Origin of the sequence: Achromobacter sp. (assembly GCF_032113835.1) — a bacterium.
Lineage (GTDB): Bacteria > Pseudomonadota > Gammaproteobacteria > Burkholderiales > Burkholderiaceae_B > Achromobacter.
This window is the reverse complement of record NZ_DAMCTG010000044.1, coordinates 3,683-44,414: the sequence shown is the minus strand read 5'-3', so window position 1 is coordinate 44,414 and position 40,732 is coordinate 3,683. Positions and strand designations below refer to the sequence as shown.

Below are 40,732 nucleotides of genomic sequence, written 5' to 3'. Positions count from 1 at the left end.
GACGCCCGGCGCGGCGTCGGCCTGGGGTGCGCGGGGCTACGATTGCGGTCCGGAGCCTTCGCTCCGGACTGCCCCTTCGTCATCTTCGTCCAGGCCTTCGGCCTTCCCTTCAGATTCCCTCGGGCGCATCTACACGCCCCGCGCACCCCAGGCCGACGCCACGCCGGGCTCCGGTGGCTTGAGCTTGCCGGGCGCTGGGGCGGGTGGAGTTCTTGAGGTTCTTGGCTGCGTTTTCTGGGTATGGAGCGTTTTGCGGGGCCCGCCCCACTACGGCCGCGCGGGCGGCCTGGTGGGCTTACGCGGTGTCTTGCGTCCGGCGATGACGCTTCGCGCTTGCGGGGCGGGTGTTCTGGCACCCGCCCAGATGCAGCTGCTCGCAGACGCCCTCAGGTGTCTGACACCCCTACGCACTGCCCGCAGAACTGCGGACCGTATCGCCGGGTGTCTGACACCGGCCACAAGAAAAACGCACGTCAACCGGCCGTGTCCGCCTTCAACCACGCCGAACACCCCGCCGGCGCCACCGACCCACTGACGTACATTGCGCCTGAGGCGAATAAACGCATTTTCTCTGCCGTCGGGATCGCGGTCATCACCCATACGGATCCCTGCAAATTTGACCACACGACCCGCGCATCAGTATCGGCCAACGCGTTAAACATCGCCCCCGGCGAGGCGCCGGGCCGCAGCGCGATCACGGTAGTGTCGGCATCCGCACGCAAGGGAAAGAGATTCAACAGCCCACCGGCCAGCACAGCAGCAACCAGCAAACTGGCGAACGTCTTGCCCGCGCGGCCATTGGGCGGCGGTCGGCGATGGTTGCGCGTGCGCCAACCGTACAGGAGAGGCAGCACGCCAAATACGACAAACCAGGCCAAATCCCACGCCAGCGGATTTTCCGCGTCCATCTTGATGCGATGGATGCCGGTGATCCAGTGCGAGAGCAGCGAGTCGATGATGTGCCAGACGCCGAAGCCGATCCAGAAGTGGCCCCATCGCGGACGCAGCGCGGGGCCTGTCGTGGCGGCGGAGCGGGCGCGGTACAACTCGATGAGGCCGGCGGCCGCGACGACATACATGATCGCGTGAAAGACGCCGTCGGCGGCGACCTGGGCGCTCAGGCTGCCGAGGGGGCCGACCTGTACGTTGGAAAGCAGGTGATGCCATTGCAGTATCTGGTGCAGCAGGATGCCGTCGAAGAAGCCGCCCATGGCGAAGCCCAGCAGGAAGCTGGCGCGGCGCAGGCGGTGGGGAACAGTCGGATCATCGGAGGGGCGGACGAGTTTCATTGGGGCTCCTGGAATAAGTCGCTTCGCAAGCATCGTGCCGAACCTGCGCGAACATTTCCAATGAATCATTCCGCGCGGCATGGCAGTTGCTGCGCCATGCCTGATCGCGTGTTGCGGTCACGCCAAGGAGATTCTGATGAAAGCACTTTGCTGGCACGGCAAACACGACATCCGCTACGACACGGTGCCCGATCCGGTCATCGAGCATCCGCGCGACGCGATCATCAAGGTGAGCGCCTGCGCGATATGCGGGTCCGACTTGCATCTGTTCGATGGGTTCATGCCGGGCATGAAGTCCGGCGATGTCATGGGTCATGAATTCATGGGCGAAGTCGTGGAAGTCGGCGCGCAGGCGCAGAACCTGAAGATCGGCGACCGCGTGGTGATCCCGTTCACCATCACCTGCGGTGAGTGCGACCAGTGCAAACGCGGCAACTTCTCGGTCTGCGAACGCACCAACCGCAACGCGGCGCAGGCGGCCAAGATGTTCGGCCACACGACGGCCGGGCTGTTCGGCTACACCCATCTGACGGGCGGCTATGCCGGCGGCCAGGCGGAATACGTGCGTGTGCCGTTTGCCGATTCGACGCACGTGCAGGTGCCTGATGAACTGTCGGATGAACAGGTGCTGTTTCTGGGCGACATCCTGCCCACGGGGTGGCAGGCGTCCAAGCAGTGCGACATCGAATCGACCGATACGGTCGCGGTGTGGGGCGGCGGTCCCGTCGGCCAGATGGCGATCAAGAGCGCGATCCTGCTGGGTGCGCGCCAGGTGATCTGCATCGAATCCGTGCCGGAACGCCTGCAGATGGCGCGCGATGGCGGGGCGGTCACGATCAATTTTCAGGACGAGGATGTCGTGGAGCGGCTGAAGGAGCTGACCAACGGCAAGGGGCCGGAAAAATGCATCGACGCGGTCGGCATGGAGTCGCATGCCAGCAGCTCGATGGAGCATCTGTACGACCGCGTGAAGCAGGCCGTGGGCGCCGAGACCGACCGGCCGCACGTGCTGCGCGAAATGATGTACGTGTGCCGGCCTGCCGGGATCCTGTCGGTGCCGGGTGTGTATGGCGGGATGATCGACAAGATTCCGTTTGGCGCATCCATGAACAAGGGGCTGACGTGGCGCATGGGCCAGACCCACGTGCGGCGCTGGACGGACGAATTGCTGGACCTTATCGTGCAGGGCAGGATCGATCCGTCTTTCGTCATCACGCATCGCGCGAAGCTGGAGGCCGGGCCCGATTTGTACAAGACGTTCCGGGACAAGGAGGACCGCTGCATCAAGGTCGTGCTGACGCCCTGATGTATTGACGGCATGATCCATTGAAGCCCCGAGGTCGGATGTCCTGCATCCGGCCTCGGGCTTTTTACGATTCCGGCTGCACTGTGCCGCACAAGGCGTCCAGTTCCCGCGTGACTTCGTGCCAGGACCAGCGGATGAGATCCACAGCCACGCGCTCGCGCGCCGTGAAGCCGCCGCCACTCGCGGCTTCCTCCACCGCGGCATCCAGTTTGGCAAATGGCTCACCGGTGCTGCACATGGGCGCTTCGGCGGCCTTGTCGCGAATGACCCGTGCAAGCCCTTCGATCTGCTGCCGGGCCGCCTGTGCGACGTCGTGCAGCGCGGGGCCCAGACGGCGGCAGACGTTGTCGGTCAGCTCCATGTTGCCGACGCGTTCCATCAGCGGCACCGTCAGCCACAATTCCTCGATCCGTTCCTGCAGCCGATGGGCCTGCGTGTCCGCGCCCAGGATACGAATGGGCACCGATCGCGACTGGGTTGCCATGTCGCGGGCGCGCCAGTGGGTGCGTTCCAGCGCGGGCTTGTCACGCGGCCGCGGGCGGACACGCCCTTCGTTCACGGCGGTGGCCCACTCGACCAGCAGTTCGCCGTAGAGCTGCAGCGAGGCGGCAAGGTTGTAGCGCATGCTGTACCGGGCCGACAGCGGCAGGACCGCGAAGGCGGCCAGGGTTCCGGCAATGGACCCCACGACGATGGCGAGCGTCTTGTTCACCGCGCCGGCCACGATATCTGCATCCGGCGTAACGGTCAGGATGGTCGCCGTGACCAGGCTGTAGTTCAGCGTGGGCCAACGGATCGACAGGCAGGCGGCGGCCCCGACGCCGGCCACGATGCTACACGACGCCGGGATGTTGGCGGCGTGGGCCAGCGGCACGAGTGTGATGCCCAGCGCCACCCCGATCAGCGCGCCCAGGATGCGGGCAGCGGCCTCGCCGACGGTGCCCTCGACCGTGGCGCGCACCACGAATAGGGCAGAGAAGGCGCCCCACGCCACATCCGGCATCTGCCACCACGTCATCCAGCCGTAGGCGAGCAGCACCGCCGCGACGGTTTGCAGCGGCAGGCGAACGTTGTCCTCGGCGATGGCGGCCCGGCAGGCGGCGGCGCGTTTCGATAAATGGGAAAAGAGTGGGCTCATCGGCAACTGATTCATCTACATCATGGCGCGGGGGCGTCGGCATCGCCCGCGCACAGGGGAAAGTAAGGGCGCCAGATGGCAGCGACCGCACGCGGAATGCCGCGTGCGGTCGCTGAAGGCGCAAGGCAAAGCCGGGCCGCGCAGGCTCAGGAATCGGCCTTCTTGGGACGTCCGTACGGATCCTTGCCGGCCGGCGCTTGCGAGCCGCCGGCGGGATACCCCGAGTTGGAGTCCGGGTCCTGATTGGCTTCTCCCGTCGGCGGGCCATCCTCGGTCGGCTGGCCGGTGTAGCCAGTCTCGGCGCGATCGACGTGGGGGGAGGGCGGCGGATTGGGCGGGGGGGCGGGTTTGGAATCGGTCATGGGAAGACTCCTTTCTCAGGCCAGGTTGTGATACTTGCGCCCGATTTCCATCGTGGCGCGGTAAAAGCCTTCCTTGCTGCCGCAGTCATAGCGCACGCCGTCGTATTCGAAGCCGAAGACTTTGCGCGACTTAAGCAGGGCGGCAATGCCGTCGGTCAGCTGGATTTCGCCGCCCACGCCCGCCTGGGTGGCTTCCAGCAACGCGAAGATCTCAGGCTCGAGGATGTAGCGCCCCACCACCGCCAGATCCGTCGGCGCATCCTCGGGCTTGGGCTTTTCCACGATGCCGGTCAGGCTCAAGACGCCATGCGCCTTGCGGCTGCCGGACACGATGCCGTACTGATGCGTGTTGGCTTTCGGCACCTGCTGGATCGCGAGGACGCTACCCTCGAACTCCCGGGCCACCTTCATCATTTCGCCGATCACGGGGGCGTCCGCGTCTATCATGTCGTCCGCCAGCAGCACGGCAAACGGTTCATTGCCTACAATGTTCGCCGCGCAAAGCACCGCATGGCCGAGCCCCAGGGCGGCAGGCTGCCGGGTATACACGCATTTGACGCTGTCCGGGATGACGTTGCGGACGGTCTCCAGCAGGGCGTTCTTGTTTTTCGCCTCCAGGTCGTATTCCAGTTCGGGCACCCGGTCGAAATGATCTTCGATCGCCCGTTTGTTGCGGCCGGTGACGAAGATCAGTTCGGTGATGCCTGCCGCGACCGCTTCTTCAACGGCATACTGGATCAGCGGCCGGTCTACGATGGGCAGCATTTCCTTGGGCATGGCCTTGGTGGCGGGAAGAAAGCGGGTGCCCAAGCCCGCGACGGGAAATACAGCTTTACGGATCGGTTGCATGGCTAAGGCCCTCTATGCCCGGACGGCGCCTGGAATGGCCCGCCCACTGAAATGCGCTACAGCAAATTCCGTGCCCATTTGGCCATTGCTGTAACAGGATCTTGTGGACGGCACGGCGTTTGCTGAGGGCGATGAGCATGAATAAACACGCAGGTGGGGACATTGCATGACTTCTTTACCGGATTTTCCGTCCGAGGACCCGTATCGCCTCCTGGTAGGCGCAGTGCGGGATTACGCTATCTACCTCCTCGACGCCAACGGCCGCATAAGCAGCTGGAATCCGGGCGCGGAACGTTTCAAGGGCTATAGCGCGGAGGAGATCATCGGGCAGCATTTCTCCGTTTTTTACACACCCGAAGACCGAAATGCCGGCGTGCCGCGCCGGGCGCTGGAGACGGCGCGGCAAGAGGGGCGCTTCGAGGCCGAAGGCTGGCGCGTCCGCAAGGACGGCAGCACCTTCTGGTGCAGCGTGGTCATCGATCCTGTCCATGACGACCGGGGCGTGCTCGTCGGCTACGCCAAGATCACGCGCGACATCACCGAGCAGAAAGAGCGGCGCGAGCAGCTTCAGGAAGCCCGCGATTCCATGCACCACGCCCAGCGGATGGAGGCCATCGGCCGCCTGACCGGCGGCGTCGCGCACGATTTCAACAATTTCCTGACCGCAATCCGCTTTTCAGCGGAGTTCATCAAGCGCTATCCCGAGCTGCCCCCCTCGCTGATGCGCTATGTGGGCATCATCATCGACACCACCGAAAAGGCGGCCCAGCTGACGCGGCAGCTGCTTGCCTACGCCAAGCGGCAGCCGCTGCAGCCGCACGCGTTTGACGTGCGCGACAGCCTGGCGTCGATGCGCCAGCTCTTAGAGACTTCGGTCGGATCGCACGTGGCGATCAGCTACGAGTTCGGGCCGGGCGACTGCACGATCTTCGCGGATCCGGGGCAGCTGGAATCAGCGCTGCTCAATCTGGTCATCAATGCGCGCGACGCCATGCCGATGGGCGGTCAACTGAAGATATTGGCGCAGGTCGTGCCGGACGCGTCGGGACTGGAAGGCCACACCAAACTCAACGGCCCGCACGTGGCCCTGTCCGTGCAGGACTCCGGCGCCGGAATCGCGCCCGGCGTGCTGGCGCACGTGTTCGAGCCTTTTTTCACGACCAAGGGCCAGCACGAGAACTCGGGGCTGGGTCTGAGCCAGGTGCAGGGTTTCGTGCAGCAGTCCGGCGGCGACGTGACGGTGGATAGCACCGTTGGCAAGGGAACCACATTCACGCTCTATCTGCCGGCCGTGACGTCCCCCGGCGAGGCGGTCGATACGCCCGCCGCGGGCCTGATGGTCAACGCGCCGGTACGCCGAAAGGTGCTGCTGGTGGAAGACAACCGCATGGTGGGCGAGGTGGTGTCGGCGTGGCTGGCGGAACTGGGTCAGGACCTGACCTGGACGGTCGATGCCGAGAAAGCCCTGCACGAACTGGAACAGCGCAACGGCGGCTTCGACCTGGCGATCCTGGATCTGGTGCTGCCCGGCATGAACGGCATGGACCTCGCGCGCCGGATCCGCGAACGCTGGCCCGGCATCCGGATCGTGCTGGCCAGCGGCTATAGCGATGCGATGGCGGGGCCGCGGGCGTTGGGATTCCCGGTCATGCAGAAGCCGTATTCCGTCGACGCGCTGATGCAGGTGCTGACGGAGGATGCGCACACGATGCCTTGAGGGCGCGGTCTGGCGTCCCGTCGGGCCTGCGCTGTGCGGGGTTGGACGGCGGAACGCTCGCGGGTGGGAACACGGATTGCTGCATCTATGTGCCAACGCTGAGGATGGATTATGGAAGCAGGAACCACGGCCCCGCCGTTGCGGGAGACCATCGCCCGGGAACTGGGCGTCACGAGAAACTTTGACGCGGCAGCTGAGCTGGAAAAGCGGATCGCGTTCCTCGCCGACTACCTGACGCGGTCTGGCCGCGCCGGCTATGTCCTGGGAATCAGCGGCGGGGTGGATTCCACGGTGGCGGCGCGGATTGCGCAGCTTGCCGTCGAACGCCTGCGCGACCAGGGAAAACCGGCCACCTTCATCGCCGTGCGCCTGCCTTACGGCGAGCAGCGCGATGAGGAAGATGCGGCACACGCGCTGGATTTCATCGCGCCCGACCGCCGCATGCGGATCGACATCAAGCCGGCCGTGGACGCGCAGCGTGAGGCGCTGCGCGCCGCGGGCCTTGAGTACGCAGACGAGGCGGCCGAGGATTTCGGCGCGGGCAACATCAAGGCGCGGCAGCGCATGATTGCGCAGTACGCCATTGCCGGCGCGCTTGACTGCCTAGTGATCGGGACGGACCAGGCCGCCGAGGCATTGATGGGATTTTTCACCAAGCATGGTGACGGCGCGGCGGACGTGCTGCCCCTGCGCGGTCTGACCAAGCGCCGGGTGCGTGCATTGGGATCGCTGCTGGGCGCGCCGGACCGGCTGGTGCGCAAGGTGCCGACCGCCGATCTGGAGTCCCTGCGGCCGTTGCGCCCGGATGAGGACGCGTACGGGGTGACTTACATGCAGATCGATGGTTATCTTGAGCGCGAGGATGTTGCCGACGACGCGGTCGCGGTGATCGAGCGCCAGTACCTCGCCACGGCGCACAAGCGAATGCTGCCGCCAGGACCGATCGAATGATTCGAAGACGCTGCGCGACGCGGTGGAACATCCGTCGCTGAGACTGCTGTCGCGGCATTTGAAGCAAATCGGCGGCTGTATCATGGCGGATACCCCACGCACGCAACTACAGGCTAAAAATGTCCGATTCGCCGTCCGTTCCTAACAATAAGCCGGGAGTTGTCCGAAGCGACCTGAGCTTCCCCGTGGTCGGGCTGGGGGCTTCGGCTGGGGGGATCGACGCGCTCAAGACTTTCTTCTCGCACATGCCCGCCAAGCCGGGCATGGCTTTTGTCGTCGTGGTGCATCTGTCTCCCAACCACGAAAGCGTACTCGACAGGATTCTGCAGGCCTGCACGGGCATACCGGTCAAGCAGGTCACCAAGCCTGTGCCGATCCTGCGCGATCACGTCTACGTGATTCCCCCGGCGGCCTCGCTGTCGATGAACGATGGCTATCTGCGCGTCTCGGCGAGCGCAGGCCGGCCGGAAGGCCGCCATGTCGCCATCGACGAATTTTTTCGCACGCTGGCCGATGTGCATACGAACCGTGCAGTGGGCATCGTGCTGTCGGGAGGCGGATCCGACGGATCGGTGGGCCTTGCCCGCATCAAGGAGCAGGGCGGCGTGACGTTAGCGCAGTTGCCTGAGGAAGCGGAGCACGGAACCATGCCGCGCAATGCGATTTCCACCGGCATGGTGGACATCGTGCTGCCTGTATCCAGCATGCCGAAGCGTCTCAAGCAGATTGCGGAAACAATGGACAGCATCCACTTGCCGCCGCTGAGCGAGGCTGAGGCCTCCGGCGCCGCCGATGCCGAGCAGTCGACGCAGGAGTCGCAACAGGAACGCAACGCGCTGCGCGACATTCTTGCCCTTTTGCGCGCGCGCACGGCGCACGACTTCCGGCATTACAAGAAGGCGACTGTGCTGCGCCGAATCGAGCGCCGCATGCAGGTCACGGGGGTGTCGACCCTGTCCGAATACGGAAAGCTGCTTCAAGAACGTATCGACGAAACCCCCAAGCTGCTGTCCGACATGCTCATCGGCGTTACGCAGTTTTTCCGCGACAAGGAAGCGTTCGCCAATCTGGATGAATTCGTGTTGCCCAAGTTGTTCAAGTCGCTGGGCAATGCGCCGGACGTTGCATTGCGCGCGTGGGTCGCGGGGTGTTCCACGGGTGAGGAGGCCTATTCGCTGGCCATGCTGATGAGCGCGCAGACCGAAGCGTTGCCGCACCCGCCCAAGATCCAGCTGTTCGCCACCGATATCGACGAATCGGCGCTGACCGTGGGCCGGGCGGCGGCCTATCCGATGGCAATCAAGGGCGACGTGCCTGAAGCAATGCTGCAAAGCTGCTTCAGCCGGCTGGACAACGAATACCGCATCAAGAAGGACATCCGCGACCGGGTGCTGTTTGCCGTACACAATATCCTGCGCGATCCGCCCTTTTCGAAACTGGATCTGGTGAGTTGCCGCAACCTCTTGATCTACCTGGACCGCGACGTACAGCGCGACGTGTTGCGCATGTTCCACTTCGCGCTGAAGCCGGGCGGCTATCTTTTTCTCGGCAGTTCAGAATCGGCCGACGCGTGCCCGCAGCTCTTTCAGGTGGTGGACAAGCGTCACCGCATCTATGTGGCACGGGAAACGCCGGCGCAACTGAGCGGCATGCCCGAACTCACCGACGGAAGGATTAATCACGTTCGGCCGGTGCACGCGACGGCGGCGCCCGTTCGCCAGCCCAAAGTCTCTTATGCCGCCGTGCATCAACGTGCGCTCGAAATGTATGCGCCGCCTAGTGTCATCGTCGACGCCCATAGCGACATCGTGCATATTTCGGAGCGGGCAGGTCGCTTCCTGCGCCACCCGGGCGGCGAACCCTCGCGAAACCTGCCCTTGTCGGTGCATCCGGAATTGCGGACGGAATTGCGCACCGCGATGTTTCAGGCCGTGCATTCGCGCAAGAGTGTCGAGGCGCGGCGCGTGAGAATGACGTTCGGCGAGCGCCAGACCTACGTCAACATGGTGGTGCGGCCATTCCGGCATGAGGAGTCGGCCAGCGACTACCTGCTTGTGCTGTTCGAGGAAGTCGAGGACATCATGAGCGCCGAGAGCGCTGTTGGCCCGACGCCTGGTTCAGCAGTGGTATTGACGCAACTGGAAGCCGAACTCCAGCGTACCAGGGGCCAGTTGCAGGCGACCATCGAGCAGGCGGAAACCTCCACGGAAGAACTGAAGGCCTCCAATGAGGAACTTCAGGCTATCAACGAAGAGCTGCGCTCCACAACCGAAGAACTGGAAACCGGCAAGGAAGAGCTGCAGTCCGTCAACGAAGAGCTGATTACCGTCAACGCAGAGCTCAAGACCAAGGTCGACGAAACCGCCAAGATCAACGATGACCTGCAGAACCTGATTGCTTCCACCGACATTGCCACGGTGTTCGTTGACCGCATGATGCGCATCCAGTGGTTCACGCCTCGCGCCTCCGACATCTTCAATGTGATTCCGAGCGATGCCGGCCGTTCCGTGCTCGACATCACACATCGACTGGAGTATCCGGATCTGGCCAAGGACGCCGCCGGCGTGTTCGAGTCGCTGCGTCCGCAGGAGCGTGAGGTTCGCAGCACGACGGACCGTTGGTATCTGGCGCGGCTGCTGCCTTACCGCAGCGCCGAGCATCGCATCGAGGGCGCGGTCCTTACGTTCATCGACATCACGGACCGGCGCAAGGCGGAAGACCGCGTGCGCCTGGGCGAAGCCCACTTGAAGCTGATGACCGAGAGCGCACGCGACTTCGGCATCATGACGCTGGACAACGAAGGCACCATCACTAACTGGAATATCGGCGCCGAGTTGATGTTCGGCTACACCAGCGCCGAGGCGGAAGGCAAGTCCATTGCAATCATCTTCACCGACGAGGACATCGCCGCAGGCCGACCTGGGTATGAGTTGAATCGCGCTCGGAAGATCGGCTACGCCCCGGACGAGCGGTGGCACAAGCGTAAGGATGGCAGCCTGGTGTTCTGCACGGGCGGGGTGAACCGGATGGATGACCCGGTCTACCAAGGGTTCGCCAAGATCGTGCGCGACGTGACAGACCTGAAATTGCGCGACGCCGAGCAGGAGTCGCGCCTGGACCGCGCGCACGCGGATAACGTGCTGAAGGACGAGTTCTTCGCGGTCGTTTCGCACGAACTCAAGCACCCGCTCAACCTGATCCAGCTCAATTCCGAGCTTCTGGCCCGCACGCCCGCCGTGCGCAATTTTGGACCCGCGGCGCGCGCCACGGATCTGATCCAGCGCTCGGTCAAGGGCCAGGCCCGCATCATCGACGATCTGCTGGATCTGTCCCGCGTCCGCACGGGCAAGCTGGCGCTGAACAAGTCGATCATCGACGTCGTGGCCATCGCGAAGAACATCCTCGAGGTGCTGAAGCCCGTCGCGTCGTCCGCCGGGATCGATCTGCGCAGCGACTTCGACCCGGCGCGGGCGATCTACCTGGATGCGGATCCCGTGCGCATCGAACAGGTGATCTGGAACCTGCTGAACAACGGAATCAAGTTCACGCCCGAGGGCGGTTCCGTCGCGCTCAAGCTGGTCGTTGAGAACAACCGGTTGAAACTGGAAGTCGCGGACACGGGGCAAGGCATCGACCCGTTGTTCATCGGCCGGGTATTCGACATGTTCAGCCAAGGCGATGCGCGGCAAAAGACAGGTGTCAGCCCGGGGCTGGGCATCGGCCTGGCGGTCGTCAGCGAACTGGTGGGCGCGCATGGCGGCACCATCCAGGTCCATTCGGATGGTGTTGGGCTTGGCGCGCGCTTCACGGTGTGGCTGGACTTGGCAGGCAGCCTTGAAACGGATGCGGCGCCGCAAGCGAACGCCGACATGCCGCTGGAAGGGCTGAAAGTGCTATTGGTCGACGACTCCGAGGACGTCCTGCACATCATGCACGAGCTGCTGGACATGGAAGGGGCTAAGGTGACGGCCGCCTCCAACGGTCGGCAGGCCTTGGAGATTCTTGAGACCGCCCGCTTTGATCTGATGCTGTCGGACATCGGCATGCCCGAGATGGACGGTTATGCGCTGATGCGCGCCATTCGCCAGAAAGAAGGCGGCGGCGACCTGCCTTCCATCGCGCTGACCGGTTTTGGCGCCAAGGAAGACATGCGCGAGGCGGTCAGCGCGGGCTTTTCCGCTCACATTAGCAAGCCGGTGTCGCTGGACGACCTGCTTGAAGTGGTACGCAAGCTGCGGTTGCGCGGGTGATTCGCACGTTTCGGGAAGGGATCACCACTTTTGCGTGCCGGACCGTTCTCCGGCTCGCTTTTCTACGGCGGATTCCTTCTGTTCCTATTTGTTTAGTCTGGCAACAGGTTGCCGGCGGACGGCTGACCCCCGCCGCTTTTCTCCTATCGCAGTAGTCTGCGCAGCAGTTTCCAACGCTTCGCATTCGTCCCCGTAATCCCACAGTGCAAACGAGAAAAGCTTGCACTAAGCGCCACCTCTACTTAAGCTTTGTTTTCGCGCCGCGCTCAGCACTTACTGTGCCAGCGCCCGCCAGCGGATGTTCCGTCCGCCGCTCGACCACGCAGCACGTTTTCGGCCAGTCTTCCTCGTCAACGACATAAAGGATGCTTGTGCGAAAGTCGATGGTCTTGTTTGCCCTACATAGCGCCCGGCTGTCGCCGGGCCTGAGCTTGCCCTGCCAGAGTCGGGCAGGTTTCGCCCGAGTCGGATTTTTTCCGAACGGCGCCTTTCTCCGAGTTCAGCGCGATATCTCCAAGGCGCCTTGCCGCGCCGGCACTTCATAAGCTGCACGTCAGTCCGGCGCGCCCCAGCGCGCCCGCAAGGTATCCACCCATAAGCTGTCCCACGAATAAGCTGTCCAAGTTGGGCCCTTCACCCCGGCACAGGGTGGGGGCAGCGCGAGACCCCGAGTCCGACCGCCTGGGAGTAGTGGATGACGCAAGTAAGCAGCAATGTCCGTCGTGTCATGTTGTATGCCTTGGGCGTCTGGACGCTCGCATTGGCGGGATGTGGTGACCGGAACGATGCGGCTGCCGTCACCATCGCCCCGATGAAGGTGTTCGTGATGACCGTTGGCCGCCAGCCGGTCGACCTGAACGTGGATCTGCCCGGGCGGATCGAACCCATCCGCACGGCCGAAGTGCGGGCGCGCGTCGACGGCATCGTCGAGAAACTGCTCTACACCGAGGGTAGCGACGTGCAGGCCGGCGACCCCCTGTTCCAGATAGATCCCAGCGACTACAAGGCGCAATTGGCGCAGGCCAACGCCATGCTGCAACGCGCGCAGGCCGTGCAGAAGAATGCGCGCTCGGTCACGGACCGGTTCCGTCCGCTGGTGCAGCGTCAGGCGGTCAGCGCGCAGGAATACGAAGCCGCGCTGGCGGCGCTGGGGCAGGCGCAGGCCAATGTGGCCGATGCGCAGGCCGCGGTCACGTTGGCGCAGTTGCGGCTGGACCGCTGCACGGTCAGGGCGCCCATCGCCGGGCGCGTGGGCCGCGCGCTGGTCACCGAAGGCGCGCTGGTCAGCGCATCGGCGGCCACGCTGCTGGCGCAGGTCAACCAGCTTTCTCCGATCAGCGCCACGTTCACCAAGTCCAACACCGCCATCATGGACCTGACCGACTATGCGCGCTCCGGCGCGCTGGCCACGGCGGGCAACACGTTTCCGGTGCGGCTCACGCTGGCCAACGGCCGCGAGTTCGGCGAGACCGGCGTCGTGGATTTCGCGGATCTCAGCGTGGACCGGACCACCGGCGCGCAGACCATCCGCGCCCGTTTCGACAACGCCCAGCGCGAACTGCTGCCCGGCCAGTTCGTCACCGGACAGATCCTCGTCGGCGTGCGCCAGGAGGGCGTTCTGATTCCCGCGCGGGCGGCGCGGTTGAACGGCGACACGGCCACCGTGTTCGTCATCGGGCCCGACAACACGGCGGTGCCCAGACAGATCGAGGTGGGTGAGCAGATATCAGGAAGCTGGCTGGTGCGCCGCGGCCTTGAACCAGGGGAGAAAGTGGTCGTGGATGGCTGGCACAAGATAAGGCCAGGCCAACAGGTTGACCCGGTCGAACAGCAAGCCGCGAAACCCTAGCGGAGTCGGTCATGGGCTCATTCTTCGTCTTGCGGCCGGTATTCGCCTGGGTAGTGGCGTTGTTCCTTTTGCTGTTCGGGCTGATTTCGGTGGTGCTGCTGCCGGTGGAGCAGTATCCGAACATCGCGCCGCCGTCGATCACGATCCAGGCGACCTTCCGGGGCGCGGACACCACGACCATCGACCGCACGGTCACCTCCATCATCGAAGAGGAGATGAACGGGGTCGACAACTTCCTGTACATGGCGTCGGTCAGCCGCGCCAACGGCACGTCGCAGATCACCGTGACGCTGCAGCCGGGCACCGACCTGGATGTGGCGCGCAGCCAGGTGCAGGACCGCCTGAGCCGGGTCGAACCCCGGCTGCCGCAGGAAGTCCGCCAGCTGGGCGTGGCGGTGACCAAGGCCTCGTCCGGCTTCCTGATGCTGCTGGCGCTGCAATCGGAAAGCGGCAACGTCAGCGCGGTGGAGATGGGCAATTTCGCGTCCAACAACATCCTCAACGAGCTTCGCCGCATCCGCGGGGTGGGCGACGTGCAGCTGTTCGGCTCGTCGTACGCCATGCGGATCTGGCTGGACGAACGCAAGCTGGCGAGCTTTCAGATGTCGGCCAGCGATGCGATGCGCGCGGTGCAGGAGCAGAACGCGCAGACGATTGGCGGGTCGCTGGGCGATCTGCCGCTCGCGCGCGGCGCGGACTTCAACGCGCAGATCGTGGCGCAGAGCCGCTTTTCCACGCCCGAGCAGTTCCGGCAGGTCATTCTGCGGGTCAACAACGACGGCTCGCTGGTGCGGCTGGGCGACGTGGCGCGGGTGGAGCTGGGCAACGAAAGCTACAACTTCCGGCTCAGCGTCAACGGCAAGGAGGCCGCCGGCATCGCCATCCAGCTTGCCAACGACGCCAATGCGCTGGACGTCGCGCGGCAGGTGCGGCAGCGGATGGCGGAGCTGGAGCCCGTGTTTCCGGTCGGCGTTGGCTGGACCGTGCCGTTCGACACCACGCCCTTCATCACCACGTCCATCAGCTCGGTGCTGGTCACCATGGTCGAGGCGCTGCTGCTGGTCACGGCGATGGTGTTCCTGTTCCTGCAAAGCTGGCGCAGCACGCTGATCCCCACGCTAATCGTGCCGATCGCGCTGATCGGCACGTGCGCGGGCCTGTTCCTGTTTGGCGCGTCCATCAATCTGCTGTCGCTCTTTGGCATGGTGGTGGCGATCGGGGTGCTGAACGACGATGCCATCGTGGTGTCGGAAAACGTCGCCCGCATCATGCAGGACGAAAAAATCTCGGCGCCCGAGGCCACGCGCAAGGCAGTAGGCCAGGTGTGGGGGCCGATCATCGCCAGCACGTTGGTGCTGGTGGCGGTGTTCGTGCCGATGGCGATGTTTCCCGGTTCCAGCGGCGCCATCTACCGGCAGTTCTCCATCACGCTGTCGGTGGCGATCGTCGTGTCGACCGTGCTGGCGCTGTCGCTGGGCGCCGCGCTGTGCGCGACCTTGCTCAAGCTGCCGGACGGCCAGCCGCCCAAAGGCAGGATCTCGAAAGGCAAGCAGTGGGTGTTCGACAAGTTCAACGGCGGCTTTGACGCGATGACGCGCCAGTATGTGCGGGCGGTGGAGCACATGCTGCTGCGGCCGCTGCGCTGGATGCTGATCTTCCTGGGCGTCTGCGGGCTGACGATATTTCTGTTTTCGCGGCTGCCGGGCGGCTACCTGCCGCTGGAAGACCAGGGCTATTTCTTCGTGTCGTACACCGGCGCGCCCGGCACCACGGCCGACCAGACCGAGGCCGCCGTGCAGCAGGCCGAAAGCCAACTGCGCCAGTTGCCGGCCGTGCGCAACGTGGCGTCGGTGGTCGGGTTCAACTTCTTCGGCCAGGGTCAGACGGCCGCGCTGTCGTTCGTGGACCTGCACCCGTGGAGCGAGCGCACGGAGCGCGGCCAGGCGGTCGATGCGCTGGTCGGGCGCAGCAATCTTGCCTTCCGGTCGATTCCGCAGGCGATGATCTTTGCGCTGAATCCGCCGCCCATCCCGTCGATGGGCAATGCGTCGGGTTTTTCCATGAAGGTGCAGGACCGCACCGCGCAGGGCGGCGCGGGTCTAGCCGCCACCGGCGCGGCAATGATCGCGGCCGCCGCGGCCAGCCCCGTGCTGACCGGCGTGCGGCTGGACGGCATGCCGCCGGGACCGCGCCTGTATGTCGAGATCGACCGGGTGCATGCACGCGCACTGGGCCTTCAGGTTGCGCAGGTCAATCAGGCGCTGACGCTGGCGTTCGGGTCGAACTACGTCAACGACTTTCTGCACGATGGCTCGGTGCAGCGGGTGTTCATCCAGGCCGAGGCCGACCAGCGCATGCAGCCGCAGGACATTGCCGCCTTGCAACTGCCGAACAACCGGGGCGAGATGGTGCCGTTCTCGGCGTTTTCGCGGATGCGCTGGATCGACGGCCCGCAGCAGCTGGAGCGCTACAACGGTTTTCCGTCCATCACCATCTCGGGCGAGGCCGCCGCAGGCCGTTCCAGCGGCGTGGCGCTGGCCGAGATGGAAGCCATTGCCGGACGCGTCCTGCCGCAAGGCATCACCTACGAATGGACCGGCACGGCGTACGAGGAACGGCAGGCGGGCAATCAGGTGGCGTTGCTGCTGGGGCTGTCGCTGATCGTGGTGTTCCTGCTGCTGTCGGCGCTGTACGAGAGCTGGTCTGTGCCGGTGTCCGTGTTGCTGATCCTGCCGTTCGGCATTCTGGGCGCAGCCGCGTTCACGCTGGGGCGGGGCATGTCGGCGGACATCTATTTCAATATCGGGCTGGTCACGATCATTGGCCTTGCCGCCAAGAACGGCATCCTGATCGTGGAGTTCGCCCTGAAAGAGGAGCTGGAAGGGCGCGACCGCAAGGAGGCGGTCGTCGACGCCGCCCGCCAACGCCTGCGCCCCATCATCATGACCAGCATCACCTTCGTGCTGGGCATGCTGCCGCTGGTGCTGGCCACGGGCGCCGGCGCGGCCAGCCGGCAGGCGGTGGGCACCAGCGTGATGGGCAGCATGCTGACCGCCACGCTGTTCGGCGTGTTCTTCACGCCGCTGTTCTACATGGTGGCGCGGCGCTGGTCGGGGCCGCGCAAGAACAAGGAAAAGCCCGCCGCCAGCGTCCCGGCCAAGGCCGAAGAGCGGGGAGAAAACCCATGAGGCCGGCGCGCATTGCCGTCGCGGCGCTCCTGGGCTGGGGGCTCACCGCCTGCAACTTTGCGCCGGAGCACCGCCGGCCCGAGGTGGCGACGCCCGCCGTGTTTCCGGGCGAGGTCCCCGCCGATGCGGTGGCGGCGCAGGACGTGACGTGGGAGCAGTTCTTCGGCGATGCGCAACTCAAGCGCCTGATCGCCCGGTCACTGGAATTGAATCAGGATCTGGCCGCGGCCACGGCCCGGATCGAACAGGCCCGCGCCTTCTATCGCATCGAGCGCGCCAACCAGTTGCCGCAACTGGACGCCGGCGCGGCCGCGTCGCGCAGCCAGCAGCCGCTGGCCGTGCTGGACCCGGCGTTGGCGAGCTCGCGGCAGACGGTGCAGTTCAACCAGTTCAGCGCGCAGGTGATGGTGTCGTCGTTCGAGCTGGACTTCTGGGGACGCGTGCGCAACATGACCGCCTCCGCGTTGCAGCAGTATCTGGCGACGGTCGAAGGGCGGCGCGCCTTCCGCCTGTCGTTGATCGCGAATGTGGCCTCGACCTATTACGACGCCCGCGCTGGTGAAGAGGGTATCGCGCTGGCGCAGCGCACGGTGGAGACGCGCAGCTATGCGTTGGGCGTCGCGAAGGACCGGCTGGACGCGGGCGTGACGTCGCTGGTGGACTTTGAGCAGTCGGCCATCCTGCTGACGCAGGCGCAGACCCAGCTTGCCGAATGGCAGCGCGCCACGGCGGCGCACTGGAACCGCTTGTGGGTGCTGGTGGGCGAAGACCTGCAGCGGGAGATGACCGGCGGCCAGCCCATCGAGGCGGCAGGGCAGTTCGACGCGCTGAGCCCTGGCCTGCCATCGTCGCTGTTGATCGTGCGGCCCGACATCCGCCAGGCGGAGAACCGCCTGCGCAGCGCCAATGCCAACATCGGCGCCGCGCGCGCGGCCCTGTTTCCGCGCATCGCGCTGACAGGTTCGCTGGGCTATGCGTCCACCGAGCTGTCCGACCTGTTTTCCTCGCCCAGTCAGATCTGGAACATCGGCGCGGGGATCGGGTGGCCGATCTTCGATTACGGGCAGCGGCGGGCGGCGGTGGATCTTGCCACGGCGCAGCGCGATGAACTGATCGCCAACTATCGCAAGACGGTGCAGACGGCGTTCAGCGAAGTGGCGACCGCGCTGGAGAACCGCAAGCGATTCCAGGAGCAGGTGACGGCGCAGGAAACCGCGATCCAGGCGCAGCGTCGGCTGGCCGAGACCGCCGAGCTGCGCTATATGAACGGCATCTCGATCTATCTGGAAGTCGTCGACGCCCGGCGTGGCCTGTTTAACGCCGAGCAGCAGATGCTGACGCTGCGCGCGTCGCAGCTTCAGAATGGCGTGTCGCTGTATGTGGCCTTGGGAGGCGGGGATGAGCAGCCGGAGGTGGTGATGGCGGGATCGCCCGCCGAGCCCACCCCAGTCCCGCCGCCCGGCGTGGGAGCACCCCAGTGAACGCCGGCAAGCCCGTCAGCGCCGGCCCGCGCCCGCCGTGGCGCCGGCTGCGCAAGGCCGTGCTCATCATCGCCGGCCTTGCGGTGCTGGTCGTCGTCACGCTCATGGGCGTGCGTCTCTACGATATCCAGCAGGGCCCGCCGCTGGCCGCCTGGCACACCTATGTGCCGCAGGAACTGGACGCCGAACGCCTGGACCGCAGCACCTGGGACGATTACCTGGCGCATGAGGACGCGCTGTTCACGCTGGTCCGGCAGAACGTGGGCGACAAGCTGCTGCCCGAGGACAAGGTGGACAGCAACCGCTATTTCGCGGATGCCAAGGTGTACCCCGAGCATTTCGCGCACGACTGGAACCGGTCGTTCGTCCTGATGCCGCCCGGCGAACCGCAGGGCGTGGCCGTGCTGCTGCATGGTCTGACGGATTCCCCCTACAGCCTGCGCCACGTCGCTGCGCATTACCAATCCGTCGGCTACGTGGCGATCGCCATCCGGATGCCGGGCCACGGCACGGTGCCGGGCGGGCTGACGGACGCACACTGGGAGGACTGGGCGGCGGCGACGCGCCTGGCGGTGCGCGAAGCGCGGCGCCGCGTGCCTGCGCCAAAGCCGCTGCACATGGTGGGCTTTTCCAACGGCGGGGCGCTGGCGCTGATGCACACGCTGGACGCGCTGGACAATCCCAAGCTCGACAAGCCCGACCGCCTGGTGCTGCTGTCGCCGATGGTCGGCATCACGTCGTTCGCACGCTTTGCGGGCGTGGCCGGGCTGCCCGCCATCCTGCCCGCGTTCGCCAAGGCCGCGTGGCTCAGCATCGTGCCGGAATTCAATCCCTTCAAGTACAACTCCTTCCCGGTCCACGCGGCCCGCCAGTCGTTTGAGCTGACGCAAACGCTGCAGGACAGGCTGGTCGCGCAGCAGCGATCCGGCGGCCTGGAGCGGCTGCCGCCCATCATCACGTTCCATTCGGTGCTGGACTTCACGGTCAGCACGCGCGCGCTGATCAACGCGCTGTACGCGCGCCTGCCCACCAATGGCAGCGATCTGGTGCTGTTCGACCTGAACCGCGCCACCAAGCTCGGGCCGCTGTTCCGCCGCGGCGTGGCGTGGCAGCTGGCGGGCACGCTGCCCGGCGAAAAGCGCAATTACCGCCTGACGCTCGTCACCAACGCCAGCCCGACGTCCAGCGCCATGATCGAGCGCGTCATCGAGCCGAACGCCACCGCGGTCGTGGAACGCGCCATCGGCATGGACTACCCGCGCGAGGTCTATTCGCTGTCGCACGTGGCGCTGCCGTTTCCGACCGACGACGCGCTGTACGGCACGCACCCGGACAACATCGAGGAATTCGGCATCAGCCTGGGCGCCATGTCCATGCGCGGTGAGGTCGGGGCTTTCGTGATCGGCATGGATACGCTGACCCGGCTGACCTCCAATCCGTTCTATGCCTATCTGGTCAAGCGTGTTGATGGGGTGATACCAAGATGATGTCCTTCGCACTGTCCGGCATCTTCGCCATCCTGCTGCTGGGCCTTTTGTACCTGGCCAGCCCGGTGTTCATCCCGCTGACGTTCGCGCTGTTTGTGATCTGCCTGGTCGCGCCGCTGCGCCAGGCGCTGGGCCGCAAGATGCCTGCGCCGTTGGCCGCGATCCTGGTGCTGGTGGTCACGCTGGTCGTGTCGGTTGTCTTCCTGTCGCTGGCGGCGTGGGGCTTCAGCCTGGTGGCGCAGTGGGTCATCGCCAACGCCGCGCGCTTTCAGCGCCTGTTCACGCTGGAAACCGAGACGCTGCATCCGCATGGCGCCATGGCGATCCAGATGTTCCAGGACAGCTTCAACGTGTCGTGGCTGGTCCGCGCGATCCAGGAGGTGGCGCTGCGGATCAACAGCATGCTGGGCATGATCTTCATTGCCTTCGTCTTCATTGCGCTCGGACTGTTCGAACTGGACGAGGCCCCCGGCCGGCTGACCCGCCTGTTGGGCGAGGCGCGCGCCCAGCGGTGGTCCGCGATCGCGCGCGAGGTCGCCACCAAGCTGCGCTGGTACATGGTGATCCGCACGATCGCCAGCGTGCTGACCGGGGTGACGGTCTGGCTGTTCGCGATCTACGCCGGGCTGGAGCTGGCGACCGCCTGGGGCGGGCTGGCGTTCCTGCTGAATTACATCCCGTTCCTGGGCCCACTGGTGGCAACGGTGTTCCCGGCGTTTTTCGCGTTCGTGCAGTACGGCTCGTTGCAGACGAGCATTCTGGTGCTCGTCGTCTTGAACTGCATCCAGATCGTTTACGGCTGCTATCTGGAGCCTCGGCTCGCCGGCAGCGCGTTTTCGCTGTCGCCGCTGATGGTGATGTTTGCGGTGTTTTTCTGGGGGTTGGTGTGGGGCATACCGGGCACGTTTATCGGCGTGCCCCTTCTTATCACGATGACCACGGTGTACGGCGCCGGCCGCAGTCTGCGCGTCACGCGCGGCTGAGCCGCCTGGCCCGGGCAGCTTCCGGGAAGGCGGCCGACCTGCTCACGTCTTTGCTCACTATTGGAGGTGCATGATGGAAAGCAGTACTCCCAAGAAGCTTGGATTGCTTGCCCTGACGGGCATGGTGGTAGGGTCGATGATCGGCGCCGGGATCTTTTCGCTGCCCCGAACCTTTGGCGGGGCGACGGGCGTGGTCGGGGCGGTCATCGCGTGGATCATCGCGGGCGCGGGCATGTACACGCTGGCGCGCGTGTTCCAGTCGCTGGCCGAGCGCAAACCCGACCTTGACGCAGGCGTCTTCGCCTACGCCAAGGCCGGGTTTGGCGACTACCTGGGTTTTCTTTCCGCGTTCGGCTACTGGATCGGCAGCTGCATCGGCAACGTGTCGTACTGGGTGCTGATCAAATCCACGCTCGGCGCCTTCTTTCCCATCTTCGGCGACGGCAACACGGTCATCGCCATCGCGGTGGCGTCCGTGGGGATCTGGCTGTTCCACTTCATGATCCTGCGCGGGGTGCAGCAGGCGGCGTTCATCAACGCGGTGGTGACGGTGGCCAAGATCATCCCGATCGTGGTGTTCATCATCGTGCTGTTCGTCGCGTTCAAGATGGACCTCTTCCGCATCAATTTCTGGGGCGAGATGAGCGGCTATGGCCTGTTCGAGCAGGTGCGGCGAACCATGCTGGTGACCGTCTTCGTCTTTCTCGGGATCGAGGGGGCCAGCGTGTATTCGCGCTTTGCGACCCAGCGCTCGCACGTGGGGGTGGCCACGCTGATTGGCTTCGTGACCGCGCTGCTGCTAATGGTGCTGGTGTCGCTGCTGCCCTATGCCGCCATGCAGCAGAGCGACATCGCCGCGCTGCGCCAGCCGTCAATGGCCGGCGTGTTGGAGTCGGTGGTGGGACCGTGGGGCGCCGTGTTCGTCAGCGTGGGCCTCTTGATCTCGGTGCTGGGCGCGTACCTGGCCTGGTCGCTGATCTGCGCGGAAGTGATGCACGCGGCCTCCAAGAACGAAGACATGCCGCGCGCGTTCGCCCGCGAAAACAAGAACGGCGTGCCGGTCGTGGCGCTGTGGGTGACCAACATCATCGTGCAGCTCTTCGTCATCAGCACGTACTGGTCGCGCGACGCCTTCTCGCTGATGCTGAGCCTGACTAGCGCGATGTCGCTGATTCCGTATCTGCTGGTCGCGGGATTCGGCTGGCAGCTCGCCAAGCGCGGCGAAACCTATGTCGGCGGCAAGGACCAGAAGCGCGATCTGACGCTTGCCAGCATCGCGGCCGTCTACACCCTTTTCATGATCTTTGCCGGCGGCCTGAAGTTCCTGCTGCTGTCGGCACTGTTGTATGCGCCCGGGTCGGTCCTGTACTTCTGGGCCCGGCGCGAACAGGGCCGGAAATTCTTCACCGGTTGGGAGTTGGTCGTTTTCATCGTGGCATGCGTCGGAGCCCTGGCCGCCATCGTCGGCCTGATCTACGGCTGGATTGCCATCTAACGTCTGGGAGCTAATCATGGCTGATACCGAGGAATTTGGAGTCCATTCAGAAGTCGGGCAGTTGCGCACGGTGATGGTCTGCGCGCCAGGACGCGCCCACGAAAGATTGACGCCCTCCAATTGTGATGCGCTGCTGTTTGACGATGTCATGTGGGTCGACAACGCGAAGCGCGACCATTTCGACTTCATGACGAAGATGCGGGACCGCGGCGTGGACGTCGTGGAAATGCACAACCTGTTGGCCGAAACGGTCGCGATACCCGAAGCGAAAAAGTGGATCCTGGACAACCAGGTCGTGGCAAACCAGGTTGGCCTGGGCCTGCTCGACGAGATCCGAAGCTACCTGGACGGCCTGCCGGCGCGCAAGCTGGCCGAGACGCTGATCGGTGGGCTGTCGACCGAGGAGTTCCCCGAGTCGATCGGTGGCGAGCAGCTCATGCTCATCAAGGAGGCCGCCGGCGTCACGGAATACCTGCTGCCGCCGCTGCCCAACACGCTGTACACGCGCGATACGACCTGCTGGATCTACGGCGGCGTCACGCTCAATCCGCTGTATTGGCCCGCGCGGCACGAAGAGACGATCCTCACGTCGTCGATCTACAAGTTCCATCCGCGCTTTGCCGGCAAGGTGAATGTCTGGTGGGGAGACCCTACCGCCGACCATGGACTGGCCACGCTGGAAGGTGGCGACGTCATGCCCATCGGCAACCGCACGGTGATGATCGGCATGAGCGAACGCACATCGCGCCAGGCCATCAGCCAGTTGGCGGCCACGCTCTTCGCCAAGAACGCGGCCGACCGGGTGATCGTGGCGGCCATGCCCAAGCTGCGGGCAGCCATGCACCTGGACACGGTGCTGACCTTCGCGGACCGCGATTGCGTGCTGATGTATCCGGACATCGTCAACAACGTCCAGGCCTTTTCGTACCGGCCGGGCAGCGCCCCGGGGTCGCTGGAGCTGCACAAGGACAAGGGCTCGCTGGTGGACGTGATCGGCGAGGCGCTGGGCGTCAAGAAGATGCGCGTCGTCGAAACCGGCGGCAACGCCTATGTGCGCGAGCGTACGCAGTGGGACAGCGGCGCCAACCTGGTCTGCATCTCGCCCGGGGTGGTGCTGGCGTATGACCGCAACGTCTACACCAACACGCTGCTGCGCAAGGCGGGCATTGAAGTCATCACCTTTACGGGCGCCGAACTGGGCCGGGGCCGCGGCGGCGGGCACTGCATGACGTGCCCGATTTCGCGGGATCCCGCCTAGCGGCGCACTGCCGCGCGCGGCCATCCCTGCAGAGGGCGGCCGCGCGGGCGCGCAACCACCGGATCGCTTTCAGGAGAAGAACGTGAGCGGGGAAACTGCCAAACTTTCTCGCATGGCGCTGGCCGCCATGGTGGTGGGATCGATGGTGGGCGCGGGAATCTTTTCGCTGCCCAGCGTCTTTGCGCGCAATACCGGTCCGGTGGGTGGCCTGGTGGCCTGGGCCATTGCCGGTACCGGCATGTTGACGCTGGCGATGGTATTCCAGTTCCTGTCGCGCCGGCGCCCCGATCTGGACGCCGGCATCTTCGCGTATGCCAAGGCCGGATTCGGGCTGTATCTGGGCTTTCTGGCAGCGCTGGGCTACTGGACGGCCGCCTGCCTGGGCAACGTCAGTTATTTCGTCATCTTCAAGGGAACGCTGGGCGCCGTCCTGCCGTTCTTCGGCGACGGCGATACCGTGGCCGCCGTGCTGGTGTCGTCGGTGCTGCTGTGGTCCACCCATTTCCTGATCCTGCGGGGCATCCGGCAGGCGGCGGGCATGAACACGGTCGTGACCATCGCCAAAGTCGTGCCCATCGCCATCTTCATTGTCTTCGCCGCGTTTGCCGTGGACCTGGACGTGTTGCGCGCCAACATTGCCGAAGGGCTCAGCGGCGGGGGCAAGGGCAGTCTTTTCGAACAGGTGCGCAACACGATGCTGGTCACGGTGTTCGTGTTCCTGGGCGTGGAGGGCGCCAGCGTCTATTCCCGCTATGCCAAGCGACGCGAGGACGTGGCGGTGGCGACAATCGTCGGATTTCTGCTGGTGCTGGCGCTGTTAGTGCTGGTGACGATGCTGTCGTATGGCGTGCTGCCGCGCGCGGAACTGGCCTCGTTGCGCAATCCGTCCATGGCGGGCGTGCTGCGGGCCGCGGTCGGACCGTGGGGCAGCATGCTGGTCAGCGTGGGGCTGATGGTGTCGGTGGCGGGCGCCTACCTGGCGTGGATCCTGCTGGCCGCCGAAGTGCTGCGCGCCGCGGCGGGCGCGGGCATCATGCCGTCGTTTCTGGGCCGGGAAAACCGCCACGGTGTGCCGGCGGCGGCGCTGTGGCTCAGCAACGGCATCGTGCAGCTCTTTCTGATCGTCACGCTCTTCACCGAGGACACCTTCGTGCTGTTGAAGAACATGGCCAGTTCGATGAGCCTGATTCCGTACTTCTTCGTGGCGGCGTTCGGGCTGCTGCTGGCGGTGCGCGGCGAAACCTATGACGGCTGGAGCCAGCGCCGCAAGGTTGAACTGGGCCTGGCGGTGGCGGCCACGGTCTATGCGGCCGGGCTGGTGTATGCGGGCGGTTTCCGGTATTTCGTCCTGTCTTGCGTCATCTACGCGCCGGGCACCATTCTTTTCCTCATATCGCGCCGCGAGCAGCGCGGCAACATCTTCGCGCCGTACGAGTGGCCGATCCTGCTGCTCGTGCTGGTGTCCTGCGGCATCGGTGTGTGGGCGATCAGCACGGGCAATACGGCGTTCTAGCCGAAAGGGGCAGGGGGCAGCACGGCAATGAGCAGCGAACTGGCAATTGTCCTCACCATCCTTTGCGCGGCCGTCGTGCTGTTCGTCATCGGGCGGCCGCGGTCGGATGCCGTCGCGCTGCTGGTCATGCTGCTGCTGCCGCTGAGTGGCACGGTGACCTACCGCGAGGCGCTGGACGGGTTCTCGAATCCCGCCATCATCCTGATCGCGTGCCTTTTCGTGGTCGGCGAGGGGCTGGTGCGGACCGGGGTGGCGCAGGCCGTCGGCGACCTGCTGCTGCGGCACGGCGGTAAGAGCGAGGGCTGGCTGGTGCTGCTGGTGATGGGGGCGGTCGGCGCGATGGGCGCCGTGATGAGCTCCACGGCCGTCGTGGCCATCTTCATCCCCATCGTGCTGCGGATTGCGCGCAAATCCGGCATGGCCGCCCGGCGGATCCTGATGCCCATGGGCACGGCGGCGGCCATCAGCGGCATGCTGACGCTGGTGGCGACCACGCCCAATCTGGTGCTGAACAGCGCGCTGGGCTATGCGGGCTATGAAGGATTCGGCTTCTTCGACTTCACGCCGATCGGTGTCGTCGTGCTGGCGGGCGGCATTGCCTACATGCTGTTTGCGCGCAAGCTGATCGACGCAGGGCAGGGGCAGCGCGCGTTGAACCGGCCCAGCCTTGGCGACTGGGCCACCAAGTATTCCCTGCAGAACCGCGCGTGCCGCCTGGTCGTGCAGGACGACTCCGATCTCGTGGGACGCCAGCTGGGACTGTGGGCGGGCGAACTCGGCAAGGCGGCGTTCGTCATCGCCATCGAGCGCAACACGCGATTTGCGCGGGCCGTCATGCGCCCGACCGCGGACGACGTGCTGGAGGCGGGCGACATCCTGCTGCTCGACATGGATGCCGAGGGTTTCGATATCGACGGTTTTTGCGGCCGGCATCAGTTGAAGCGGCTGGCGATGTCCGGCGTGTACTTCACGGATCAGGCCCGCGATGTGGGCATGGTCGAGGTCATCATCCCGTCGGAGTCGCGCCTCGTCGGCGCGAATGCGCGCGAATCCGTGGTGCTGGCGCGGCACGGGCTGTTTGTCGTCGGGCTGTGGCGCGGCAAGGAGGCCAAGCGCGACCTGCCGGACGTGAAGATGCGCGTGGGCGACACGCTGCTGGTCGTTGGGCCGTGGGCGGGCATTTTTTCCCTGCAGGCGGAAGAGCACGATCTGGTCAGCCTGGCGATGCCGGTCGAAGCCGATTCGCTGGTGCCGGTGCCCAACCGCTCCCTCCATGCGCTGTTCACGCTGGCGACGGTGGTGTTTCTGATGCTGACCGACTGGGTGCCCAACGTGATGGCGGGGCTGATCGGCGCCCTGATGATGGGCCTCTTCGGCTGCGTGACGCTGGACGTGGCGTACCGGTCTATCAACTGGCGGGCGCTGATACTGATCGTCGGGATGCTGCCGTTTGCGCTGGCGCTCAAGCGCAGCGGCGGCGTGGACCTGGCCGCGCAGTTCCTGCTGCACTATTCGGGCGACTGGGGCATCTACGGCCAGTTGGCGCTGGTGTTCGTGGCGACCGTGACGCTGGGCGTGGTGGTCTCCGGCACGGCCACTGCCGTGCTGATGGGCCCGGTGGCCATCAGCATCGCCGAAAGCCTGCACGCCTCGCCCTACGCGTTTGCGATGACGGTGGCCATCGCGTCGTCGGCGGCGTTCATGTCGCCGGTGTCCACGCCCTCCAATGCGCTGGTCAGCGTGGCGGGCGGCTTCGGGTTTGCCGATTATCTGAAGATCGGAACGCCGTTGGCGTTGTTTTCCCTGGTGGTCAGCGTGACGCTGATTCCGATCCTGTTTCCGTCCTGAGGGCGGATGACTTCAACCAGAGGTTCGATCATGTCTGTCAGGACTGGCATTGCATTCACGGCCGTATCGCTGATTTTTGGCGCTTCGCTGGCGCATTCCCATGGCCTGCCCGCGGCGCCGGAGGCAGCTGCGCCGACGCCGCCCGCGCAGGCCGCGGCGGATTCGCGGATCCTGTTTGAAAACGTGCGCATCTTCGACGGCGTGTCGGGCGATCTAAGCCCCGCGAGCAGCGTGCTGGTCCACGGCAACGTCATCGAAAAAGTGTCGCGGGACAAGATCGTGGCCGACGGCGCGCGCGTCATCGACGGCGGCGGCCGCACGCTGATGCCGGGTCTGATCGACATGCACTGGCACAGCATGTTCGTGGGCGTGCCGATTGCGGTGGCGATGACGCAGGACCCGACGTATCTCAACATCGTCGCGGGCGTCGAGGCGAAGAAGACACTGATGCGCGGATTCACCACGGTGCGCGATCTGGGCGGCTCGGCCTTCAGTCTGAAGCTGGCGGTGGATCAGGGCGTCATTCCGGGGCCGCGCATCTATCCGTCGGGCGCGATGATCAGCGTGACCAGCGGGCATGGCGACTTCCGCTCGATGGCAGACCTGCCGCGCACCTTGGGCGCGCCCGCATCGCGGCACGACCTGGCCGGCGACAGCACCATCGCCGACAGCCCAGACGAAGTGCGCCTGCGCACGCGCGAACAGCTGATGCAGGGCGCGACGCAGATCAAGCTGACCGGCGGCGGGGGCGTGTCGTCTCCGCACAGCCCGCTGGATGTGGTGACATTCACAGAGCCGGAACTGCGCGCGGCGGTCGACGCCGCGACGGATTGGGGCACCTACGTGGCGGTGCACGCCTACACGCCCACCGCCATCCAGCGCGCCATCAAGGCGGGCGTGCAAAGCATCGAGCACGGCAGCATGATGGACGAGGAAACGGCGCAGATGATGGCGCGCGCCGGGGTGTGGCTGAGCACGCAGCCCTTTCCGGACGAACTGGCCGACGCCTTTCCGCGCGGCTCCGACCAATGGCTGAAAGCGCAGGAGGTCTTTGCCGGCACCGACCGCACCTACCAGCTGGCGATCAAGCACAAGCTGAAAACGGCGTTCGGCACGGACATCCTGTTTTCAAGCCAGTTGGCCGAGCAGCAGGGCCGCATTCTGGCGAGCCTGACGCGCTGGTACACGCCCGCGCAGACGCTCATCATGGCGACCGGCACAAATGCGGAGCTGCTGAAACTGTCAGGCAAGCGCAATCCCTACCGCGGCGACCTGGGCGTCGTGCGCGAAGGCGCGCTGGCCGACCTGCTGCTGGTTGATGGCGACCCGATCCAGGACATCAAGCTGATCGGCGATCCGGACAAGAACTTCCTGGTCATCATGAAGGACGGCGTCATCTACAAGGATGCGGTGGCGATGCCCGGCACACCCCGGCGTATGTTGCGCGAGTAATCGGCGGGATCGACCGTGGCGCGGGCGCGGTCCGTGTAGCGGCCGCGGCGCCGATAGTCGGCGGCGCTGTCCGCTCCGCGCAGGGCGCCCTGTTTGTACAGGTATTCCGGCAGATAGCCGGACAGAAGTTGGCGATAGTCCATCGGCAACCCGGGCACGATGCGCCGCGCCATCTGGAACACGATCGACGTGCAGTTGGCGGTCAGCGTGTGATAGAAACGCGGTGTGCCGCGCAGCCGGTTGGCCGCGTCCACGTAGGCAAGAAAGAGTTCGCGCGGCGCGGCGGCGGGCATGTGGATGCGGTACAGGTAGCCGTCTTCGCCCCGGACGTTCGTGCGCACGCGCAGGCAGTCGGCTTCGGTCGCGGCGATCACGCTCAGTTCGTATTGCTTGAAGAAGCCGCCGATCTCGGAAAACCGGTCGCCCTGCTTGCGGCGGATTTCCACCGAGAACACCACGTGATCGTCGTCGCCAAACCCGAACGACACCAGCGCGTGCGCGATGGCGGGATGGCCCCAGTACGACAAGGCGACGTCCACCGATTGCAGCGCGTCCAGCGCATAGCGGCGGGTTTCCCAGCGGGGCGTGAAGTCGGTGCGTGACCGCCAGTCGAAGTTGCGCACATTGTGCAGCGTGACGGCATTGCCTTCGACGTCGCCGTGCGTCTGGCGGGCGACCTCGGCAATCCAGGGGCGGTCGTTGGACGGGCGGATGCGCAGCCACCACACGAGCAGTACGGCCAGGGCCGCGCCATGCAGAACCAGGCCCGGCCACCAGCGCGGCCACGCCAGCCCGGCGATGGCGGCTAATGCCAGCAGCACCCAGGCCAGCACCACGACTGGCTTCCATACCGATGAAAGCGGCGCGCGGATCCACAATGCCAGCGCACCCCAGCCCGCTACCAGTGCAATGGCGATGCCCAACAGGATGGAAACCGTCATTGCGCTCCTTGGGCGGCGGTCGCGCCGCGCACTGCAATCAGAAGGTGCCTACCGTGACCAGTTGGTCGGATTCGAACATGGCGGCCGGGGAGATGATGGGTTCTTCCCACGGGATGTTCTTGCCGTAGCGTTCCCGCATCTTGGCCTGCACCGCCGGCGATGCGAGATCGAAGCTTTTCAGCGGCGCCAGCGCGCCGACCTTCACGCCCAGCACGCGCTGATAGATCTTCCACACCAGTTCGGAACAATAGATCTGATCTTCCGACCAGGCGAACACCAGATCGTAGGGCTTGCCGACGTAGGCGGCGCCTGCCTTCGCAAGCTGATCGCGCGCGTCCGGCGTCAGCAGCGATGCGTCGCGCAGTCGCTTGACGACGTAATGGCCGCGCTCGCCTTGCGCGGCCCATTGGGAGAGGGGGGTGTAGCTGACGCGCGCCGCGGCCTCAAGCACGTAAGGCTGGCCTTGGCGCGTCACGATCATGCCCATGTGGCTGTAGGGCGAGTGCGTGGCCTGCTGGATGGCCAGGCTTTGCGCTGACCGGGACTGCTGGAACACCATGTCGCCCGTCTGGATGTCGGGCGCTGCGGTGGCGGCCATGGACAGCGCAGATAGCGCCGCCAACGCGGCCGTACAGACCTTTGCCGCCAGCCTCACGGGCGCGCCCGTCCGGCAGCAGGGGTCTGCTTTTTTGCGCGCGGTTTGGCTGCGGGCTTTTCTTCCTTGGGCGGCGTGTCGAACTCTTGTTTGTTGCGTTCGCCGCGAGGCGTGTTTTCGGGGTGGGGTTTGGGAAATGCCCAGGGCTTCGTTTTCTGATCCATTGCATGTACTCCTTGCACAGGCGGAACAGTAGCATTAGCCGGCGGCCCTGGGTAAGTGAGGGTTGACGTCAATATTCATCACATCGTGATATGAAGGCGGAAATTGTCCGCCGCGCGTCATTTGGTCTTGGGTATTTCCGCGACCCAGATGCGCTCGAATTGCTCGCGGACCCGGCGCGCCCAGTCGTCGATGGCGCTTTGCACGTCGGCGGCGGTAGGCTTGCGGTTTTCCGGCAGATTGCTGCCCGTGACCGCGCCCAGCGACGCGATCAGCAATTGGTTGGTGCTGGCATCGCGCGCCGAGGCTTCGAGCAGCAGCCGCACCGAGCGCGGCGCCGGCGCGGAAATCAGTTGATAGCCGGCCTGCGTGAACTCGCGGCGCAGGGCCGCGTTCATGTAGGTCAGCACGCGTTGGCGCATCTCGGCGCCGTCCCGGAAGTCCAGCTCATCCGGCCGGTCGCCCGGGATGAACGTCACCTCTTCCATGAGCAGCTTTTTGTCGAACTGGCTGCCGATCGGCGGACCCGGCCTGACCCAGATGCGGCCGCCGCTCCAGTTGGGATCCTGCTGAAGCTGGCTTTGCGGTTCGCCCAGCGCGGTGGAATAGTCCTTGGCCTTGGGCAGATTGGTGCAGCCGGCCAGTCCGATGAGCGCGCAGCAGGCCGCGCGCAGTGCGAGGTTGGGCTTCATGGCATTTTCCTTGTCAGAAAAACGGCGCTCGCAAAAGGCAGGCGCAAAACCGGCACGATCCTTGCTGGAAATTATCTGCCTGAACCGTGGCGCCGCGCGGCAATTTTTCGCCCGTGAAAAGTGGCGCTGCGTCGCCGCCACATCATCCCTCTGGCCATGCGAAAACGCTGTCGCGCCGGTCTTGGCCAGCGCTACGATTGGCCTGTGCACATAGAAGGGGGAAGAGATCTATGGACACCGCCAACGAATGGTATGCCGCCGTCAAGGAATGGCAGCGGGCACGTGACGAACTGACCGATGCAATCGCCGCGATCCAGTGGCCCAATCCCACGCCCGGTTGCCTGGAAAACTACGACCGCGCCTTCGCGCATGAAACGGAGGCACGCGAGCGCATGAACGCCGCGTACGGACGATCCCGGCAATAGCGACCGGGCGGGTACGGGCGGCGTTCGGGGCTCGCGCCGCGCATGGCTCCATGAAAGGCGGAGTGTGTGGCTCTTTCAGTGGTGCCACGCGCGCGGTATGTTGTCGCTTTCCCATTCTTGATCGCGCCGTCGCCATGTACCTGCCGTCCGCCTTTCGCGAAGATTCGCTGGATACCCAGCACGAGTTCATCCGCGCCCACCCGCTAGGGGTCATCTTCACCAGCGGAGAGGGCGGGCTGATGGCCAACCACATTCCCTGTCTGCTCTATCCCGAAGGCGCGCACGGCGTCCTGCGCCTGCACGTGGCGCGCGCCAATCCGCAGTTGGCCGAACTGGCCGCCGGACGCGAATGCCTGGTGGCCTTTCATGGCGCGCAGGCCTACATCACGCCGTCCTGGTACGCGACGAAGGCGGAAACGCACAAGGTCGTGCCGACCTGGAACTTCGTGGCCGTGCATGTGTGGGGCACGCCGGTGATCCAGGACGATCCGGCCTGGCTGCGCGCCCAGCTCGAGGCGCTGACCGACAGCCAGGAGAAGGCGCGCGTCCAGCCGTGGCATGTGGACGAGGCGCCTGCCGATTTCATTGCCGCGCAGATGCGCGCCATTGTCGGCGTCGAGATTCCCATCGCCCGCATCGAAGGCAAGTGGAAGGTCAGTCAGAACCGCAATGCGGCGGATCGCGAGGGCGTGGCCGAAGGCCTGGTCAGCGAACGCGGCGATGCGGTCATGGCCGGTTTGGTGGCGCGACGCGGCGGGAGCGCCTGAGGCATCAGGGCGCGCCGCGCTTCGCATGTGCGTCTCGGCCTGCCGCAAAGCAGGCGATGGCTGCGGCTTGCAGCAGGGCGGCCGCGGCCAGGAAGGCGGGCAGCATAAATGCCGAAGGCTGCAGCCACGTCCGCAGCGCGCCGAACGCCGCGGGCGCAAAGGCGTAAGCGCCTTGCGACAACGCGACGATCAGCGGCACCACGCGCGCCGCCTGCTCGCGGGCAAACTCCGTCTGCGCGATCAGGGGCGGCAGCGACGTGGCGTTGCCGATGCCCGACCCGAACAGCACGACGCCCGTCCACAGCGCCCACGCATGGTCGGCGGCCAGCATCAGCACCAGCGATCCCGCAATCTGCACGGCGTATGCCGCGCAGGCTATCTTGCGGCGGTCGGCCCCTGGCGGCATCAGCCAGCCGACGAGCGAGCGGCCGGCGATCGCGCTTGCCGTTGCCAGTCCCATCGCCAGGCCTGCCGTCTGCGCGCCCAATAGCGGCGCCAGCAGTGACAGCAAGTGCGCGATCAAACCGATCTGGGCGAACAGCCCTAATGCCATGCCGGCGGCCAGCGTCACGAACGCCCGGTCGTGGCGCAGCTTGATCGCAAGTCTTGGCGTGGGCGTTGCGGCGCTTTCCTGCACTGCGCGCGATGGGGCGGTGGCCGTGGGTGTGCCGCTAGACTGGATGCCGTCTGACGATGAGCCGGCCGACGATGAGCCGGCCGACGGGACGCCGTCCGACGGCACGCCGCCCGACAAATCTCCGTCCGGCGCCTGGCCGATTTGCTGCGGCGTCACCTTGAACACCTTGTGCGACAGCACGGCAATGACGGCGACCATCGCAATGCCTACCCACAGCGCCGCCTGCGCAAAGCCGGCCCGCGCAATCAGGTACACCCACAACGGCGAAAAGACGATGCCGCCGACGCTGGCGCCGTTGTACGCCATGCCCAGCGCGGCGGGTCGCCGCCGCACGAACCAGGGAGCAATCAGCGCGTTGACGGCTGCCGCACCCAGCGTGACCCAGCCCATTCCGCTGATCACTGCGGCGGCATAAAGCTGCCACGGCGCCTGCGCCACCGCCCATCCCGCCACGCCCAGCGCCAACAGCGCCGCGCCGCCTGCGGTCGTGCGGGCGACGCCGATGCGCCGGTACAGACGCGGCAGATTGGCCACCACCACCGTGCCCGCCAGAAAATGCAGGGTGACCGCGCCCGACACCATCCCGACGCTCCAGCCGGTGCGCTGGACGACGGCATGCAGGAAGACCGGCGGCCCGTAAAAGCCGACGCCCCAGCCGAAAACGGCGAGCATGAAGGTGGCGTAGAGGACTTTCCAGCCGAAAAAGGAAGGGGAAGCAGGCATGGGATGGCGTGGATGTTGTTTTCGTTGAGTCGAAGTATGCTTACGCCCTGTACACAACACTTTGGTCCATACCGAACCATGGATTCCGAGTTCGCCGACATCAACCTGTCCGCCGTCGCGGGCGCCATTGCCGATCCCGCCCGCGCCCGCATGCTGTGCGTGCTGCTGGACGGCCGCGCGCGCACCGCGACGGAGCTGGCCGCGGCCGCCGACATTGGCGCGTCCACGGCCAGCAGCCATTTCCAGCGGCTGCGCGAGCAGGGCCTGGTCGAGATGGCCGTGCAGGGCAAGCATCGCTACTACCGGTTGGCGAGCGGCGACGTGGGCAACGCGCTGGAGGCGCTGCTGGTGGTGGCCGGCGCCGACCGCGCCCCGTTCAAGCCGACCACGCCCTCCGCGCTGCGCGACAGCCGCACCTGCTACGACCACATGGCCGGCACGCTAGCCGTGCGGATGCATGATGCGATGCTGGCCCGTCACTGGTTGACGCCGGACGGCCGCGATTATCAGCTGACGCCGCTGGGCGAGGCATCGCTGGCGCAGGTGGGCGTTGACGCTGCGCAAGCGCGGCAGCGCCGCCGCCGCTTTGCCTGCGCGTGCCTGGACTGGAGCGAGCGGCGCTCGCACCTGGGCGGCGCGCTGGGCGCCGCGCTGCTCGATGCGCTCCTGGCGCGCGGCTGGATCAGCAAGGATCTGGACTCGCGCGCGCTGCGCATCACGGCCAGGGGCGAACGCCAGTTTCCGGCCTTCTTCGGCTTCGCGGGCGACCAGCCCGCCGCCCAAAGGGATGCGCATGCAGCAGCCTGATCGCCTCCTCCTCGCCTTGCCCGCTCCATACCGCCCCAACCGGCGGTGCACCCGCACACAACCTTTCAAGCCGCGGATGCGGCTTTTTTTACGTCTTCCCGTCCCTCGCGGACAGCTTCTCAACCCTGTACAGGAGGTGGCCTTGCCTACGCTGGCCCTGCACGCGTTCCGTCACGTCATGTCGATCGTGACGGAATTGCGCATCGACGTTAACCATCGTCCCGAAGAGGTCGACAAGGAACTCGATGCCATCCACAACCGCATGAATCGTCCGATGGATCGCCTGCATGGACTGCCGGAGGTCAAGACCGACATCCCTGGCATCGTGCTTCGCTACCGCGAGGCTGACGGCGAGTATTACGTGTATGTGGTGGACGTGCGGCGCGGCCGGTTGGCGGGCTATACCGTCTTCAACCGCCTGATCGAAGTGGGGCGGCGCGCCGATCCCTACGTGCGCGCCCCGCATTCCAAATACGCCGCGCCTTACCAGGGCATGGGTCTGGCCACCGCGGTGTACCGATGGGCATTGGATGCTGGACTGTGCATCCTCAGCGGCGCGCGTCAGTCGGTGGGCGCGCATCGCCTGTGGATGGGGCTGGCGCGCGACTATGCGCTGGGCTTCGTGGATCTGCGCTGCAAGCAGCTGACGTATCTGGGACGTGAAGTCAGCCAAGCCGTGCGGGACGACCTGCATACCCGCATGATCCTGCTCGGCAGGGGGTGGCGGCTGGACGATTACATGCGCGTGACAGGGATGAAAGTGTCCCAGGATGCACTTTCGCAACAGGCCCTAGGGTAATCCCCCGGAAACGGCTTGCGATGCTGCGCCGCCTACACGCGGCGCAGCCCTGCGACCCGCGTCAGCGCTGACTCTTGGCGAGATTGCGGTTTTGTTTCCCAACGCATGAGAAACGGGGACATGCTTGCGGCAGCGCAACAGTGTTTCCATCTTCTGCTGGAGTTACAAAACTTATCCGGAATGTCATCAAATCACGGAGTATGCTCGACGGCAGATAGAGGACTACCGAAGTGCATCAGAACAACTTGATCTACAAGGGATACCGCCTCACGGCCAAGGTTTCCCGGGGCAGCGGCGCTATCGAAGTTCCTGCGCAGCCCAGCGGCCCCGTCTTCATCGCATCGGTGATGGTCGTGCAGGCAGGCGCCATCCTCGAAGGCGGCGACGAATATCCCGTACCGCAATTTGCCGGCGGCGGCTTTGTCTACAGCCCGCGCGAGGCCGTGCATGCCGCCATTCTGCATGGCCGCGAGATCGTGGACGGCCTGACCAATCTGCCGTCCTGACCCGGCCGCCCTCCACACCCGGCTGCCTTCTGACGGCTAGGCCGAAAACACTTCGCGCCAGTCGCGCGTCTTGGCCAGCGTCTGCACGGTGGCGGACTGCTCCAGGATCGTCACGGCCTTCTTGAATTCCTCGGCCGAGGCGCCGTCTTCCAGAATCACCATGCGCGAGTTGCGCGCATCGGCCATCTTCACATCCGACATCTTGCCGTGGGTCTGATAGACCTGCGTCCAGTCCATCTTCTTGCCGGCCTTCAGGGCGATCGGCTCGATGTAGGTGAGGGCGGTGCTGCCCGCCGCGCGCACCGCGTACGCAAAATCCGCCGTGTGACCGCTGCTGCCCTTGGCGCGCGCGCCCTTGACCATGCGGTTCACGCCCACGCCTTCGGCCAGCGCGCGGCCCACCTGCGCACGGAATCGCAGCTGGCTGAAACGCGGCATCCACTTCGCGCATTGAAACGACAGCGCCATCGCCAGCTTCACCGCGTCCCACAGCGCTTCCTGCAACTGCTCGTTCGGGCCCGACGCCACGATGGCGCCCGACCGGTCGAAGTGGGCGAGGGTGACGCCCGGCGTCTCGTTCAGGATGTCGATGCGCTTGGCCGCCACGTCGATGCCGAAGCTCGACGCATGCATCGCGGTCTCACAGGCGTCGGTCAGGTAGAACGACGACTCGTCCGGATGTGCGATGAAGAAGGCGGCGTGCTGGCCGTCAAGGCCCAGTGTCATGGGAGACACGGCGCGAATGGCGTGTTCGCCCGCCGGCAGGATGGTCCAGCCGGAGGCTTCCAGAAAATTGCTCATAGGATCAGTTCGATTTGGCGGCCTTTGAGGGGATGCGCAAAGCCGCCGGCCAGCGTCAGGTTCGCTCGCGGCAGGAAATACTGCATCAGCGTCGCGATGGTGTCCAGCGCGGGCACGACGGGCTCGGCATAGCCTTCGCCTTCCTCGACCCAGATGTGCTCATGGCTGCGGTCGGCCAGCGGCTTGCGGTACTGCGGCCGGTCCGCGCCCACCAGGCTGGTGTGAAACGAGTCGTCGGTGTCCACGCCGTACACCCGGTGCGGACCCACGAACAGGCTGGCACAGAACGCTTCGGTCAGAAAGATGGTGGCCTGGCCGTGCACGGCCGTGCGGGCGCCGCGGTACATGACGCGAAAGATCACGTCTTCGCGCACGTCGCCCTTGATCTTGCAGGGGCAACTGAACTCCATCCATTGCGCGTTGCCCGCAGCCGGCTTCGGAAGCCAGACGATCGGTTTCGCGGTTTCCTTGGGTTCGGCAAGAATCTCTTGCACCTCATCAACGGTGATTAGCGGTTCGAACTTGTTGGCCATGGAAACAGATAAAGGGTCTTGGGGGCGCGCGGACAAACCTGCGAGGGGCATGCGCTGCGCCCGCCGCGCCGCGGATGGAAACACGCGGGCGCAGCATTGCGAGGGGGCGTAATCTTACAAGATGAAGACGGTCGAGGTCAGTTGGCTGTATGGATATACAGCCCTCATAGCGATGTCGCACCAAACGTGTCGCACTGCTTGATGCTGCCGCTTTCCAGCCCGCGCTTGAACCAGCGCACGCGCTGCGCCGAGCTGCCATGGGTGAAGGCATCGGGCACGACGTACCCCTGGCTCTGCTTCTGCAACCGGTCGTCGCCGATGGCCGTGGCCGCCGCCAGCGCTTCCTCGACGTCGCCGCCTTCAAGGATGTTGCGCGCCGCATCCGCGCGCTGCGCCCACAGGCCGGCAAAGCAGTCCGCCTGCAGCTCCAGACGCACGGACAGCGCATTGGCCTGCGAGGGGTTGCGGCGGCGCAATTGGTCCACCTGGTCCGAAATGCCCAGCAGGTGCTGCACATGATGGCCGACTTCATGCGCGATCACGTACGCCTGCGCGAAATCGCCCGGCGCCTTGAACCGGTTCTGCAGCTCGTCAAAGAACGACAGGTCTATATAGACCTTGCTGTCGCCCGGGCAATAGAACGGCCCCATGGCCGACTGGCCGGTGCCGCAGGCCGTGGGCGTGGCGCCGCGAAACAGCACCAGCTTGGGCTCGATGTACTGGCGGTTCAATTCCTTCTGGAAAATGGTGTTCCACACGTCCTCGGTTTCGCCCAGCACCTTGGACACGAAGACTGCCTGCGGATCGTTGGCCGGCGGGGCCGTGGCCGGCGCTTGCTGCTGCACCGCCGGGCCTTCCGCCATATCCAGGACGACACGGGGATCCACACCGAAGTACATTGCGACAAGGGCAAGTACTATCGTGCCTATGCCGATGGTGCCTCGGCCCCCGATTCGCGGGCCGCCGGAACGGCGGTCTTCCACATTGTTGCTCTGGCGCGAGTTTCCAAGGCGCATATTCGTTCTCCGGGGCGGATCGGCGATACCGCCATTTTGCATCGCCGCGCTATTTGGCGGCTTTCAAGGATGTTAGGATAAACCCATGGCTTTGTACTTCTCCGTTCATCCCGCAAATCCCCAGCCGCGGCTGCTCAAGCAAGCCGCGCAATGGCTTAATGACGGGGGCCTGGTGGCCGTGCCCACCGACTCCAGTTATGCCGTCGTCGCCCGCCTGGACGACAAAAGCGCCGCCGACGGGCTGCGCCGCCTGCGCGGACTCGACGACCGCCACCATCTCACCCTTCTATGCCGCGACCTGGCCGAAATCGGCCACTTCGCCCGCGTCGACAATAAGCAATACCGCCTGCTGAAGGCCGCGACGCCCGGCCCCTGGACCTTCATCCTCGAGGCCACCAAGGAAGTCCCGCGGCGCGTATCGCACCCTTCGCGCAAGACCATCGGCATCCGTGTGCCGGACCACGCCGTCCTCCTGGGCCTGCTGGAACAGTCGGGCTCGCCCCTGCTGTCCACCACGCTCATCCCCAAGGACGAAACCGAGGCGCTGAACGACGCCGAGGAAATCCGCGAGCGCTACGACCACGATCTGGCCGCCATCATCGATGCGGGCGCTTGCCCGCAGGCGCCCACCACGGTGATCGACCTCACTGGCGACGAACCCGTGGTCGTGCGCCTGGGCCGCGGCGATCCCGCCACGCTCGGACTTGTCTGATTTCACCCCTCGCCTCGATGTACGAGACGTGCCGCGCGCGAGCGCGGCTCATCTACAATCCGGTTCGCCATGAATGACATCATCCAAACCATTGCGGTCTACGCGATACCGGTTATCTTCGCCATCACCTTGCACGAAGCCGCGCACGGCTACGTGGCGCGCATGCTGGGCGATCCGACCGCCTATCAGGCCGGACGGGTCAGCCTGAATCCGGCGCGGCACATCGACCCCGTCGGCACGCTGCTGGTGCCGGTCGCCATCCTGCTGGCCTCCAAGCTTATCGGCGGCTCCATGCTGCTCTTCGGCTGGGCCAAGCCCGTCCCGGTCGACTTCGGCCGCCTGCGCCGTCCCAAAAAGGACATGGCCTGGGTCGCGCTGGCCGGACCGGCAGCCAATATGTTCATGGCCATCCTGTGGGCGCTGTCTCTGCGCCTGCTCGTGGAAAGCGGCCTGCAGGAAAGCTTCTGGTCTGAAATGGCCGTGGCGGGCATTAACGTCAACCTCGTGCTGATGGCGCTGAATCTGCTGCCCATTCTTCCGCTGGACGGCGGTCGCATCCTGTTCAGCCTGCTGCCCAACCGTCTGGCGTGGCAATACTCGAAAATCGAGCCGTATGGCTTGATCATCGTCATTGTCCTGCTGGTCACCGATGTGCTCTGGTTATTGATGCAACCGGTGCTCGCGTTGGGATGGACAATCGTTCGGTGGTTTGTATAAGTTTCCACCCAATATCCGTTAAACTCAGCGGTTTTACTGAATCAGGCCCTGGGGCAATCCCGCCGCGGGGTTTTGGAGCCCGAATCTATGGCATCCCCTGCTACCGCCGCAGGCGTTAATTTCCAGGGCAGCATGGTGGCCCTGGTCACCCCAATGCAACCCGACGGCAGCCTGGACTACGCTGCCTACCGGTCGTTGATCGACTGGCACGTCCAGGAAGGCACCGACGCGCTGGTGGTGGTGGGCACCACCGGGGAGTCGCCCACGGTCTCCATGGAAGAACATGCGGAACTGATCCGCGTTGCCGTCGAACACGCCGCCGGCCGTATTCCGGTCATTGCCGGCGTGGGCGCCAACTCCACCGACGAAGCCATCCACCTGACGCGCCACGCCAAGGCGGTCGGCGCGCACGCGGGCCTGTCGGTCGTTCCGTACTACAACAAGCCGTCGCAAGAAGGCCTGTACCGCCACTTCCGCACCATCGCGGAAGCCGTCGATCTGCCCACCATCCTGTACAACGTGCCGGGCCGTACCGTTGCCGACATGAGCAACGAGACGATCCTGCGTCTTGCGCAGGTGCCGGGCATCATCGGCATCAAGGACGCCACCGGCGACATCGCCCGCGGCGGCCTGCTGCTCCGCGAGGCGCCCGCCAGCTTCCAGGTCTTCAGCGGCGACGATCCCACCGCGGCAGCCCTGATCCTGCTGGGCGCGCGCGGCAACATTTCCGTCACGGCCAACGTGGCGCCCAAGCTCATGCGCGACCTCTGTGCCGCCGCCCTGGCGGGCGACGTGCCGAAGGTCCGTGAACTTAACGCGTTCCTGGCGCGTCTGAACAAGGCTTTGTTCGTTGAAGCCAACCCCATCCCCGTCAAATGGGCGTTGGCCGAAATGGGTCGCAGCGCGCTGGGCTACCGGCTGCCGCTGGTCGAACTGAGCGCGCCGCATCACGCAACGGTGCGCAACGCGCTCCAGGAAACGGGACTGCTCTAAATATCGTGAGGAAACGTATGAACAAGCGTCATGCCGGTTTGTCGGCATTGATGTCTCTGGTGTTGCTGGCCGGGTGCTCCGAGGTCAACCAATTCCTGGGCAATGAAGAATCGGTCGACTACAAGAGCGCAGTGAATCAACGCGGAGAGCCTCTGAGCATTCCGCCCGACCTGACGCAAGCCAACAGTGACCCCCGCTACCGCGCGCCGGCCTCCGGCTCCACCACCTTCTCTGAATTCCAGCAGCAAGGCGTGGCCCAGGCCAGCTCCCCGAAGACCAGCAACGTGCTTCCCAGCCGCGCCGACATGCGTGTCGAGCGGGACGGCGACCTGCGCTGGCTCGTGGTGGACCGTCCGCCCGAGCAGATCTTCCCCCGCCTGATCGACTTCTGGACCGAAAACGGCTTTACCGTCGCCACCAACAACCCCGG

33 protein-coding genes and 1 pseudogene are annotated in these 40,732 nt (G+C 65.4%); 23 read left to right on the top strand and 11 right to left on the bottom strand.

Features of this window, described 5'->3' with window-relative positions; all coding sequences use genetic code 11:
• Positions 1–473: 473 nt before the first annotated feature.
• The gene (locus tag RT697_RS16365; protein ID WP_313700246.1) at positions 474–1,289 is read right to left on the bottom strand and encodes a DUF2243 domain-containing protein; all 816 of its coding nucleotides are present in this window, start codon (positions 1,287–1,289) and stop codon (positions 474–476) included.
• A 136-nt stretch (positions 1,290–1,425) separates the two neighbouring features.
• On the opposite strand from RT697_RS16365, the gene RT697_RS16360 reads away from it, so the two are divergent.
• On the top strand, positions 1,426–2,595 hold the full coding sequence (locus RT697_RS16360) for a zinc-dependent alcohol dehydrogenase (protein WP_313700244.1): 1,170 nt from the start codon (positions 1,426–1,428) through the stop codon (positions 2,593–2,595).
• Positions 2,596–2,659: 64 nt separating this feature from the next.
• Here the strand turns inward: RT697_RS16360 and RT697_RS16355 are convergent, their stop codons facing one another.
• The 3 genes from RT697_RS16355 to galU form a co-directional block, all read right to left on the bottom strand.
• Positions 2,660–3,733, bottom strand: a complete 1,074-nt coding sequence (locus tag RT697_RS16355; protein ID WP_313700242.1) for an FUSC family protein — start codon at positions 3,731–3,733, stop codon at positions 2,660–2,662.
• A gap of 146 nt (positions 3,734–3,879) precedes the next feature.
• Positions 3,880–4,095, bottom strand: a complete 216-nt coding sequence (locus RT697_RS16350) for a hypothetical protein (protein ID WP_313700240.1) — start codon at positions 4,093–4,095, stop codon at positions 3,880–3,882.
• Between the two features lie 15 nt (positions 4,096–4,110).
• Positions 4,111–4,944: a UTP--glucose-1-phosphate uridylyltransferase GalU gene (galU, locus tag RT697_RS16345; RefSeq protein ID WP_313700238.1), complete on the bottom strand. Its 834-nt coding sequence runs from the start codon at positions 4,942–4,944 to the stop codon at positions 4,111–4,113.
• A 166-nt stretch (positions 4,945–5,110) separates the two neighbouring features.
• Here galU and RT697_RS16340 point away from each other — a divergent pair, with 166 nt between their 5' ends.
• The 13 genes from RT697_RS16340 (at position 5,111) to RT697_RS16280 (ending at position 28,416) form a co-directional block, all read left to right on the top strand.
• Entirely contained in the window at positions 5,111–6,661 is a 1,551-nt protein-coding gene (locus tag RT697_RS16340) for a PAS domain S-box protein (RefSeq protein ID WP_313700237.1), read from the top strand.
• 111 nt (positions 6,662–6,772) lie between these two features.
• Positions 6,773–7,612, top strand: a complete 840-nt coding sequence (gene nadE, locus RT697_RS16335) for an ammonia-dependent NAD(+) synthetase (protein ID WP_313700235.1) — start codon at positions 6,773–6,775, stop codon at positions 7,610–7,612.
• Between the two features lie 119 nt (positions 7,613–7,731).
• Positions 7,732–11,862, top strand: coding sequence for a CheR family methyltransferase (locus RT697_RS16330; protein WP_313700233.1), 4,131 nt, complete (start codon positions 7,732–7,734; stop codon positions 11,860–11,862).
• 694 nt (positions 11,863–12,556) lie between these two features.
• Entirely contained in the window at positions 12,557–13,711 is a 1,155-nt protein-coding gene (locus tag RT697_RS16325) for an efflux RND transporter periplasmic adaptor subunit (protein WP_313700231.1), read from the top strand.
• Between the two features lie 11 nt (positions 13,712–13,722).
• Complete coding sequence (locus RT697_RS16320; RefSeq protein ID WP_313700230.1) at positions 13,723–16,899, top strand: multidrug efflux RND transporter permease subunit; 3,177 nt, start codon at positions 13,723–13,725, stop codon at positions 16,897–16,899.
• Entirely contained in the window at positions 16,896–18,380 is a 1,485-nt protein-coding gene (locus tag RT697_RS16315) for an efflux transporter outer membrane subunit (RefSeq protein WP_313700229.1), read from the top strand. The genes RT697_RS16320 and RT697_RS16315 overlap by 4 nt, the downstream gene beginning before the upstream one ends.
• A complete protein-coding gene (locus RT697_RS16310) occupies positions 18,377–19,867 on the top strand; it encodes a serine aminopeptidase domain-containing protein (protein ID WP_313700227.1) in 1,491 nt (496 codons plus the stop codon). Before RT697_RS16315 ends, RT697_RS16310 begins: the two co-directional genes overlap by 4 nt.
• Positions 19,864–20,850 (top strand): AI-2E family transporter, encoded by a 987-nt coding sequence (locus RT697_RS16305; protein WP_313700225.1) that lies wholly within the window; start codon positions 19,864–19,866, stop codon positions 20,848–20,850. The genes RT697_RS16310 and RT697_RS16305 overlap by 4 nt, the downstream gene beginning before the upstream one ends.
• A gap of 73 nt (positions 20,851–20,923) precedes the next feature.
• Positions 20,924–22,345: a basic amino acid/polyamine antiporter gene (locus RT697_RS16300; protein ID WP_313700250.1), complete on the top strand. Its 1,422-nt coding sequence runs from the start codon at positions 20,924–20,926 to the stop codon at positions 22,343–22,345.
• A 16-nt stretch (positions 22,346–22,361) separates the two neighbouring features.
• Positions 22,362–23,603 carry an arginine deiminase gene (arcA, locus tag RT697_RS16295; protein ID WP_313700223.1) on the top strand — a complete coding sequence of 414 codons (1,242 nt, stop codon included), beginning with the start codon at positions 22,362–22,364 and terminating at the stop codon, positions 23,601–23,603.
• An 82-nt stretch (positions 23,604–23,685) separates the two neighbouring features.
• Positions 23,686–25,116, top strand: coding sequence for a basic amino acid/polyamine antiporter (locus RT697_RS16290; protein ID WP_313700222.1), 1,431 nt, complete (start codon positions 23,686–23,688; stop codon positions 25,114–25,116).
• Between the two features lie 27 nt (positions 25,117–25,143).
• Positions 25,144–26,964 carry an SLC13 family permease gene (locus RT697_RS16285; RefSeq protein WP_313700220.1) on the top strand — a complete coding sequence of 607 codons (1,821 nt, stop codon included), beginning with the start codon at positions 25,144–25,146 and terminating at the stop codon, positions 26,962–26,964.
• Between the two features lie 30 nt (positions 26,965–26,994).
• A complete protein-coding gene (locus tag RT697_RS16280; RefSeq protein ID WP_313700218.1) occupies positions 26,995–28,416 on the top strand; it encodes an amidohydrolase family protein in 1,422 nt (473 codons plus the stop codon).
• Here the strand turns inward: RT697_RS16280 and RT697_RS16275 are convergent.
• The 3 genes from RT697_RS16275 to RT697_RS16265 all read right to left on the bottom strand — a co-directional run bounded on the left by RT697_RS16275 (position 28,362) and on the right by RT697_RS16265 (position 30,866).
• Positions 28,362–29,357 carry a DUF4105 domain-containing protein gene (locus tag RT697_RS16275; RefSeq protein WP_313700217.1) on the bottom strand — a complete coding sequence of 332 codons (996 nt, stop codon included), beginning with the start codon at positions 29,355–29,357 and terminating at the stop codon, positions 28,362–28,364. The two genes, RT697_RS16280 and RT697_RS16275, sit on opposite strands and share 55 nt — an antisense overlap.
• Before the next feature lie 37 nt (positions 29,358–29,394).
• Positions 29,395–30,012 carry a YiiX family permuted papain-like enzyme gene (locus RT697_RS16270; RefSeq protein WP_313700215.1) on the bottom strand — a complete coding sequence of 206 codons (618 nt, stop codon included), beginning with the start codon at positions 30,010–30,012 and terminating at the stop codon, positions 29,395–29,397.
• A 281-nt stretch (positions 30,013–30,293) separates the two neighbouring features.
• Positions 30,294–30,866: a DUF3313 family protein gene (locus RT697_RS16265; protein ID WP_313700213.1), complete on the bottom strand. Its 573-nt coding sequence runs from the start codon at positions 30,864–30,866 to the stop codon at positions 30,294–30,296.
• A gap of 230 nt (positions 30,867–31,096) precedes the next feature.
• On the opposite strand from RT697_RS16265, the gene RT697_RS16260 reads away from it, so the two are divergent.
• Both RT697_RS16260 and RT697_RS16255 read left to right on the top strand, forming a co-directional pair.
• Positions 31,097–31,291: a hypothetical protein gene (locus RT697_RS16260; RefSeq protein ID WP_313700211.1), complete on the top strand. Its 195-nt coding sequence runs from the start codon at positions 31,097–31,099 to the stop codon at positions 31,289–31,291.
• A 134-nt stretch (positions 31,292–31,425) separates the two neighbouring features.
• A complete protein-coding gene (locus RT697_RS16255) occupies positions 31,426–32,058 on the top strand; it encodes an FMN-binding negative transcriptional regulator (RefSeq protein ID WP_313700210.1) in 633 nt (210 codons plus the stop codon).
• Positions 32,059–32,062: 4 nt separating this feature from the next.
• On the opposite strand, the gene RT697_RS16250 is transcribed toward RT697_RS16255, so the two are convergent.
• Positions 32,063–33,418, bottom strand: coding sequence for an MFS transporter (locus RT697_RS16250; protein WP_313700209.1), 1,356 nt, complete (start codon positions 33,416–33,418; stop codon positions 32,063–32,065).
• Positions 33,419–33,496: 78 nt separating this feature from the next.
• Here RT697_RS16250 and RT697_RS16245 point away from each other — a divergent pair, with 78 nt between their 5' ends.
• The 3 genes from RT697_RS16245 to RT697_RS16235 all read left to right on the top strand — a co-directional run bounded on the left by RT697_RS16245 (position 33,497) and on the right by RT697_RS16235 (position 35,530).
• Positions 33,497–34,225 (top strand): winged helix-turn-helix domain-containing protein, encoded by a 729-nt coding sequence (locus RT697_RS16245; protein ID WP_313700207.1) that lies wholly within the window; start codon positions 33,497–33,499, stop codon positions 34,223–34,225.
• Between the two features lie 142 nt (positions 34,226–34,367).
• Entirely contained in the window at positions 34,368–35,024 is a 657-nt protein-coding gene (locus RT697_RS16240) for an N-acetyltransferase (protein ID WP_313700205.1), read from the top strand.
• A gap of 230 nt (positions 35,025–35,254) precedes the next feature.
• Positions 35,255–35,530, top strand: coding sequence for a hypothetical protein (locus tag RT697_RS16235; RefSeq protein WP_312429857.1), 276 nt, complete (start codon positions 35,255–35,257; stop codon positions 35,528–35,530).
• A 36-nt stretch (positions 35,531–35,566) separates the two neighbouring features.
• On the opposite strand, the gene RT697_RS16230 is transcribed toward RT697_RS16235, so the two are convergent.
• From RT697_RS16230 to RT697_RS16220, 3 genes are all read right to left on the bottom strand, one after another.
• On the bottom strand, positions 35,567–36,331 hold the full coding sequence (locus RT697_RS16230; RefSeq protein ID WP_313700203.1) for a DUF1828 domain-containing protein: 765 nt from the start codon (positions 36,329–36,331) through the stop codon (positions 35,567–35,569).
• A complete protein-coding gene (locus RT697_RS16225) occupies positions 36,328–36,864 on the bottom strand; it encodes a hypothetical protein (protein ID WP_313700202.1) in 537 nt (178 codons plus the stop codon). Before RT697_RS16225 ends, RT697_RS16230 begins: the two co-directional genes overlap by 4 nt.
• Before the next feature lie 164 nt (positions 36,865–37,028).
• On the bottom strand, positions 37,029–37,880 hold the full coding sequence (locus tag RT697_RS16220; protein ID WP_313700200.1) for a neutral zinc metallopeptidase: 852 nt from the start codon (positions 37,878–37,880) through the stop codon (positions 37,029–37,031).
• 85 nt (positions 37,881–37,965) lie between these two features.
• On the opposite strand from RT697_RS16220, the gene RT697_RS16215 reads away from it, so the two are divergent.
• The 4 genes and pseudogenes from RT697_RS16215 to bamC all read left to right on the top strand — a co-directional run.
• Positions 37,966–38,592 carry an L-threonylcarbamoyladenylate synthase gene (locus RT697_RS16215; protein WP_313700198.1) on the top strand — a complete coding sequence of 209 codons (627 nt, stop codon included), beginning with the start codon at positions 37,966–37,968 and terminating at the stop codon, positions 38,590–38,592.
• Between the two features lie 69 nt (positions 38,593–38,661).
• A complete protein-coding gene (locus RT697_RS16210; protein ID WP_313700197.1) occupies positions 38,662–39,309 on the top strand; it encodes a site-2 protease family protein in 648 nt (215 codons plus the stop codon).
• A gap of 87 nt (positions 39,310–39,396) precedes the next feature.
• Positions 39,397–40,302 carry a 4-hydroxy-tetrahydrodipicolinate synthase gene (gene dapA / locus RT697_RS16205; protein ID WP_312994177.1) on the top strand — a complete coding sequence of 302 codons (906 nt, stop codon included), beginning with the start codon at positions 39,397–39,399 and terminating at the stop codon, positions 40,300–40,302.
• Between the two features lie 17 nt (positions 40,303–40,319).
• Positions 40,320–40,732 (top strand): annotated as a pseudogene (gene bamC, locus RT697_RS16200) (outer membrane protein assembly factor BamC); the annotation flags it as partial.

What these genes read in the sequence shown, in the direction of transcription:
- RT697_RS16225 (WP_313700202.1), bottom strand. Translation starts at nt 36,864, where the DNA reads ATGGCCAACAAGTTCGAACCGCTAATCACCGTTGATGAGGTGCAAGAG.
- RT697_RS16250 (WP_313700209.1), bottom strand. Translation starts at nt 33,418, where the DNA reads ATGCCTGCTTCCCCTTCCTTTTTCGGCTGGAAAGTCCTCTACGCCACC.
- RT697_RS16330 (WP_313700233.1), top strand. Translation starts at nt 7,732, where the DNA reads ATGTCCGATTCGCCGTCCGTTCCTAACAATAAGCCGGGAGTTGTCCGA.
- RT697_RS16265 (WP_313700213.1), bottom strand. Translation starts at nt 30,866, where the DNA reads ATGAAGCCCAACCTCGCACTGCGCGCGGCCTGCTGCGCGCTCATCGGA.
- RT697_RS16315 (WP_313700229.1), top strand. Translation starts at nt 16,896, where the DNA reads ATGAGGCCGGCGCGCATTGCCGTCGCGGCGCTCCTGGGCTGGGGGCTC.
- RT697_RS16215 (WP_313700198.1), top strand. Translation starts at nt 37,966, where the DNA reads ATGGCTTTGTACTTCTCCGTTCATCCCGCAAATCCCCAGCCGCGGCTG.
- RT697_RS16275 (WP_313700217.1), bottom strand. Translation starts at nt 29,357, where the DNA reads ATGACGGTTTCCATCCTGTTGGGCATCGCCATTGCACTGGTAGCGGGC.
- RT697_RS16260 (WP_313700211.1), top strand. Translation starts at nt 31,097, where the DNA reads ATGGACACCGCCAACGAATGGTATGCCGCCGTCAAGGAATGGCAGCGG.
- RT697_RS16280 (WP_313700218.1), top strand. Translation starts at nt 26,995, where the DNA reads ATGTCTGTCAGGACTGGCATTGCATTCACGGCCGTATCGCTGATTTTT.
- RT697_RS16340 (WP_313700237.1), top strand. Translation starts at nt 5,111, where the DNA reads ATGACTTCTTTACCGGATTTTCCGTCCGAGGACCCGTATCGCCTCCTG.
- RT697_RS16365 (WP_313700246.1), bottom strand. Translation starts at nt 1,289, where the DNA reads ATGAAACTCGTCCGCCCCTCCGATGATCCGACTGTTCCCCACCGCCTG.
- RT697_RS16285 (WP_313700220.1), top strand. Translation starts at nt 25,144, where the DNA reads ATGAGCAGCGAACTGGCAATTGTCCTCACCATCCTTTGCGCGGCCGTC.
- RT697_RS16350 (WP_313700240.1), bottom strand. Translation starts at nt 4,095, where the DNA reads ATGACCGATTCCAAACCCGCCCCCCCGCCCAATCCGCCGCCCTCCCCC.
- RT697_RS16230 (WP_313700203.1), bottom strand. Translation starts at nt 36,331, where the DNA reads ATGAGCAATTTTCTGGAAGCCTCCGGCTGGACCATCCTGCCGGCGGGC.
- RT697_RS16220 (WP_313700200.1), bottom strand. Translation starts at nt 37,880, where the DNA reads ATGCGCCTTGGAAACTCGCGCCAGAGCAACAATGTGGAAGACCGCCGT.
- RT697_RS16300 (WP_313700250.1), top strand. Translation starts at nt 20,924, where the DNA reads ATGGAAAGCAGTACTCCCAAGAAGCTTGGATTGCTTGCCCTGACGGGC.
- dapA (WP_312994177.1), top strand. Translation starts at nt 39,397, where the DNA reads ATGGCATCCCCTGCTACCGCCGCAGGCGTTAATTTCCAGGGCAGCATG.
- RT697_RS16255 (WP_313700210.1), top strand. Translation starts at nt 31,426, where the DNA reads ATGTACCTGCCGTCCGCCTTTCGCGAAGATTCGCTGGATACCCAGCAC.
- arcA (WP_313700223.1), top strand. Translation starts at nt 22,362, where the DNA reads ATGGCTGATACCGAGGAATTTGGAGTCCATTCAGAAGTCGGGCAGTTG.
- RT697_RS16305 (WP_313700225.1), top strand. Translation starts at nt 19,864, where the DNA reads ATGATGTCCTTCGCACTGTCCGGCATCTTCGCCATCCTGCTGCTGGGC.
- RT697_RS16360 (WP_313700244.1), top strand. Translation starts at nt 1,426, where the DNA reads ATGAAAGCACTTTGCTGGCACGGCAAACACGACATCCGCTACGACACG.
- RT697_RS16210 (WP_313700197.1), top strand. Translation starts at nt 38,662, where the DNA reads ATGAATGACATCATCCAAACCATTGCGGTCTACGCGATACCGGTTATC.
- nadE (WP_313700235.1), top strand. Translation starts at nt 6,773, where the DNA reads ATGGAAGCAGGAACCACGGCCCCGCCGTTGCGGGAGACCATCGCCCGG.
- RT697_RS16245 (WP_313700207.1), top strand. Translation starts at nt 33,497, where the DNA reads ATGGATTCCGAGTTCGCCGACATCAACCTGTCCGCCGTCGCGGGCGCC.
- RT697_RS16320 (WP_313700230.1), top strand. Translation starts at nt 13,723, where the DNA reads ATGGGCTCATTCTTCGTCTTGCGGCCGGTATTCGCCTGGGTAGTGGCG.
- galU (WP_313700238.1), bottom strand. Translation starts at nt 4,944, where the DNA reads ATGCAACCGATCCGTAAAGCTGTATTTCCCGTCGCGGGCTTGGGCACC.
- RT697_RS16325 (WP_313700231.1), top strand. Translation starts at nt 12,557, where the DNA reads ATGACGCAAGTAAGCAGCAATGTCCGTCGTGTCATGTTGTATGCCTTG.
- RT697_RS16355 (WP_313700242.1), bottom strand. Translation starts at nt 3,733, where the DNA reads ATGAGCCCACTCTTTTCCCATTTATCGAAACGCGCCGCCGCCTGCCGG.